At 55.5% G+C, this 41,192-nt stretch carries 31 protein-coding genes; 25 read left to right on the top strand and 6 right to left on the bottom strand.

Annotation, left to right across the window (positions count from 1 at the left end; translation table 11 throughout):
- The 21 genes from fabZ to WIH05_RS06695 all read left to right on the top strand — a co-directional run.
- On the top strand, positions 1-378 hold a 378-nt coding region (gene fabZ / locus WIH05_RS06795), incomplete at its 5' end, for a 3-hydroxyacyl-ACP dehydratase FabZ (RefSeq protein WP_337425158.1).
- Positions 379-391: 13 nt separating this feature from the next.
- Complete coding sequence (locus WIH05_RS06790; protein WP_022272962.1) at positions 392-1,738, top strand: acetyl-CoA carboxylase biotin carboxylase subunit; 1,347 nt, start codon at positions 392-394, stop codon at positions 1,736-1,738.
- Positions 1,739-1,756: 18 nt separating this feature from the next.
- A complete protein-coding gene (locus WIH05_RS06785) occupies positions 1,757-3,535 on the top strand; it encodes an acetyl-CoA carboxylase carboxyl transferase subunit (protein WP_022272963.1) in 1,779 nt (592 codons plus the stop codon).
- Between the two features lie 36 nt (positions 3,536-3,571).
- Positions 3,572-4,729: a nitronate monooxygenase family protein gene (locus WIH05_RS06780; RefSeq protein ID WP_022272964.1), complete on the top strand. Its 1,158-nt coding sequence runs from the start codon at positions 3,572-3,574 to the stop codon at positions 4,727-4,729.
- 47 nt (positions 4,730-4,776) lie between these two features.
- Positions 4,777-5,382, top strand: coding sequence for a nucleoside recognition domain-containing protein (locus WIH05_RS06775; RefSeq protein WP_022272965.1), 606 nt, complete (start codon positions 4,777-4,779; stop codon positions 5,380-5,382).
- Between the two features lie 650 nt (positions 5,383-6,032).
- Entirely contained in the window at positions 6,033-7,727 is a 1,695-nt protein-coding gene (locus WIH05_RS06770; protein ID WP_022272966.1) for an ABC transporter substrate-binding protein, read from the top strand.
- A gap of 83 nt (positions 7,728-7,810) precedes the next feature.
- Positions 7,811-8,758 carry an ABC transporter permease gene (locus WIH05_RS06765; RefSeq protein ID WP_337425160.1) on the top strand — a complete coding sequence of 316 codons (948 nt, stop codon included), beginning with the start codon at positions 7,811-7,813 and terminating at the stop codon, positions 8,756-8,758.
- 56 nt (positions 8,759-8,814) lie between these two features.
- Positions 8,815-9,609 (top strand): ABC transporter permease, encoded by a 795-nt coding sequence (locus WIH05_RS06760; protein WP_337425159.1) that lies wholly within the window; start codon positions 8,815-8,817, stop codon positions 9,607-9,609.
- Between the two features lie 13 nt (positions 9,610-9,622).
- Positions 9,623-10,495, top strand: coding sequence for an ABC transporter ATP-binding protein (locus WIH05_RS06755; RefSeq protein ID WP_022272969.1), 873 nt, complete (start codon positions 9,623-9,625; stop codon positions 10,493-10,495).
- Positions 10,492-11,124, top strand: coding sequence for an ATP-binding cassette domain-containing protein (locus tag WIH05_RS06750; RefSeq protein WP_022272970.1), 633 nt, complete (start codon positions 10,492-10,494; stop codon positions 11,122-11,124). Before WIH05_RS06755 ends, WIH05_RS06750 begins: the two co-directional genes overlap by 4 nt.
- Positions 11,125-11,210: 86 nt before the next feature.
- Positions 11,211-11,651 (top strand): type II secretion system protein, encoded by a 441-nt coding sequence (locus WIH05_RS06745; protein ID WP_158358976.1) that lies wholly within the window; start codon positions 11,211-11,213, stop codon positions 11,649-11,651.
- A gap of 57 nt (positions 11,652-11,708) precedes the next feature.
- Positions 11,709-12,182, top strand: coding sequence for an A24 family peptidase (locus WIH05_RS06740; RefSeq protein WP_022272972.1), 474 nt, complete (start codon positions 11,709-11,711; stop codon positions 12,180-12,182).
- A 22-nt stretch (positions 12,183-12,204) separates the two neighbouring features.
- Positions 12,205-13,254, top strand: coding sequence for a type II secretion system F family protein (locus WIH05_RS06735; protein ID WP_337425157.1), 1,050 nt, complete (start codon positions 12,205-12,207; stop codon positions 13,252-13,254).
- Positions 13,238-13,777 carry a hypothetical protein gene (locus tag WIH05_RS06730; protein WP_022272974.1) on the top strand — a complete coding sequence of 180 codons (540 nt, stop codon included), beginning with the start codon at positions 13,238-13,240 and terminating at the stop codon, positions 13,775-13,777. The genes WIH05_RS06735 and WIH05_RS06730 overlap by 17 nt, the downstream gene beginning before the upstream one ends.
- A gap of 2 nt (positions 13,778-13,779) precedes the next feature.
- The gene (locus WIH05_RS06725) at positions 13,780-14,121 is read left to right on the top strand and encodes a hypothetical protein (protein WP_022272975.1); all 342 of its coding nucleotides are present in this window, start codon (positions 13,780-13,782) and stop codon (positions 14,119-14,121) included.
- Positions 14,118-14,600, top strand: coding sequence for a prepilin-type N-terminal cleavage/methylation domain-containing protein (locus WIH05_RS06720; protein ID WP_022272976.1), 483 nt, complete (start codon positions 14,118-14,120; stop codon positions 14,598-14,600). Before WIH05_RS06725 ends, WIH05_RS06720 begins: the two co-directional genes overlap by 4 nt.
- Positions 14,597-15,796 (top strand): GspE/PulE family protein, encoded by a 1,200-nt coding sequence (locus WIH05_RS06715; protein WP_022272977.1) that lies wholly within the window; start codon positions 14,597-14,599, stop codon positions 15,794-15,796. The genes WIH05_RS06720 and WIH05_RS06715 overlap by 4 nt, the downstream gene beginning before the upstream one ends.
- A 375-nt stretch (positions 15,797-16,171) precedes the next feature.
- The gene (locus tag WIH05_RS06710; RefSeq protein ID WP_337425156.1) at positions 16,172-17,413 is read left to right on the top strand and encodes a DUF6273 domain-containing protein; all 1,242 of its coding nucleotides are present in this window, start codon (positions 16,172-16,174) and stop codon (positions 17,411-17,413) included.
- Positions 17,414-17,484: 71 nt separating this feature from the next.
- Positions 17,485-21,216 carry an N-acetylmuramoyl-L-alanine amidase family protein gene (locus WIH05_RS06705; protein WP_022274241.1) on the top strand — a complete coding sequence of 1,244 codons (3,732 nt, stop codon included), beginning with the start codon at positions 17,485-17,487 and terminating at the stop codon, positions 21,214-21,216.
- 53 nt (positions 21,217-21,269) lie between these two features.
- Entirely contained in the window at positions 21,270-32,489 is an 11,220-nt protein-coding gene (locus tag WIH05_RS06700; RefSeq protein WP_337425155.1) for a SpaA isopeptide-forming pilin-related protein, read from the top strand.
- Positions 32,479-33,525, top strand: coding sequence for a hypothetical protein (locus WIH05_RS06695; protein ID WP_337425154.1), 1,047 nt, complete (start codon positions 32,479-32,481; stop codon positions 33,523-33,525). The genes WIH05_RS06700 and WIH05_RS06695 overlap by 11 nt, the downstream gene beginning before the upstream one ends.
- Here WIH05_RS06695 and WIH05_RS06690 read toward each other — a convergent pair whose 3' ends face one another.
- The gene (locus WIH05_RS06690; RefSeq protein WP_022274246.1) at positions 33,526-33,882 is read right to left on the bottom strand and encodes an arsenate reductase family protein; all 357 of its coding nucleotides are present in this window, start codon (positions 33,880-33,882) and stop codon (positions 33,526-33,528) included. It lies immediately after the preceding gene.
- 88 nt (positions 33,883-33,970) lie between these two features.
- Between WIH05_RS06690 and WIH05_RS06685 the strand changes: the two genes are divergently transcribed.
- Together WIH05_RS06685 and WIH05_RS06680 are read left to right on the top strand one after the other, a co-directional pair.
- Positions 33,971-34,498 carry a nucleoside recognition domain-containing protein gene (locus WIH05_RS06685; RefSeq protein ID WP_337425153.1) on the top strand — a complete coding sequence of 176 codons (528 nt, stop codon included), beginning with the start codon at positions 33,971-33,973 and terminating at the stop codon, positions 34,496-34,498.
- A gap of 100 nt (positions 34,499-34,598) precedes the next feature.
- Positions 34,599-35,159: a CDP-alcohol phosphatidyltransferase family protein gene (locus WIH05_RS06680; protein ID WP_022274247.1), complete on the top strand. Its 561-nt coding sequence runs from the start codon at positions 34,599-34,601 to the stop codon at positions 35,157-35,159.
- A gap of 113 nt (positions 35,160-35,272) precedes the next feature.
- Here the strand turns inward: WIH05_RS06680 and bsh are convergent, their stop codons facing one another.
- From bsh to WIH05_RS06665, 3 genes are read right to left on the bottom strand one after another with little or no spacing between them, the layout of a single operon-like run.
- Positions 35,273-36,247, bottom strand: a complete 975-nt coding sequence (gene bsh, locus WIH05_RS06675; protein ID WP_022274248.1) for a choloylglycine hydrolase — start codon at positions 36,245-36,247, stop codon at positions 35,273-35,275.
- Between the two features lie 14 nt (positions 36,248-36,261).
- The gene (locus WIH05_RS06670) at positions 36,262-36,756 is read right to left on the bottom strand and encodes a pyridoxamine 5'-phosphate oxidase family protein (RefSeq protein WP_022274249.1); all 495 of its coding nucleotides are present in this window, start codon (positions 36,754-36,756) and stop codon (positions 36,262-36,264) included.
- A gap of 55 nt (positions 36,757-36,811) precedes the next feature.
- The gene (locus tag WIH05_RS06665) at positions 36,812-37,852 is read right to left on the bottom strand and encodes an alcohol dehydrogenase (RefSeq protein ID WP_022274250.1); all 1,041 of its coding nucleotides are present in this window, start codon (positions 37,850-37,852) and stop codon (positions 36,812-36,814) included.
- Positions 37,853-38,110: 258 nt separating this feature from the next.
- Here WIH05_RS06665 and WIH05_RS06660 point away from each other — a divergent pair, with 258 nt between their 5' ends.
- Positions 38,111-38,575, top strand: a complete 465-nt coding sequence (locus WIH05_RS06660; RefSeq protein ID WP_022274251.1) for a sigma-70 family RNA polymerase sigma factor — start codon at positions 38,111-38,113, stop codon at positions 38,573-38,575.
- An 86-nt stretch (positions 38,576-38,661) separates the two neighbouring features.
- Entirely contained in the window at positions 38,662-39,555 is an 894-nt protein-coding gene (locus WIH05_RS06655; RefSeq protein ID WP_215654523.1) for an RsiV family protein, read from the top strand.
- Between the two features lie 191 nt (positions 39,556-39,746).
- Here the strand turns inward: WIH05_RS06655 and WIH05_RS06650 are convergent, their stop codons facing one another.
- Positions 39,747-40,145, bottom strand: coding sequence for a VOC family protein (locus WIH05_RS06650; protein WP_022274253.1), 399 nt, complete (start codon positions 40,143-40,145; stop codon positions 39,747-39,749).
- Positions 40,146-40,187: 42 nt separating this feature from the next.
- Positions 40,188-41,012 carry a metallophosphoesterase gene (locus WIH05_RS06645; protein WP_022274254.1) on the bottom strand — a complete coding sequence of 275 codons (825 nt, stop codon included), beginning with the start codon at positions 41,010-41,012 and terminating at the stop codon, positions 40,188-40,190.
- Positions 41,013-41,192 lie beyond the last annotated feature (180 nt).

Here is a 41,192-nt window from a genome sequence, read left to right as displayed (position 1 = left end):
CCATTTCTTCTGGTGGACTGCATCGAGGAGCTGGAGCCGGGCGTGCGGGCTGTTGGATATAAAGCAGTCACATATAATGAGCCGTATTTTTCCGGCCACTTCCCGGAGGAGCCGGTGATGCCGGGTGTCCTGATCGTGGAGGCCCTGGCCCAGACAGGAGCCGTGGCCGTCCTCAGCATGGAGGAAAATAAGGGAAAAACGGCGTATTTCGGCGGCATGGACCGGGTGAAATTTAAGAAAAAGGTAGTTCCCGGCGACAGACTCCGCCTGGAATGTGAGATCATTAAGCGGAAAGGGCCGGTGGGCGTTGGAAAGGCCACGGCCACCGTGGACGGAAAGATCGCAGTGAGCGCAGAGCTTACGTTTATGATCGGTTAGGGCTGGTGAAGATATGTTTCAGAAAATTCTGATCGCCAACCGCGGGGAGATCGCGGTGCGGATCATCCGGGCATGCCGGGAAATGGGGATCAAAACGGTGGCTGTCTATTCAGAGGCAGACCGGGACGCCCTTCATACGCTGTTAGCGGACGAGGCCATCTGCATCGGCCCCGCCCCGTCGGCAGAAAGCTATCTGAATATGGAGCAGATCCTTACGGCCTGCGTGGCCATGAAGGCGGACGCCATCCATCCCGGCTTTGGATTTTTGTCGGAAAACGCCAGGTTTGCAGAGCTGTGCGAGAAATGTCATATCCGGTTCATCGGCCCTCCGGCAGAGGTGATCCACCGGATGGGAAATAAGTCCGAGGCCAGAAAGACCATGATGGAGGCCGGAGTTCCGGTGATCCCTGGAAGTAAGGAGCCGGTATTTACGGTGGAGGAGGGCTTAAAGACTGCCAGAGAGGTGGGCTTTCCTGTGATGATCAAGGCGTCCAGCGGCGGCGGCGGAAAGGGGATGCGGGTCTCCTATGGGGAAGACGATTTTGCGTCCAATTTCCAGAACGCCCAGATGGAATCGGTCAAGGGATTTTCCGATGATACCATGTACATCGAGCGGTTTGTGGAGCGTCCCAGACACATCGAGTTCCAGATCCTGGCGGACAGCTTTGGAAATGTGGTCCATCTGGGAGAGCGGGACTGCTCCATTCAGAGACGCCACCAGAAGCTTTTGGAGGAGGCCCCGTCGGCGGCTATCTCAGAAGAGCTTCGTGAGCGTATGGGCCAGGCGGCGGTGAAGGCCGCAAGATCCGTACATTATGAGAATGCAGGGACCATTGAGTTCCTTTTGGATAAAAATAAAGAATTTTATTTCATGGAAATGAATACCAGGATCCAGGTGGAGCATCCGGTGACCGAGGCGGTGACGGATCTGGACCTTATTAAGGAGCAGATCCGGATCGCGGCGGGGGAGCCGCTGTCTGTGACCCAGGAGGATATCCAGATCACCGGCCATGCCATTGAGTGCCGGATCAATGCCGAAAACCCGGATAAGCACTTTATGCCGTGTCCGGGCACCATCACGGATATCCATCTTCCCGGCGGGCGCGGGGTCCGGGTGGATACGGCGGTCTATAATAATTATACGATCCCGCCCAACTATGATTCCATGATCTTAAAGCTCATCGTCCACGACAAGGACCGGCCATCGGCCATTGCCAAGATGCGGAGCGCCCTGGGAGAGCTGGTCATCGAGGGGATCACCACCAATGTGGATTTCCAGTATGAGCTCATCGGAGACAGGGATTTTGAAGATGGAAATGTGGATACGGATTTTATCCCGTCCCATTTTCCAGACTGCTGATAGTGAAGGAGGTTTTCCATGCTGCGGGATATGTTCAAGAAGACATATACAAAGATCGACACCAGATACCGCGCCCCGGAAGCGGAGCGGACGGAAAAACAGGAAGAGGAACCGGGGATTCCGGCCGGAATGTGGAGAAAGTGCAATAAGTGTGGGAAACCCATCTACGTGGAGGATGTAAGAGAGAATTTTTATGTCTGCCCCAAATGCGGAGGCTATTTCCGCGTCCATGCCTGGAGGAGGCTCCAGATGGTCACGGATCCAGGTACCTTTGAGGAGTGGGACCGGGAGATGGAGGTCTCCAATCCCTTAAACTTCCCGGGATATGAAAAAAAGCTGGAGGCAGCCAGGGAAAAGTCCAGGCTCAACGAGGCCATCGTCACCGGCTGCGGAAGGATCGGCGGCAATCCGGCAGTGATCGGCGTCTGTGATGCCAGGTTCCTTATGAGCAGCATGGGCCACAATGTGGGTGAGAAGATCACCAGGGCTGTGGAACGGGCCACCAGGGAAAAGCTTCCAGTGGTGCTTTTTGCCTGCTCCGGCGGCGCCAGGATGCAGGAAGGGATCGTTTCCCTGATGCAGATGGCCAAGACGGCGGCGGCCCTTAAGCACCACCATGATGCGGGCCAGCTCTTTGTCAGCGTGCTGACGGATCCTACCACCGGAGGCGTCACCGCCAGCTTTGCCATGCTGGGAGATATCATCCTGGCGGAACCGGGGGCCCTCATCGGCTTTGCCGGCCCCAGGGTCATCGAGCAGACCATCGGCCAGAAGCTGCCGGAGGGGTTCCAGAGAGCAGAGTTTCTTCTGGATCACGGCTTTGTGGATAAGATCGTGGAACGGAAGGAATTAAAACAGACCCTGGAGACCATCCTGTGGCTCCATCGGAAAGAGGAAGGAACAGCTGGCGGAGACAGCGCCGGGAACGGCGGCGGGGCGCGGAAGCAGGCAGAGAACTCCGACGGCATCAAAGGCTCTCTTCTTTCAGCCGTCCAGAGCCGGGCCGGAGCCGTGATCCGGAGCGCCTGGGATTCGGTGCTCCTTTCAAGGAAGGCCGACCGGCTGGTGGCTTCTGATTATATTGATGCATTATTTGAAAATTTCATGGAATTTCATGGAGACCGGTACTTCAAAGACGACGGGGCCATCATCGGCGGGATCGCAGAGTTCCATGGGATCCCTGTGACGGTGATCGGACAGGAGAAGGGAAAGACCACTAAAGACAATATCCACCGGAATTTCGGTATGCCTTCTCCCGACGGCTACCGGAAGGCCCTGCGGCTCATGAAGCAGGCGGAGACCTTCGGCCGCCCGGTGATCTGCTTTGTGGATACCCCCGGCGCATTCTGCGGCCTTGAGGCCGAGGAGCGGGGCCAGGGCGAGGCTATTGCCAGAAATCTTATGGAGATGTCGGGGCTTAAGGTTCCGGTGCTCTCCATTGTCATTGGAGAAGGCGGGAGCGGCGGCGCCCTGGCCATGGCTGTGGCCAACGAGGTATGGATGATGGAAAACGCCATTTATTCCGTATTGTCGCCGGAGGGCTTTGCCTCGATCCTATGGAAGGACAGCAAACGGGCCGGAGAGGCGGCCGGAGTCATGAAGATCACGGCCAGAGAGCTTTATGAGCTGGGGATCATCGAGCGGGTGATCCCGGAGGAGGAGCCGGCATGTAAGGAAACGCTTCCGGCCATTGCTTCTTATCTGGACCAGGCCTTAAGCCGGTTCCTGGAGGACTGGAGAGACGTGGATCCGGAGGAGACGGCACTCCTCCGGTATGAGCGGTTCCGCAGATTTTAGGACAGACCGGCCGTAAGCCGGGGAAAAGAGGGAGTTATGGGAGAAGCAGCGTTACAGTTAAAGCCGTTGAAGATCGGTCCGCTGACGGCAGAATACCCGGTGATCCAGGGCGGCATGGGCGTTGGGATCAGCCTTTCGTCCCTGGCGGGGGCTGTGGCAAAGGCCGGAGGGATCGGGATCATTTCCACGGCCCAGATCGGCTTTAAGGATCCGGATTTTTTAAAGGATCCCATGGGGGCTAATCTGAGAGCGATCCATGAGGAGCTTAAAAAGGCCAGGAAGACCGCCCCGGAGGGGATCCTGGGCTTTAATATCATGGTAGCTACGAAGGAGTATGCCCGGTATGTGAAGGAGGCCGTGAAGGCTGGAGCGGATGTGATCATCTCCGGCGCGGGGCTTCCGGTGGATCTGCCCAGATATGTGAAGGAGGCTGCAGAGGAAATGGGGGAAGAGTGTCTTCGCCGTCCCATGCTGGCTCCCATTGTTTCCTCCATCAAGTCGGCGTCGGTGATCTGCAAGATGTGGGACCGGAAGCATAAAATGGCTCCAGACTTTGTGGTGGTGGAGGGGCCATGTGCCGGAGGCCACCTGGGATTTTCCAGGGAAGAGCTTTCTGAATATGAAGTTGACACTCAGTGTGTGTCAAAAACGTATAAAAGAGAGAAGTATGAAGCGGAGATCCGCGGCATCATCGGCGTGGTGAAGGAGTTTGCCGGAAAGTATAAAAAGGAGATCCCGGTGGTGACGGCCGGAGGGATCTTTGACCATGAGGACGTGCTGCGCCAGCTCCGTCTGGGGGCCGACGGCGTCCAGGTGGCGACCCGTTTCGTGACCACAGAGGAATGTGACGCGGATCCTGCCTATAAGCAGGCGTATCTGGATGCGGAGGAAAAGGACATCGTGATCGTAAAGAGCCCGGTGGGAATGCCTGGAAGGGCCATACGGAACCGGTTCCTGGAAAGGGTCCAGGAGGGAAGGATCCCGGTGAAGGGGTGCTTCCGGTGCCTGGAGCACTGCAATCCGGCGGAGACCCCGTACTGCATCACCCGGGCGCTCATCCATGCTGCTGAGGGAAATATAGAGGAAGCCCTGCTGTTCTGCGGAAGCAACGCGTACCGGTGCAAGAGGATCGAGACTGTGCCGGAGGTAATGCGGAAGCTTTGCGGCGTGGAGCCGGAGGAGGAAAGCGAATAAATCCCGCCCTTCTGTCATAAAATCTGGCAGAGGGGTGGGATTTTTATATGTTAAATTATCTGTGGGCCGGGATGATGGCCCTGGGGATCCTGTGGGGAGCGTTCCATGGAAATCTGGCCCAGGTGACCAATGGAGCGCTGGATTCGGCCAGGGAGGCAGTGACCCTGTGCTTAACGATGCTGGGGATCATGTCCTTCTGGTGCGGGATCCTTAAGGTCGGGGAAGAGGCCGGGCTCATCGAGGCGCTGACGAAAAAGATGAGGCCGGTGATCCGGCTTTTATTTCCGGATATGCCGGAGGACCATCCGGCGGCGGCCCATATCTCCACCAATATGATCGCCAATATGCTGGGCCTGGGCTGGGCGGCGACCCCCGCCGGGCTAAAGGCCATGGAGGAGCTGGAAGCTTTGGAGGAGGAGCGGAGAAGGCAGAAAAAGCCGGGGGCCTTCGGAAGGGGAACGGCCAGTAATGAAATGTGTACGTTTCTGATCGTCAATATCTCGTCCCTTCAGCTGATCCCCATCAATATGATCGCCTACCGGAGCCAGTACGGCAGCGTGAGCCCGTCTGCCATCGTGGGCCCGGCGCTGGCGGCGACGGCGGTGAGTACTCTGACAGGGGTGGCGTACTGTCTTCTGAAACGGAGGAGGTGAGGAGATCCTGATACGATTTTATACCGGAGACACTTGACATTTTTCATTTATATATATATCATCAATATGAAAACAGCCAATAGTTTCATCTGCAAAAGCGAAACCCCAGAGGAGGTGCTGACTCCGCTGGGGTTTCTCGCTCGTTTCGGTGAGCTGGTCCGTTCAGGCTGTTACTGTCCGTTAGTTTCTATCCAGCCATCTGCATATGTAGTAACTTACTACACTTGCTCCGACAGAAACTAAAAATGAAGCCAATAGCTCCACCTGCTCACCTCCTCCCGCTGGAAAGAGTCGACAGCAAAGATATGGTATCATATAAGGAGAACGATTTATATGGTGTCCGGTATAATTTAAAAAATAGTTGACCTTTCCGGCGGGAGACTTTATGATAATACATATGCGCGGCAGAAGCCGCATACCGCACCCAGAAGGATGCAGGCGGCATGGGCCGCGACTAAAAAACACGCAGATATCAGGTACCAGGAAGGTACAGGGAACAGAAGCTCCCTGATTTTTCTGGTACCTTTTTATTTGCGCGGGCAGCGAGCCAGAGTCTGCGTGTGCACGAGACCTTGGCGGCTGCCGCGATAGCCATGAGAAACCTGCGCAGCGTATTTCTTATGGTTTTGCAGAAAAAGGAGAGGAAACGTATGAGATATCAAAAGAAATGGAGAGTGACAGCCGCCCTTCTGGCGGCGGCGCTGGCGGCCTCCTGTGTGACGGGCTGCTCCGGTGGACAGGAAAACGCAGAAACGGCAGGAAATACAGAGGCAGAAGGCAGTAAGGGGACAGAGGGAGCCGGGACGGCGGAAAGCGGAAGCTCCCAGTCTGCAGAGACTGAGACCAGGGATTCGGTCGTCGTGGTCATGGGCCCCACATCGGAGCCGGAAGCAGGCTTTGACCCGGCATACGGCTGGGGAGCCGGTGAGCACGTCCACGAGCCTCTGATCCAGAGCACTCTGACGGTGACCACGCCGGACCTTAAGATCGGCTATGATCTGGCGGAGGACGTCCAGGCCAGTGAGGACGGGCTCACCTGGCAGGTGAAGATCCGGGATGATGTGAGATTTACGGACGGAGAGCCGCTGACCGCAGAGGATGTGGCCTTTACCTATAACACGCTGAAGGATACAAGCTCTGTCAACGATTTTACCATGCTGAAGGAGGCCGTTGCGGTGGACGATACCACCGTGGAGTTCCATATGAACCGGCCCTACTCCATCTGGCCTTATACCATGGCCATCACAGGGATCGTTCCGGAACACGCCTATGGCCCGGATTACGGACAGAAGCCCATTGGCTCCGGACGATATATTTTAAAGCAGTGGGACAAGGGGCAGCAGGTGATCTTTGAGGCCAATCCGGATTATTACGGGGAAGCTCCGAGGATGAAGAAGGTGACGGTGCTGTTCATGGAGGAGGACGCGGCCTATGCGGCGGCTCTTTCAGGCCAGGTGGATCTGGCCTACACCTCGGCGGCCTACTCGGACCAGAGCATGGACGGCTTTTCGCTGTTTTCCTGTGAGACGGTGGACAACCGGGGCTTTAATCTTCCGGCTGTGCCGGCCGGGGAGACCGATGAAAACGGAGTTCCCATTGGAAATGATTTCACCAGTGACGTCCGTGTCCGCCGGGCCATTAACCTGGCCATCGACCGGCAGGCCATGATCGACCATGTGCTCAACGGCCACGGGACCATTGCGTACAGCGTCTGCGACAAGATGCCCTGGTACAGCAAGGATTCTGAAGCTGCCTTCGATCCCCAGGAGGCGGAGCGGCTTCTGGATGAGGCCGGATGGAAGACAGGAGCGGACGGGATCCGGGAAAAGGATGGAAAGAAGGCTGGATTCACAATGCTTTACTCCGCAGGAGATTCGGTCCGCCAGGCCCTTTCAGAGGATACGGCCAACCAGCTGGCAGCGTTTGGGATCCATGTGACTGTGGAAGGCGTGGGCTGGGATACGGCCTATGACCGGGCCCAGTCGGAGCCTCTGATGTGGGGATGGGGAGCCCACACGCCCATGGAGCTTTATAATATCTACCACACAAGGCCGGGCGGGAAGTATGCCCAGTATTCTCCCTATGCCAACGGGGCTGTGGACGCCTATATGGACGAGGCCCTGGCCTGTACGGATCTGGAGGCTTCTTATGAGCTGTGGAAAAAGGCCCAGTGGGACGGAGAGTCCGGCATTACCCAGGAGGGGGATCTTCCCTGGATCTGGCTGGTGAACATCGATCATCTGTACTGGGTGAAGGATGGGCTCCAGGTGGCGGAGCAGAAGCTCCATCCCCACGGCCATGGCTGGTCCATCGTAAATAATGTGGACCAGTGGACATGGGAGTAGGCCGGAAGGCGCGCCGGAGCGGAAGGACGGGCCATGGAACTGGAAAAACAGTCTGGGGGCTTCTGGTCTTCCAGACTGCCCGTATGGCCCTTCTGGTGGCCCTGGTGAGCATCCTGGCCTTTGTCCTTCTTTCTGTTTCTCCGGTGGATCCCCTTCAGACCAATGTGGGCCAGGCGGCCCTTGGAGCCATGAGTCCGGAGCAGGTAGAGCGGCTTAAGGGATACTGGGGAGTGGACCTGCCTCCGGCAGAGCGGTATCTTTCCTGGGCGGCGGATGTTCTGAGAGGAGATATGGGGACCTCCCTTCTGTATCGGAGACCAGTGGCGGAGGTGATCTGGGAAAAGCTTTCCAACTCTCTCTGGCTCCTGGCCTCTTCCTGGCTGCTTTCGGGCCTGCTGGGCTTTACCCTGGGAGTTCTGGCTGGAAGAAAACGGGGAGGGATCTGTGACCGGCTGGTAACGGGATATTCTCTCCTGGCAGCCAGCACCCCTGCCTTCTGGACCGCCATGGTCCTTCTTATGGTCTTTGCCGTTTATTTTAAGTGGTTTCCCATCGGCTTAAGCGTCCCCATCGGCATAACGGCGGAGGAGATCGCCCTCGGAGACAGGATCCGCCATGCAGTCCTGCCGGCGGCGGCCTTAAGTCTTACGGGGATCTCCTCAGTGGCCCTCCATACCAGGGAAAAAATGGTCAGCATCATGGAAAGCGACTTTGTGCTGTTTGCCAGGGCCAGAGGAGAGTCGGAAACGTCCATCGTCCTCCGCCACGGCCTCCGGAATGTGCTGATCCCTGCCATGACCTTGCAGTTTGCATCCATCAGCGAGATCATCGGCGGCTCTGTTCTGGTGGAGCAGGTATTTTCCTATCCGGGACTGGGCCAGGCGGCAGTGACAGCCGGACTGGGAAGCGACGTGCCCCTTCTTCTGGGGATCACAGTGGTCACGGCGGTACTGGCAGCTTCCGGGAACCTGGCGGCCAGCGTTCTTTATGGAATCGTGGATCCCAGGATCCGGAAAGGAGCGGCCCGATGAGCGGTATGAAGAAAAGAGAAAACGGGAAGAGGCTGGGGAACCGCCGCCTTTTTTCCATGGTATTGTTTGGGGCGTCGGTCCTGTTCCTGCTCCTGGTGGCCGTTTTTGGGTATGTATGGCAGGATGCGGCATCGGTCACGGATTTTTCAAGGAAGAACCTTCCTCCCTGTGCCGGATATCTGTTCGGCACTGACTGGATGGGGCGGGATATGTTTGTCCGTACTGTGGCGGGCCTTTCCATGAGCATCCGCCTGGGACTTTTAACGGCCGCGGTCAGCGCGGTCATCGCCTTTCTCCTGGGGCTTTCGGCCGCGGTCCTGGGACGGGCAGTGGACGGGCTTGTGACCCTTCTGATCGATCTGGTCATGGGGATCCCCCACATGCTGCTTCTGATCCTGATCTCCTTTGCCTGCGGAAAGGGCTTCTGGGGCGTGACCCTTGGCATCGCACTTACCCACTGGGCGTCTCTGGCCAGGCTGATCCGCGGGGAGGTGTTCCAGCTCCGGGAGAGTCCGTATATCCGGATCGCTGGGAAGCTGGGAAAGAGCAGGGCTTATCTTGCGTTCCATCATATGGCACCGAATCTTCTGCCGCAGTTTATCACCGGGCTGATCCTCATGTTCCCCCATGCCATCCTCCACGAGGCCAGCATCACCTTTCTGGGGTTCGGCCTTTCGCCGGAGGAACCGGCCATTGGGATCATTTTATCGGAGAGCATGAAATATCTGGCCATGGGAAAATGGTGGCTGGCGCTGTTTCCGGGGCTTCTTCTGACGGCGGTGGTGCTGATGTTCCATTATGCGGGGCAGACCATATGCCGGATGGCGGCTCCGGGCAGTGTCCATGAGTAAAGAGGAGGAACATATGGAGAATCACAGATCAGAGGAGGAGATCCTCACAGTAAAGGGCCTGTCCGTATCCTTCACCCAGTATGACCGGGGCTTTGGACGGAAGGAGATCCAGGCGGTCACAGACCTGGATCTGAGGATCCGGAGCGGGGAGATCGTGGCCGTGGTGGGTGCCAGCGGATCGGGAAAGAGCCTGCTGGCCCACGCGGTCATGGGGATCCTTCCATATAATGCCTCCATGAGCGGGGAGATCCTGTTTAAAGGAACGCCGCTGACCAGTGGGCGTGTCCGGCGGCTGAGGGGCCGTGAGCTGGTCCTGGTGCCCCAGAGCGTGACGTATCTGGATCCGCTGATGAAGACCGGGCAGCAGCTAACAAAAGGAAGAAAAAATCCGGAAATTCTGGAAAAATGCAAAAATATCCTGAGCTCCTGTGGACTGGGCCTGGAGGTCATGGACAAGTATCCCTTCCAGCTTTCGGGCGGTATGGCCAGGCGGGTGCTGATCTCCACGGCGGCCATGGAGGACGCAGAGTTAGTCATTGCCGACGAGCCCACGCCGGGGCTTGATAAGAAAACGGCCATGGGGGTCATGGATCATTTCAGGCGGATGGCAGACCGGGGGGCCGGTGTGCTCCTCATCACCCATGATCTGGAGCTGGCGGTCCGGTCGGCGGACCGGGTGACGGTGCTTTACGGAGGCAGGACCGTGGAGGAAACAGAAGCCTTCTCCTTTCTGGATGAAGGTCTGCTGAAGCATCCGTATACAAAAGCCCTTTGCCGGTCCATGCCGGGGAAGTGGCCGTCCGCGGACGCTTTGGAAAATGACCGGGAGGGCGGTGTCCCCGATGAAGGGATCCTGGAATATATGAGAAAGGAATATGGACGATGAAACTGGAAGCAAGGGATATTTCCTTTAGGTACGGGGAAGGAGAGAGACAGGTCCTGGCCCACGTGGATCTGACTGTGGAAAGCGGGGAACGGGTGGGGATCATGGCCCCCAGCGGCTTTGGAAAGACTACGCTTTTAAAGATCCTGGCCGGATATGAAAGGCCGGAAAGCGGGGAGGTGCTGCTGGACGGGACTCCTCTGGAGCGCTTCCGGGGATATGTCCCGGTCCAGATGATCTGGCAGCACCCGGAGCTTTCGGTAAACCCGGCCAGACGGCTGAAAACGGTGCTGGCGGAGGGGGACTGGCCGGAGGACGGCGGCATCATGAGAGGGCGTATAGAAAAGGAAATGGGGATCCTGGAGGAGTGGAAGGAACGGTATCCGGCAGAGGTATCCGGCGGGGAGCTCCAGCGGTTTAGCATCGCCCGGGCCCTGGGACAGAGAACGGAGATCCTTCTGGCCGACGAGATCACGGCTATGCTGGATCTGATCACCCAGAGGCAGATCTGGAGCGCCCTTTTAAAGGAGACCCAGAGCCGGGGGATCTCCCTGGTGGCAGTGAGCCATTCCCAGGAGCTTTTGGAAAAGATCTGCAGCCGGATCCTCCATTTATCCGCAATATCTGGATAAGATTGACAAATTCTGGCAATTTTATTAAGATTAGGGTGCTGACGCGCATTTGACGGCGGGAGAGTACGATCTGGGAGGACAGCAGGATGAAGAAAGCAAAGAAGGGGTTTACTCTGGTGGAGCTGATGGTCGTGATCGTGATCATGGCGGTCCTGGCCGCTGCGGCAACTCCGGTTTTTGCGGGCTATGTGAAAAAGGCCAGGGCGGCAGAGCATCTGTCTGAATGCCGGGCCATTTATGTGGCGGCCCAGTCCTGTCTGGAGGAGGCTTTTCTGAAGGCTGGAGAAGGCACGGTCACAGTGGAGGACCTGGATATGGAAAGGTTTCTGAAGGATGTGGAGGAGCTTTCCGGTGTTGGCGGAATCGGGTCCGGAGAGGGAACGCCGGGGAGCGGAGGCTCTGCCGGAACCTTTTCCATTTACCTGGAAAACGGAAGGGACGGAGCCGCCTGTACGGCGGTCGTCTTTCATGGTGAAGGCTCAGACTGGGTCTTTGATACTGTGGACGGGACATATACAGAAGCATAAACTCTGGCGCGGCGCATGAAAGGATGTGCGGCGCTTTTGCTATACTGGAGGCAAGGAATGGAGGAACTTTTACTGGAGCTCGTCACAGCGGGTCTGCTGGCAGTCATTGGCTGGATCGATGGGAGGACCATGGAGATCCCATACGCCTTAAGCGGCGCTCTGGCCATATGTGCCCTGGCGGACTTTTTTCTTTTCCCGGGGCTGCCTGTGGGGGAGCGTCTGATGGGCATGGTCTGTGTGTCGGTTCCTATGTATACATTATGCATGGTCGTAAAGGAGGCCTTTGGCGGCGGAGATATCCTTCTGCTTTCCATCATGGGCTTTTATCTGGGCTGGAGGGCGCTCCTTCCCGGCGTGTTCCTTGGCTTTCTGCTGGGCGGGCTGGAGGCGGTATGGCTTCTGGCATCGGGACGGGCGAAGCCTGGGGAGGGGGCCCATATGGCCTTTGGCCCGGCCCTGTGTCTGGGACTTGGGATCAGCCTGTTTTATGGAGAGAGGATCTTTTTCTGGTATGCGGGGCTTTTTGGCTGAGTACGCGCAGGGAGACGTATATATGGAAGGCATTAAAAGAAAAAAGGAATGGAGATCCGGGGAGCTGGCTGATTTTTTTCAGCAGATGGCGGTGATGACCGGATCGGGGATCCCGTTATGCAGGGCGCTGGGGATCCTTGGGGACTGTACGGACAGCAGAAGGTTCCGGAAAATATATGAAGAACTCCGCAGGAAGATGGAGAAGGGGACCCTGGCCAGCAGCGCCATGGAGCAGACGGGCGTATTCCCGGAAATGGCCGTCAACATGATCCGTGCAGGGGAGGCGGGAGGGACCGTGCAGGAAATGGCCGGAAGGCTGGCGGTCCATTACCGGAAGGAGCACCGGATGCAGCGCCGGATCCAGGGAGCGCTCCTGTATCCGAAATTTCTGGGGCTCCTGTCGGTCTTTCTGGTTCTGGCTGTTTTTCTTGTGATCATGCCCACGCTGGAGCCGCTGCTTGGAGAAATGGAGCTTCCGCAGTTCACCCGTTTTCTCATGGCGGCCAGTATATTTCTGAAGGAATGGTGGTATCTGGTCCTGGTTTTCACGGTCCTGTGGACAGCGGTCTGGGAACGCGCGGGGAAAAAACGGAGGATCCGGCTGTTTCTGGACCGTCTGCGTCTGAGGCTTCCAGTGGCTGGAAGGCTCCTGCGGTCGGTCTATACATTCCGGTTTGCTGAATCCTTAAGCATTCTGTATGCCAGCGGCATCCCCATGCTGACGTGTCTGGAAACGGCAGGAAGGACTGTGGGAAACCGGTATGTGGAGCTTCAGACCCGGTTCCTGTCTGAACGGCTTCAGAACGGGGAGGCCCTCAGCCTGGCCATAAGGGATGTGAACGGGCTGGACCGGAGGCTGGCTCTCATGGTCCTCACAGGGGAGGAAACGGGAAAGCTGGACGTGATGTTAAAAAATACAGCAGACAGCTTTGAATACGAGGCGGATATGGCTGTTTCCCGTCTGGTGAGCCTGGTGGAGCCAGTGATGATCCTGGGGCTGGGAGCGGTCATCGGCGCAGTCCTTCTGGGGATCATGGTTCCGCTTTGGAGGATGTATGGGTACATGGGATAGGAATGGACGGTCCCGGTGCAGGAAGGAGATTTTCCGCCGCCGGGCAGGCCGGCTCCGGAGGATGAAGGGGTCAGCCATGCTGGAGGCCATGGCAGTGATCCTGGTATTTCTGGTGATGGCTTCTGTCCTGTTTGCATCGGGGCGGGCCCTGAACCGGCAGACCGTGAGGACTCTGGAGAAAAATGTGGCCCGGGATGGGGCTCTGACAGCGGTGAGGCTTCTGGCGCAGGATATTATGGAAGGAAACAGACCGGGAGAGGAAATGGAGCCGGAGAAAACAGAGCTGGAGGTGATCCCGGAGGACGGTCTGGGAACGTTTACGGTCCCGGTCACTGTCTGGGCCGGAGAGGAAGGCAGAAATCTGGTCCTGTACGGGATGTGCGCCTATGGAGGGCAGACGGAGGCCGTCTCCCTGCTCCTGGAGAAAACGGAAGGAAGCGGCGGCGGGGTCACGCCTTCATCTGCGGCAGCACCGGTGTGGAGACCAGTGCGGTATGCTCCGGCAGAGCCTTTGGAGGAATGAAAATGGGAAAGAAGGGATATGCGCTGGTGGAGGCGGTCACGGCTGTGGCTCTGGTGATGATGGCCTCGGGCATTCTGAGCCTGGGGATCTCCTTTGGCCTTCGTATGGAGAGACGGGCGGAACAGCTGAAGGATACGGATACGGTCCAGGAGGTCCCGGCACGCTTTAGGATGCGGACAGGGGACGGAACAGACATTTTCGGAGAGGGCTATGTGCGCCGCCAGACGGTTATAGGCCGTAACAGAGAGCTTTTTATCTATGGCTTTGGAATGGAGCCGGGAACAGGAGAGCTGGAACGGCAGTCTTTGGATCCTGTGTTTTCGGATCAGAGGGAGACAGAATGAAGGGGACCAGGGGATTTACGCTGGTGGAGCTGATGGCGGCTGCCATGCTGGCAGGAGCGGCGCTTTTGACCGCCCTTCCCCTGATGCTCATGGCCCAGCGGACTGCCCGCAGGCTGTCCGGTGAAACAGCAGCAGCCATGAGAGGGGACGCGGTCTTTGAGCTGGCAGCCGGGGAGCTCAGATACGCAGAATCTGTATCGCTTTCAGAAAAGCCGTGGAACCGCATCGATGGGGATACGTTCGGGAGCTTTTCCGATGTGGAGATCGGGATCCGGGCAGCAGGAGAAAGAAGCCTCTGGCTGACGGTACGGGTAAACCAGGGAGAAGAGCTTCTATATGAGAGGACTGGGAGGGTGGAGCTTCTGAACGTTCCTTTTTATGGAACTGGAAGGCTCGAAGGCAGCGGAAGGACCGGGCAGTCTGCCGCGGAGGGAGCTTCCTGTCCGGCGGTCTGGTACATAGACGGAGGAGATTCATGAGGGAAATGGAAATTTTAAAGGGCCTGGAAGGCGGAGAAAACATGGCGGTGCAGTTTGTAGACCATCTGCTGGCCCTGGGGCTCCGGAAAAAGGCCAGCGATATCCATCTGGAGCCGGGAGAGGAGCAGATGACCGTGCGGATGCGCACAGACGGGCGGCTGAAGGTATGTGCGGCTGTGGAAATGAGGCACCATCCCATGATCCTTACCCGTGTGAAGGTCATGGCGGATATGGACATTGCGGAAAAGCGGCTTCCCCAGGACGGCCACATAAGGGCTTCCATCCAGGGGAAGCCGGCGGATCTGCGGGTCAGCGTGATCCCAACCATACACGGCGAAAAGGCAGTCCTCCGCTTTCTGAATACAGATACAGTCATCGACAGCCCGGAAACCTTCGGCATGAGTGAGGAAAATTATGGAAAGGTCCTGGATATCTTAAAGCGGCCCAACGGAATCTTTTATATCACCGGGCCCACAGGCTCCGGCAAAACGACGACACTTTATATGATCCTGGAGAGGCTGGCGGAGCTTCCGGTGAACATTGTGGCCATTGAGGATCCAGTGGAGAAGCACATCCGGGGCATCAGCCAGATGCAGGTCAATACCCAGGCCGGGCTTACGTTTGAAACGGGGCTCCGGGCTGCCCTGCGCCAGGATCCGGACGTGATCATGGTAGGAGAGACCAGGGACAGCCAGACGCTGAAGACCAGTGTCCGGGCCGCGGTAACGGGCCATCTGGTGCTTTCCACACTTCATACGAACAACGCGGCGGGGACTGTGGTGCGGATGCTGGACATGGGTGCGGAGCCGTATCTGGCGGCCAGCAGCCTGAGCGGCATCCTGGCCCAGAGGCTCGTAAGGAAGATCTGTCCGGACTGTAAGACAGAAAGGGAACCGGACGAGGAAGAAAGGAAGCTTCTGGGACCGGGGATCCGCCGGATCCGGTACGGAACCGGCTGCGCCCGCTGCAGCTATACGGGATACCAGGGGCGGACCGCTGTCCATGAGGTACTGGCGGTGGATAAGACCATCCGCGCAATGATCGCCGGAGGCTGCCGGGAGGAGGAGATCGCCTCCTATGCAGAAAATATCCTGGGAATGAGGACGCTGCGGGACGATCTTCTGCGGCTGGTGGACCAGGGGATCACAACTGCGGAGGAGCTGGAACGGCTGACCTTTGGAGAACAGAGGCCATAGGCAGCCGGAGGCGGAGCCGTGGTCCTGCCCCAGGACCATGGCTTTTCTGCCCGGCTGTCTTCCGATGGACTGGCAGAATGACAGGAAATCATTTTTTTATTACTATCAAGTTTGGCGGAATGCATGGTTTTTGCCATGCATTTTTTATGGATCCGCCATGGACACACCGGAAAGGTGAATGGTATACTGTCTGTAAAACAGACATTATACCACCGCGCATCTGGTTTTCGCGTACACCGCGAAAATCCAGGCGCCCAATTCCCCCGGAGGGGTACCATGTCCTCCGGACATAGTATACTGTCTGTAAGATTCTAAATTCATTTCTTTGAACACACAATGTTTTGGCATCATCAGCCAGAAGATCCTGGAGGTATCATGAAAAAAAAGAGAATAGGGGGAGTTCTGGCAGCGGCCGGGGCGGCGGCTGTCCTGTCGGGGCTTTGTACAGGAAGGGCTTTCTGCCTGGATATGGAATCCTATGCCGGGCTGCTGGATAAGGAGCGGATGTCCGGAGAGACGGAATATATGGTTTCCGGAGACCAGGAATGCCGCCGCCTTCTTATGGAACTGGTTTCCGCAGGAGCCGGGAAGGAGAGGGAGGAGTTTTTTATCACCGGGGAGGATTACGAGCCGGAGACCCTGGTGATCGCCCAGATGTTCCCGGCCGCCGTCAATATTTCCAACACAAAGATCGAGGAATATGAGGAAAACGGCCGCAGATATGTGACCTGCCGCATCGGGTTTGAGCGGCAGCCGGACCAGGAAGCGTGTACCCACCGGTGGGAGACCAGGATCCTGGAGGCCGGGACCTGTCTCTGGGGAGGAAAGGAGGAACTGACCTGCCGCCTCTGCGGGCTGAGAAAGGTCCGGTCCCCGGCTGCCCTGGGGCACCTGGACGCGGACCGGGACAGGCTCTGTGACCGGTGCAGGGATCCTCTGAACGGGGATGAACCGATCGAGACCGGCCGGTGGGCCGTGGGCGACGTCCAGACGAGAAGGCTTGGGAAGGACACGTACCAGTTCCGGTGCGTGGACGACGATTACAGCAGTGCAGGATCCGAGCATCAGAAATGCGCATTATTCTTATGCGAAACTGTCATACGGTCAGATATGGACAGTACAGATTCCCAGAAAAAGATCATCACATTTGGAAAAAACAATAATTATAAGGACTCAGAGATACGGAAATGGCTCTGGGACCGCTGTACGGGAGAAGCCGGTCTCCAGATGGGAGCCGGGGCCCTTATGCCTGTAAACGTCGGGGTCTGTACAGCTTTTCTTGGGCAGACGTCTCCAGGTACGGAGGGAGAGGCGGCGGAAACGGAGCTGGTGAAATATACGCTCCTTCCACAGATGATGTCAGACCGGATGTTCCTTCTGTCGGTGGAGGAGGCGCTGAAATACAGGAAGGAGCTGTGGGACATAGTGTCAGAAGAAAGTCCGTACAGCCGGGGATACTGGCTCAGGACTCCTGTTTATCAGGAGGGAGAAAACGGAGGATTCATCTATGGAACAGAGGCATATGCGGTGGATCTGAGGGATGGGACCATAGGCCCGGCAGAGGTTTCTGACGGAAGCTTCGGCCTCCGTCCGGCGTACTGTCTGCCGCAGTCATAGCCGGTGCTCCGGGATCTGGCAGGCACTGGGAACAGAGGTTATGGATTTCTATTGTAACAGGAGGAAAATATATGCAGTTTCAAAAACATGAAATGAAAATGAGACGGGCCGGGAAGGCCGGCCGGGCAGCAGTATTCTGCCTGTGCGCAGGTCTGGTGCTGGGAGATCCGGTGAAAGGATTTGCCTGGGAGCAGACGGAATACGTCCGCAGGGCCACAGGCTCCAATGCCCTGGGCCGTCCGCTTCTGATGGCGGAGTCCAAAGATCTGTGGGAAAACTGGGTCGGAGACCTGGGATTCCTGGATGGGACCAGAGGGGACGGAAGCCGGGAAAAGCCGTTCCAGATCTCCACAAAGGCACAGCTCATGGGCCTTTCCAGGCTTGCGGCCATGGGAATGGAGATCAAAGAGGGGGAGGGAACGTATCCGGGCGATTATTCCGGGTCCTGCTTTGAGCTCACAAGGGACATCGATCTGGGAGGGATGGAATGGATCCCCATAGGCTTTTACCGGAACAGCTCCCAGATCCATTCGGATCATATCCCGGCCTTCCAGGGGCGTTTTGACGGCAATGGAAAGACCATTTCCAATTTCCGTCTTTACCGCCCGGACTGGAGCCATATGGGATTGTTCGGGGCCGTAAGGGATTCAGAGATCACAGATCTTACAGTGAGTCCCGGACATGTGATCACAGCGGGAGAAACGGCTGGGATCCTGGCCGGCAGCGTACAGGACAGTGTGATCCGGAATGTGGCCGTGGCCGGAGCCTTAAAGACTGCGGGAAATACCGGCGGCATTGCCGGGGAAATTGCGGGTACAGTGGTGGAAAACTGTACGGCGGATCACGTGGCCATGGATCTGGGAAAGGGAAAGGAGACCTTTGCCGGGGGGATTACCGGAAAGGCCGCAGGCTCTGTGATCTCAGACTGCACGGTAAATACTGGAGACAGCCTGAACGCCAGGATCCAGGGCGGCGGCTATGTGGGAGGGATCACAGGCTTCCAGAACGATACGGATATTTTCAATGCCCACGTCATGGGGACCATTGGAGGAAGCGGATCCCAGGCCATTGGGGGCGTAACAGGAAAATATGCCTCGGGCAAAATGAAGGTGGCCAGATTTGAGGGAAGGATCGCCAGCTCGGGCCTGGGGAGCAGCGCCCGGGAGGGAACGTTCATCGGGACCCATGATACGGGCTTTCATTTCCGCTATGGAACGGAGGCCGGGGCAGATCTGGCCTATCTGTTTGCGGATACAGAGGGAAAGATCATGGCCGGAGTCTGCGGCTCCGGGATCCCGGACGATAACCGGTTTGGCTACGACGCCCATATCGGCTTCTGGCACGGGAAGGACAATGGGTTTACCCTGGTCCAGGGACAGAGCACCAGGCCGGAGGAGGAACGGTACTTCTATGAGGAGCTGGAGGAAGGAGCGCTTCATGTGATCGACACAGAGGATTCGGTGAAGGAGATGGAATTTTCCCCGGACCATTTTGCACCGGGAAAGACGGGACGGCCAGCCAGAGGCTTCCTGGTCTCGGTGCTCCAGATCGATACGGCGGCCAACGTACAGAATTATTATGATGTGGCGTCGCTGACGGCCCGGGGCGGATCCGCTTACAGTAAGGAGCTGGATAAGTCCCACCGGGGGGCTGTGGCGGCAGGAGACACGGTCACAGTGATCACGGCCCCCAGAAATAACGGGGAGGAGAAATATCAGATGGACGGAGTTCCATTTTATACGGAACCCGGGGGCGGGAAAACACCCATGGCGTATCAGACCGGCGGCTCTTATGCCTTTGTGATGCCGGAGCATGATACGGAAATTTCGGCCGTGTATAAAAAGGTGGCGGCAGATATCCGGGTGACGCCGGAGGAGCTGGCCTTCCATGTGACAGAGGAGAGGACCGGGAACAGAAAGTCCCCTTCTATCGTCACAGAGGTTAGAAATGACGCGGGAAAGCTGATCGCCAGATACATAAATGGAAGTCTGGAAGAGGGAACAAAGGTCCAGGAGGTGAAGGTGGAGGCAGTTGTGGATAAGAACAACGATGTGGCAGACAGCCGTGTCCAGTGGAGCGTGGACGACGGAGAGCTTCTTCTTTTAAAGCAGAATCCCGATGAGGACAGCGAGGGCTATACGGAGATGAGCGCATCCCTGGAACTGGATCTGAAGGCCGGTTTTTTCCGGGACATCATAGAGAAGGCGGAGAAGGAACAGGCAGATAAGGGGTTTAAGTATCCGATCCCCGATACCATATATGGAAACGGCACCCTGGGAGGTCTGGCTGTGCTGACTGCAAAGACCAGGCCTGCGGCCAGCTTTGAGGGAAAACCCCTGACGGCCAACTGCCGGATCCCGGTCACCTTCCAGATAAAGGACAGGACCCGGGTGGCGGCAGAGGGGGCCTCCTTAGACCGGGAGAATCTTTTCTTTACGGTCACAAGGACGCTGACAGGCGACAGAAAAACTCCGGTGGATACAGTAACGGTCACCGGCCCGCAGACACTGAGCGCCGTTTTTTCTCCGGATCATTTTGATAAAAGGGATGTTTCCTGGTCTGTGGACGATAAAAATGTGATCCAGGTGGACGCCGGAGGCTACGGACAGGGAAATACGGAGGAGGATTATAAAAATGCCAGAGTGGAAGCTGTGAAGGACACCCGGTGGATCCGGGATATCATGGCAGCGGATGACTCGGTCCACGAGGCAGATCCTTATGCCAGACGGAGCGGGGAAGGGAAGAGGACGGCCTTTGTGACCGTCACGGCGGATGATTCCCTGGGAAACAGGCAGACGGCTTCCTGCCGGGCAGAGGTGTCGTTTGTGACGGTGGATCAGACAAAGGTACTGGCGGAGGAGATCCAGACAGACCGGGAAAGGCTGGAATTTGACATGGTGCTTACAAAGACCGGCCGCCGTTCGGATCCGGTGCTCACATGGACCGGGACAGGGAGCCAGAAGGTGACGGCAGTCCTGTATCCCCAGATGCCGGAGGGGGAAGCGGAGGAGGACTGGCCGGAGCTGGAGTGGAAGGCTGACAGAGAGCTTTTGTCCGTCAGCGGGGACGGACTGGTAACTCCGGCAGTGAATGCCAGATGGATCCAGGAGGCCATGAAGAAATATCCGTATTCTGCACAGAAAACTACAACGGCTGTTGTGGGCTCCGGGGATAAGAAGAAGGAGGTCACAGTGGTCCTGAATTTCAAAATGGAGGACCGGACATACCGTCCATCGGGCTCCGGCAGCTCCGGAGGCCACTCTTCGGGCAGCGCTTCTTCGGGGATCACCACCAGGGGGAAAAAGACGGCGGACGTACAGGCTCCCAAAGGAAGCGTCACAGGCGTATGGGTACAGGACGGCTCGGGAAGGTGGATCTTTACCAGCGGCGGGCGTACCTATGCCGGTGAATGGGCCTATATCCACAATCCTTATGCGGGTGAGGGACAGGAAAGCACGTCCTGGTTCCGGTTTTCCAGCGACGGGGCCATGGTGACTGGCTGGTTCCAGGATCCGGCAGACGGAAACTGGTATTACCTCCATGATATTTCCGACGGCGGTCTGGGGCGTATGTATACAGGCTGGCACAGGATCGGAGGAAGCTGGTACGCCTTCGGCCCCAGCGGCAGGATGCTGACCGGATGGAACTGGATCAACGGAAGGTGCTATTATCTGGAGCCGGAAAGCGGCAGGATGCTGTCGGATGCAGTGACGCCCGACGGATATACGGTGGACAGCTCCGGAGCCTGGACCGTAAACGGAAAGGTACAGGTCCTGGGAAGGGATCTGGAGGAGGGCCGGTAGGCCGGTCCCAGCAGGCTGTTTTCCTGGCCGGGAGATCAAGAAAGGACATGGATATGATGGAATGCATTTGGAATAAAAAATCAGTAAAAAGGGGGACAGCCCTGGTCATGGCCGCAGTCCTGCTGGCTCTGGCTGTGCCGTTTCCCCTCCCGGCCAGGGCCTCCAGCGTATGGCCCCAGAAGGCAACGGCTCCGTTTTACTGTCTGGACGGAGGAAAGGGATGGAAGCAGGTGGACCGGTATGACATCTATGAATACGATACTCTGCCGTCGCCGCTGACAGAGCCCCAGACGAAACGGCTGTTCTGGGCCTATCCCAGTAACTGGACCGCATTAAAAGAGGCGGCCCGGAAATTTGATCCGGAGCTTTATGGGGAGATCGCCTCCACGGCGTCGGGCCCCAATGTGGTAAAACGGGTGAAGGACGATCCCAGTACAAGGTTTGCGTGGGTGGCGGATCACCCGGAGATCGAGGAAAGGGCCATAGCCGCCATGGAGCAGATGGCGGCGGATGGTGGGGAGAAAGGAAAGGAAGCGCCGGACGCCATCCGGGATGCCACCTCCGAGGAAACGGCAGTACCGTTTACGGTACTGCCCTTCTCCGATGGTCCAGGCGCCCTGGATACAGAGTTTTTCCTGGGGAGTGAGTTTATCCGGGATATTGCAAAGATCGAGCCCCAGAGCGTTTGGGACAACGGCTCCACGGGAGGAAATGTGGGCTGGTTGGACGCGTCCCAGGACAAAAATATCGCCAGGTCCGTTCTGGGAGAGGAATTATATGAGATCACCTGGAGCGGAGACTCCATTAAGATCCATAATAACGGCTCTGCCACAGCCAATGAGAATGCTCTGGACAGTACCATGACAGAGGAGCAGAAATACAATAAGACCATGGTCCGCTATAAGATCACCATGCGGAAAAATTCCGGCTGGTATACGGAGGGAAGCTGGAACGACGACTATCTCCATGAATGGATGGACTTTAAGGCGTGTGTCAATGCTCCGCAGCACCAGAGGCTTTATAAGGCCGGGATCGAGATCGTGCCGTCGGATATGGTCTTTTATATAGTCGTAAGCCAGGAGGGGGATGGAGGCGGTCCGGATGACGACCGTGAGCCGGCCTACGGGGGCGGAGAGCCGGAGCTGTCTTTCCAGGTCTTCCGCCACGAGGAAACCTTTCAGTCCGATTATAACGTGCGGCTGAAAAAGCTGGACGATGAGACTGGAATGCCCTTAAAGGGGAGCCAGTTTTATCTGTATGAGCGGTTTGAGGATGGGGGAAGCCTTGGGACCGATGAAAGAGGAGCCGGGCTTTCGACGGAAAATATAAGCTTTGCTCCATGGGATGGCTTTCAGATCTTTGCCGAGGGGACCACAGACGAAAATGGAGAGATCTCCCATACGGACAGCCGGAGCTACGTGTATTCAAAAACGTACTGCGACGGCCATGGAGTTCCTCAATGGGCAGATATTCCCCAAAAGGATCCAGGCTCCGACACAGGAAAAGAGGATAGGAGCGGGGATGCTTCCTGGGAAGAGGCGGCAGAGGTCACAAGGGATAAGAACCGTGCGGCGGCAGAGGAATGGCTGTCCCTGGTGGAGGCCTGTGAAGCAGAGGCAGAGGGGGGCGTTCATTTTCACTGGGTTTCTGATGAAAGCGCGTTTGACCAGGTGGCCGGAGTTCTGGAAAGCGGTACCGGCGGGGGAGAGGCCAGAGAGCAGGATAAAGGCGGACCGGAAGAGGATACAGGGTCCGGCAGCGCCTTTGAGGCGTCCGGCTGCAGGGCTGACTGCGAAGAGACGTATGAGAATTTTACTTCCTTGAGATTTACCTATACGTGGAAGGAGATACAGGCCAGGAATGGCTATATCCTTCATGGTCTCCATAACGACGATATTCCTGTGGAGCTGGTGACGACCACATCGTCCCAGAATGGGGCTGTATGTAGCCGGGCAGAGGGAGACAGCGGGGACATTACAGAAAACATCTGGTATACGGGCTCCAGAGACAGCGGAGAAATACAGGCGGAGACTGCCGGAAGGAAGGTGCAGACCTTAAAGGCTTCTGGGATCTCCACCCCGTCTGATACAGAGAGGCTCCTTACGCCTTCCAACGCAGGACGGATCTTTACTTCCTCCAATGCCTGGAAGCTGTTTTCCATGCTGCTGGCAGATGAAGGGGAGCTGGAGGATGAGGACTGGGAGGAACAGGGGGGAGGAGATTTCCAGTCGTATCTGGAGAATGCCCGTCCGGACGGGATCCGTCATCTGGAGACAGGGGATCCGGGGATCTTTTCCCACTGCAATGGAGAGGAGGGCTGCGGGGATTCATGGATCGTTAAGGATCACAGGACCGAGGGCGAGATCCATATCAACAAGCGGGATCTGAACCTCTATAAGGGAGAATCAGAGGAATACTCCTCTTTCGGGGATACGGAAGGAGACGGAAGCCTGGAGGGAGCCGTTTACGGCCTGTTTGCAGCCGAGGACATCGTCCATCCCGACTCGGAGTTAGGAAGGGATGGGAAGCTGATCAATACGGGAATCGTTTATAAAAAGGATGATCTTACGGCGGTGGCAGCCACCGACCGGGATGGAAACGCTGGATTTACCGTTTATACAGAGGCGCCTGGAACCACCTTTGATTATGATGTGGGAAAAACGGTCAGACGGACGGATCCAGGATGGGAAGGTCCTGGAAACCGTTATGGGGAAAATCTGTCCGTCAATGGGAACTGCTGGATCGGGAGGCCTCTGCTCCTGGGACGGTATTATGTGAAGGAGCTGTCCAGAAGCGAGGGATATGAGCTGTCGGTCAACGGGCGCTCCGGCCAGTGGACCAATAAAGGAGCTGGCTTTGAGACGCCAGAGGGGGCAGCCTCCTTAAGGGGGATGTCCGTTGTCTCCATGCCGGAGCTTTCCGCCTCCATGGAGGGAGAGGATGGAAGCGGAAACGGCTTTGACCAGCTTCCATTTATGGTGACCTCTTCCGGGACTGTGGATCCGGAGTCGGGAACCGGAGGATATGAGCTTATTTTTTCCGGATTTCCAGAGGATACGGAGTTTTTCCGGGTGGATACAGGGGAGAAGGAGGTGACGGGGCCCCATGTGACCGGCACAGAGGAGGTCCCTGTGAAGGATGAGAATGGGGACCAGGTATGGAAAACTGCGGATACAGACCGGAGCCATGTGAGATATGAACCGGAATATGGGCCGGACGGCAGGATCACCGGGCAGCATCCCATGAGCCGGACAGAGCCGCAGATCTTAAGGGCGGAGCATGTTCCGCAGACGCCGGTCATGGGGCTCACAGATCTGGAGCTGGATGAGACAGAGCCGATGCTCAGGGAAAAGGCGGCGGACCACGACCTTACGGACCCGGAGGACCCGGCGTTCCGGTATCTGAAGGCAGAGGTGGAGGAGATCCTGAACCGCAACGGATATGAGATCCCTGTCATGGCGGACGGGACCTGCTCATCGAGAGAGCTTCCGGTATACAGCAGAGGGGTCAAAAAGGGCCAGACGGATATTTTTGGCATGACAGCCGCTCCCGGGGAACCGGCAGTAAAAACGCATTATGGAGCAGCGGTCACGACTCTTTCCCTGGAAGGCCTTGGGCCGGACGCAGAGATTGCCGCCGTATTGGAGAAGATTCTTTTATGGTATGCGGAGCACCCCCAATGGAGCTTTGGCGGCATCGACGCCTTTGAAATGTCCGGAGATACATGCTGCGCAGTCCTGTATGCGGGCGCGTCGGTCCGGGGAAGCCGCCGTTTTTTTACCATGAAGGAGGAAAATGGGAAAGCGGAGGTGGATAAGGTGTATTCTGTCCTGGAGGATCCGGTCCATTTACGGTGGATGTATCAGGAATACAGCCGGGAAGGAAGCCACTGCTTCCAGACAGAACGCCGGTACTATATGGGCAGCGGGGCTGGAAAGCGGTATTACATAGACGTGGTCCTGACTCCGGCGGTGCTTGTGGATGGAAAAGGGCAACTCCAGGATATGGACCATCAGGTGATGGTATATCATGAAGCCGGTGAAAGGATCGTGGATTATATAGACGGAGACCCGGAGCACGGCTGGCAGGTCCCCCTCACAGAAACCATAGATAAAATTGAGATCACCACAGAAAAGGAGCTGGCGGATACAGATGTAAGGCTGGAACAGGCAGAGTATGACCGGAAAATGGGGATACACAGGGTCCGGGTCGCCTCTAAGGGCACCGACAGCTTTGGAAAAGCGTTTTCAGACGAAAATGGCCGGCTGACGCTTTCCTTTATGGCGAAGCTTCCCAGAAAGCAGACCGTGCTTACAAAAGCGGAGGTCGACAGCCTGGGAGCAGGGAATGTATATGGCTACCGGGCCGGGGATCCGATCGGCTTTGCAGAATATCTTGCGCGGTTTGGAAATATTTCCATAAGCGCTTCGGCTTTTACAGGGGATGGAGGGGCCGATACATATATTGTGGCAAAGCATCTGGTTTACAGAGGCCAGCATAAGATCACGGAGGATGGGGATACGGTCCTGGCTCCGGTCCAGGTCCTGGAGCGCCCCGTCAGGCAGATGGTAAAGGTCGTAAAGGATGTGGACAGCGGGGAGGCCCTGGGGAATTTCCGGTTTAAAATTTATTTAAGATCCAATCTGGAACGGCTGTATTGTGACGAGGACGGAGCGATCACATGGACAGATAAAAACGGAACGGCTGTGGACGTGGACCAGTACCACAGGGTATTTCCGGAGCTGGTGCAGAAGCTGTATACGGTAAAGACGGAAAGAAGTGTCCTGGAGGATCACAATTATGAAAAATTTTTCCATGCGGTCCGGACGGCGGATACGGACAAGTGGGACCTGGAGGGCCAGGTGGTAAATTCCTCCTTTAAGCCCTTTGCCAGGAGTCTTCTTACGGGAGTAGAAAATACAGTCAATTCCTCGCCGGAGGCCAGGGAAAATGCAAAGCGGTCCGATGCAGTACGCCAGTTTGCAGTTACCTGGTATCTGGAGGACCAGGTAAAGGAGGAACTGGCAGAGAATGGAGCAGAGGCCGCCTATGGGGACCAGGTATACGACCGGGCTCTTTATAAAGCCATCCTCAGGGCGGAGGAGTATCTGGAGCCATTTTTTAAGTATGATCTGGATTCTCTGTATTCCATCCGGTGGGACAGTGAGGAAAACGGAGGGATCGACCGGGATAAGACGACCCTGTCCGCCTGGCAGCTTAAAATGCAGGGGGGAGAAGCGGAGTACGCCTTCGGGATATCGGAGTATCTGCCATATGGAACCTATGTCCTGGCAGAGCAGCAGCCCTTTAAAGCCCAATGGATGGATTTTGAGAACCGGCATTACCGGATCGATCCGCCGAAGGAGATCGTTCTCCCATCGGTGTATGAGGACGGATGGGCGGAGATCCCGGACCGTCTTTCAGAGGAGCTGGTGTACAACAGTAAGGAGCCGCCGGAAAAAACAGCCGGGCGGTATCGGATCCGGTTTGACGGAGTAAAGAAAGGAAACGAAAGGGAACCGGACGGGAAATATGTGGTAAAGGGCCATGGCCACAGAGGGGATTTCTATGTATATCCCTATGGGGAGGAGCGTGACAGGTCGTCCTGGGATGGAAAGTATGCCCATATGTTAGAGCCGTGGAGCCAGACTGAGGATTTTGTATTCCGGACCTTTTTAAACAGGCTGTACCGGACCAGGCTGCGGATCGAAAAGCTGGATGCGGAGACCGGAGAGCAGATCCTCCATGATGAAGCAGTATTTGCCCTTTATAAAGCAGACCGGAATGAGGAGAAGGATGGGGACGGCGCTGTAAAGCGGTATGAAGCAGAGACGGTGATCCAGGGAAGCCGGGCGTTTCTGGAGGCCATGGGAGCAAGGGGGATCATGCCCTTTGCCAGGATCCAGGGGCCAGGTAGTCTGTTTTATGGAACCGTGCCCGCAGGAACGCCTGTATGCCGGGAAGAGGACTGTATTATTTTCAGGGACCAGTCCGGAGTGAGGACGGGAGACTTTCTGGCCCTTTCCTCCGTTTATGACGGGGATGAAGGGGAACCGCTGCAGATCACCGGCTATGTGGAGACACCAGAGCCGTTGACAGCAGGGATGTACGTTCTGGCAGAGCTTCTGGCTCCGGCCGGGTACGCCAGGAGTCTGCCTGTTCCCGTGGAAATATACAGCGATGGGATCTGGTATTATACCGGAGACTCCCAGGATAAAAGGGCGGCGGTCCGTTTCAGCTCCAGGAAGGAGGGCGAGGATGAAGCTGTGGAGGACACAGCCAGGATCTATGTAAACAACACAGGAGTCAGCCTGGAGGTATCCAAAGTGAAGACCCCGGCGTCTTACGAGGGGATGAAGGTCTCGGGACGCGTAGAGGGAAGCCTTTCCTTCCTGGAAGCGGTCTACGGATTGGAAAACCTGGAGCCTGCATATAATTCCATGGGAACGTACCAGGGCTTTGGATGGAAAAAAGGGACCCTGGAATATCTGGAGGAAAGAAAGGCAGCCGGGGAGCGGGTGGAGATCGTTTACGAAAATGGGATCTTCCAGGGCTATGGCTATGTGACCAGGACACTGGAAACAGCCGGTGATCAGAACCGGTATGTGGCCGGGGCGGAAATGGCTCTTTTTGAAGCCATAGAGGTGCGTCCTTCCGGCGATATGGGGGATCACAGGATGGAGGGGGTAGAGATCCAGAGAGACCGGAACGGAAACGTTCTGGATATCCAGGTGAAGAAAGGGTATGCAGGCAGCGCTTTCCGGTTAAAAAAGGATGACAATGGCCGCTGGTCATTACAGGAGGAGAAGCGGGATGATACCTCGGTACTGTTCTACGATCTGGGGAATCTTAAGGTACTGGAGACAGGAGAGGATGGGATCGTATACGGATTTGGAAGAGATGGGGAAAAAATAAGGATCACTCCGGATACCCGGTCTGTTTACGCATTCCAGGGCGGACAGCCATTCCTTGAGCTGGCCGGAGGGGATCTGTCCAGGCTGGTCTATGATCCTGGGGCAAAGGCGTTTTTGTCCATGGATCCGGGAACAGAGATCTACCATCTGAACCAGGAGATGCAGCGGGATGCCTGTGTGGATCCATACACGGGGCTGGCTTATGTGGAAAAATCCGGAACCGGTCCCCTTGGAAAGGATGAAGCCCACTATTTTGTATGGCCGGTGATCTCCTTTTATGATCCATATGGGAACCGGATCGCCAGGGAAAAGATCCTCACCGGACGTCCCGGAGAGGTCAACGCCGGAACAGAAAATGCGTATCTTACGGGAACCTGGGATCCGGAGACTGGAAAACTGGAGAAAAGGCTGAAGCCGTTTTATGACTCTTATGGGATGGTGCGTTACTATCCGGTCAATGGGGAAACGTACAAAAAGGGCGAGGCGGTTTATGACAGGGATGGGGATTATCTGTATTTCCGGTATGACGACCTGTTGGAGCAGTACCATAAGGCTTCCTATACCATAGGAGAGCCGGAAACACTTTATGATGTGGGAGATCCAGAGACAGAAGGGGACGGAAAACCCGTCCGGCACCGGAACGGGGAGTTCTGGATCATTCCGAATCTGTGGATATCCGGGGAGAGGTCGCCCCAGGATCCGTCTGAAGGGGAGATGACCTGGGGGCAGGCGGATATGCTCCGGCGCGTGATCCCTGGAACCTATATCATGGAAGAAACCGGTGTTCCGCCAGGGTATACGCGGGCGTTTCCGCAGGCAGTCCGGGTAGAGGAGACCCGGGACATTCAGAGGACCACCATGACGGATGAAAAAATACGGGTAGAAATACTGAAAACAGATGGAACGGAGACGTACAGGATCCCTGTGGTAAATGGGGAAAGCGGGCAGACAGAGGAATGGACTGTGGAGGGAAAGGGCTTTTATTCCCATCAGATGGTGAAGGGGGCAGAGCTGGCCCTTTATCCGGCCAGAAGAGTATATTCCAAGGATCTGGAGAAGTATCCCAAGGGCTATTACCTTGTGAAAAAAGGAAATACTCCGGCTGTGTGGAATACAGAGGATCCTGTGGATAATCACCCGGTTTCAAAGACTGCCCGGTGGATAACGGATGGGCGTCCGATGTATTTTGAGGGGATTCCAGCAGGAGATTATATCCTGGAGGAGCTGAAGACCCCTCCCGGATATCTGCCGTCCTCCATGGAGATCACCATAAGGCCAGTGGATGAGCTCCAGAGCTTCGTTTTAAAGGACGATCATACGAAGGTGGAAATTTATAAATATGAGGAGGATGAAAAGGGAATCCGGAGGCCTCTGCCGGAGCGCCATGGAGCAGGGCTCGCTCTTTATCCTGCGGTTCTGGAGGAAAATGGAACGGTCATGACGGAAAACGGAGCGTATGTATACCAGAAGGGAAACCCTGTGGATACCTGGACTGCGGATGATCTTTCCTTTTACGGAACGGAGCTCTCCCAGGCGTATGAGGCCATGTTCCGGGAATACGGAGAGGACTTTGAACGCTTTTCCTGGAAGGTATACGATGGAAAGCGTACCGGGACAGGAGAGCGGACGGAAAGCCGCAGCACAGGAAACGGGGAAACGGTCGTCCAGCTCTGGAGCCTTTCGGACGGAAGCTGTCTGCGGGTGACTGCATCCCGGACCGGACCAGATGGGGACTGGAAATTTGAATATCAGTACCATTATAAAACAGGTATGTTCCGGGATGCCCCGGCGGCATGCAGCTTTGATACAAGGGGAGGCCTCCACCGGATCGACCGTATCCCGGAAGGATATTATGTTCTGGTGGAAACGGAAACGCCAGGGGGCTATGAAACGGCAGAGCCGGTGCTGGTCCAGGTGAAGAAAGAGAACCAGGTGATCCGGTATTATATGGAGAACAGGCGCAGACAGTGGTATGCAGACAAGACTGATGAGAATGGACGGCAGATCCGCGGAGCCAGGCTGGCCCTTTACCGGGCAGACGAAAACGGGGGATTTTCCGCAGAGGAAGAGCTTCTGGAAGATACCTGGACGTCGGGAGGGGAAGGGACCTATACGGCGGATGATCTGGCAGAGGGAAGGATCCCGGAGGGGTATGGACCAGGCGACCTGCGTCTGCACCGGCTCCCTCCTGTAAGGGAGGGGACCTATTATCTGGCAGAGCTTAGGACGCCGGATCATTTTTCAGCCATGGAGCCGCAGAAGATCGAGATCGGAAAGGATTCCGGTGGGATCATCCAGGCGGTGAACCGTCTTTCCAGAGGACAGATCGAGATTTTAAAGCTGGATGCCCAGTGGCACGAGAAACCGCTTCCGGGAGCATGGTTTGAGGTGAAAAATGCAAAGACCGGGGAGCTTTTCCGTATGGTGACCGGCAGCGATGGGAAAGCGGTGTCCGGAGAACTTCCGGCGGCATATCTGGGAGATGATGGAAGGGCTGTGCCGTATGAATACCAGGTACGGGAGATCCAGGCCCCGGAGGGCTTCTGTCTGGACCATAGGGTATGGAAATTCTGGTTTAACAATGACCATACGCCGGTGGCCGTGCAGAAAATAAAGGCAGAAAATGAAGAAACCAGGCTGTGGTTTTCCAAAAGCAGCTTTCATACGGATCATTTTGTAAAGGGGGCGCGGCTGTCCATTTATAATGCAAAGGCAGAAAATGGAAAAATGCAGCCCTGGGGAGAGCCGCTGGAAACATGGATCTCCGGTCCGGAGCCCCACCTGGTATCGGGAAAATTATCCGGAGGAAGAACGTACTTCCTTGTGGAGGAGGAAGCGCCAGAGGGATACTCCGCAGCGGATCCGGTGATGTTTACCGTATCGGCTGACGGACGGAGCATAGCTGAGATATCCGGCGCATCCAGTCTGATCCAGATCCTGTATGACGCAGAAAAGGACAGGATCGGATCGATTCTTGTCAGGGGACGCAGGGTCCAGGGAGGATGGATCACCTTAAAAAGGGATGGAAAGGAAATCCTTACGGCTCCCATGACAGGAGAGCTTACGGCTTTTAGAGAGGCTGTGGAACAGGAAAATACAGGAGCGGTCCTTACCTGGGAAGAAGCGATCGGTTTTTCCGATGGCAGCAGCATGCTCTTAGAGAGGGAGACGATCTGCCTTTCGGATGAAAACCGGGAACGTATCCTGGAAAGCCGTAAGAGGGTGCCTGTCGGGACACGGTACGTATTCTGCGGACAAGGACATACGGTGCTGGATACCTGGAAAACAGAGGGAGGAGGACTGACCCATGAAATCGTGAATGAAGAAAACGGACAGGGAGAGCTGCTTTTCGCAAAGGGAGAGGCATACACCCTGGAGGAAATTGTAGTCTTCAGCGATGGAACCGAATTTTTATCCGGACGGGTATCCGTTTCCATTGGTGAAAACGGAAAAATGATCCTGGCAGATCTGAAAAATAAGGAGACAGACGTGCGGATCCGAAAGACGGATCTGATCACAGGAGAAGAGATTTCCGGGGCAGTGCTTTCCATAAAAAGCCTGGATGGAAAGCTGCTAAAGGAATGGGTATCCGGAGAGGAGATCCAGATCACGGGAATCCTGAAGCCGGGAGAAACGTATCTTTTAGCCGAGGTTTTACCTGCCACGGGTTATGCCTGGGCGGAGGAGATCCCATTTACAGTCGGCGGGGATGGAGGCATCCACAGGGTGAGGATGGAGGACAGGCCCACCCAGGCGGAGATCCGAAAAACCGACATGGTCACTGGGGAGGAGCTTCCCGGAGCAGTCCTGGTCCTAAAGGATAAGAATGGGCGTGTGGTGGACCGGTGGACATCGGGGAATACGCCTCACAGGATCATGGGAAGACTCAACGCAGGAGAAGCGTATACACTTTCAGAGGTGACGGCGCCTTCTGGATATCAGATCGCAGAGGAGGTGACGTTTACAGTATCAGAGGATGGGACCATAGACCGGGTGGTCATGGAGGATAAAAGAAAGGAGCCGGAAGAACCAGAAAAACCAGGGAAACCAGAAAAACCGGAACGGCCGGTACCGGACGATGACAGAGAAACGGAACCGGAAACGCCAGATGAGACAGAGACTCCGGAAACTGAGCCGACGGAGGAGCCTAGGAAAAAAGGAATCATAACTGCCCGGTATGAGATCGAGCTGGATGGCAGAGGGGAGCTTCGGATCAGCCACCCATCCAGGATCCGGACAAAGATCCCAAGGGCAGGAGACCAGCAAAGGCCCTGGGTATATGGAGCCCTGGCTGTTCTGGGGATCCTGGGCGGAAGCATCTGTCTGATCCTTTGGAGGAGGGATACATTTGAAAAATAAAGGATGGAAGAGACAGGGATCAGTCCCCGGGGCTGTGCTTTTTGGGATAAGCTTCTGCCTGGCATGGATATGGTCCGGTTCCTGTGCCATAAGCGGAGCAGCCGCCGCTTATGGTGCAGAAAGCCTGCCGGACCGTACAGAAGAGACACCGGCGGCGGAGACGCTTACCCTTGAAGGCCAGGTATTTACCGATGCGGGACAGGCCCCGGAGCTAAAGGAGATCCTGGAACGGGATGGAAAGCAGTACCGGCTCGTTTCCAGGCGGATCCGCCAGGTCAGCCAGGGAGGGACCATGACGTATGCTTCTGTCACGGTTCCATATGTCCTGGAGGGCAGGCAGGAGCCCCCGGAAACGGCCCGGGTCACATTGACGGATGAGCAGACCGGACAGGAATATGAAAGAGAGATCCCCAGGCTGGAGACGGAGGAGACCAGCGCCCAGTGGACTGGCGGCTTTCAGTTCCTGATCACAGTGTCCGGCTATGATGCAGATGTATTCCAGCTGGGGAACGCGGAAATACCGAAAGATGCGGAGCTGTCCTCTTATGGAACGGAATTTCTGGAGTACCTGGGCCTTCCGGAAGAGTGCTATCGTGTAGAGAATGTGGAATGGAGCGGGGAAACCTATGAAAAAGAAGGGATCCTGTGCCGGGACGCACGGGCCACCGGGGAAAAGCTGGTGAGAAATGTGGAGGTACGGTACGGCGGACAGGTAAAAACACCGGAGGTAAAGGGAAAACAATATATCGGACTGTACCAGGAGATACGCCGGGAACCGGAAAGCAGCCAGAAGGAGGAAGAGAGCCAGGGAACAGAAATAGAAACGGAGAAAATGGAAACGCTTCCACATGAGGAGCAGAAAAAAACGCTCAGTGCGGCGGAGAGGTTCCTGTACTGGATAAAAAAACATCTGACCAAAGTGGTTTTTGGAACTGGTTTTTTCATTTTGATCCTGGGAGGCACGGCGCTTTTATGGATGTCCAGAAGAAGAGAAAAGAGGGAAAGCGAAAGCCCGGACAAGGGTCCAGGCTCCTGATCAGCCGAGCGCTTCGCTCCATTCGCTTTCTTTAAAACCTACGAGAACAAAATCCTCAGATACCAGGATGGGACGCTTTACCAGCATTCCATCGGTGGATAAGAGCTCCAGCTGCTCCTCTTCAGTCATGGACGGCAGCTTATCCTTTAAGGCCATGGATTTATAAAGAAGACCGCTGGTATTGAAAAAGCGCTTTAAAGGCAGCCCGCTTTTCTGATACCAGGCCTTCAGCTCCTCCTTTGAGGGATTCTGGTCCTTAATATGGCGGGAGGTATACTGGACCCCGTGGGCGTCCAGCCAGGATTTTGCTTTTTTGCAGGTGGAACAGGGCGGATACTCTAAAAATAACAGACTCATATGCACAACCTCCTGTTGTTTTTTATAAGTATATCTGATTTCCGGAGAGAATACAATGGTTCAAAGCAGGCATAGAGGAGCAGAGCTTATGGACATACTGGTTTTTCTGTCGGAATTTATGGTTCCGCTGGCGGTTTTTTATATTGTGGGGTTTGGGATACTGTCTGGCCGGCCGGTCTTTGATGATTTTTTAAAGGGGGCTTCCGAGGGGATGAAGACAGTTGCGGGCATCCTTCCCACTCTGATCGGTCTTATGGCCGCAGTGGGGATTTTAAGAGAGTCCGGTTTCCTGGAAGCTGCGGCAAAAGCTCTAAGGACCCCGGCGGGCTGGCTCCATATCCCGGTCCCTCTGGTCCCTGTGGTCCTGGTCCGCCTGGTATCCAGCTCTGCGGCCACGGGGCTGATCCTGGATATCTTTAAGGAATACGGTCCGGATTCGCTGATAGGGAACATGGTGTCCATTATGATGGGATGCACGGAGACGATCTTCTATACCATGAGCGTATATTTTATGACTGCGGGGATCCGGAAGACCCGGTGGACGCTTCCGGGGGCCCTGGCAGCTACGGCCGCCGGGATCGGCGCCAGTATTATTCTGGCGGGGAGCATGGTCTGATCGGGGTTGTATTGGGAGACCAGTCCGTTTATAATGAGGATAAAGGAAAGAATGGCAGCCTTGGCTGCCGGAATCCAAAAAAGAAAACGGGGTGGAGCATATGGCAAAGATCAGCAGAAAAGAAATTTTTTCGATTCCCAATCTGATGGGCTATTTTCGCATTCTCATGATACCAGTATTCAGCTGGATGTATCTTACCGCCAGTACCAGGGAAGATGTTTACCGGGCGGCGGCTGTGGTCTTTATTTCCAGTGTGACAGATCTTCTGGACGGCTGGGTGGCCCGGCGGTTTCATATGGTCACAGAGCTGGGGAAGTTCGTGGATCCTCTGGCGGATAAACTGACCCACGGAGCCCTGGCCCTCTGTCTGGCGTTCAAGTATCCTCTGATGTGGGCGCTGGCGGCGCTTCTGGCCGTGAAGGAGGGGTATATGGCAGTTATGGGACTGATCCTCTTAAAGCGGGGAAAGAAGCTGGACGGCGCAATGTGGTTCGGAAAGGTCTGTACGGCCCTGCTGTTTGTGGGAATGCTGGTATTGTTCTTGTGGTACGGAATGCCGGAGGCCGCTGCAAACGGTCTGATCCTGTTTATGATGGCAGTCATGGCGGCAGCTTTGCTCATGTATGTGCCAGTGTTCAGGAAAATGAAAAAAGAAGCATAAAAACGGAAAGAAAAACGGCGGAATCTGCCATTTGCAGGGGTTCTGCCGTTTTTCATCCGATCAGGGAACTTCGCTTTCCGGGGGTTCCCAAAAGGTTTTCCGTCTGCCTGGGGCTAATTCTGGTACAGGATCTGCTCCTTCTGTACAAGGGGATACGGAATTAACCGGTCCCCTTCCAGATCCTCCCGGTGCATATCCACGGCAGTGATCTGATGGTTTCCATAGGTGGTGTAATAGTAGATCCCCTTATCCCCATTACAGCAGCAGGTATACAGGGTCATCTCAAAGTTTCCATTTCCCAGATCCGAACAGCCCTTCTGCTGATCTACGGATCCCAGGATATGGAAGAACTGGCTGACGCTTTCTTCCTCAGAATCGCCCGATACGGAATTCAGCTTTACAAAGGCGACACGGACGAAGCGGGACTGGGAGGATAAGTCTCCGGGAAGGCCCAGCGCGCCCATGCCCCGGCAGTAGGTTTTCAGGGAGAGCTTGTCAGAAAAACAATTCTCCGGATCCTTTGGGGACAGGTGCATATAGTTATTGAGGTTAAACATCTGCTCTGGAAACGGCGGATTATTGGTAAGGACTCCCGCCGGATTGGGATATACATGGATTCCAGAGAGAATGGATTCCACTGTTACGGCCTCATCCCGGTCAGCAAGGATCCAGTGGAGCTGGGCCAGTGGAAGGCTCTCACTGAACGGCGTATTGACCAGATTGACCTGTTCCAGAAGACGGAGGGCCTCCTTTACAGAAGCACACTGTCCCAGGATCCAGGGAATAAATTCAAACTGGGCCACATTATCCTTTCCGTCCGCCTTTTCCCCATAGTGGGCATTTCCAACGAAATTAAGGCCAGCCATTCCCAGGCCTTTTTCATTTACGGCCTCATAATAGAGCGGATAATCGTCAGCCACATGGGCCATGCCGATCATGGCATAGTGGGTTTCCATGGTCCCTTGAAAACGGAAGCGGAAGGGATAGTTCCTTGGAGTGATGGTCACTTGGTCACCAAAGGAAAATTCATAATCCAGGGTCCGGCCAAAATAAAAATCTTTTGTCTTATAGGCTGCTGCTGTACACATAAACTACCTCCGGTTTAAATTTTATTGCTGCGGGCACGGGTCAGCTCGATGGCCTCTTTCCCGGTCATATGCTCAATGGAAATCTCCACACAGCACAGATTGCTCCATTCGTTCTGGATCTCTTTTTCCACAAAATCCCGGTCTGCGTTGTATCGGAGGCTGAAGACCCTGGCGGCATGGAGGATCTCCTCGTCTGTTTCCAGGATCCTGGCACGTCCGAACAGGATCACGCTGCGAAAATATGTGGTAAGCTCCTCCTTTATAATGTCCTCTTTTTCAATTACGCATAAGGACACCTTGTCATGGCTTTTTATGGAATCGTATTTGTGGCCCGACCTCGCACCATGAAAATAAATTTTTCCATTCTCGTATACATAATTGATGGGAACCGTATAGGGATAGCCGTCGTCACCGGTCAGTCCAAGAACGCCGGTGGTGCCGGAACGCAGGATTTTTATGGTTTCATCGTTTTCCAGCTGCTGTCTGGAACGTCTCATACTGCGGAACATAGGGAGTCCTCCGTTTCTTTTATCTGGATTTGATGATATGGTCTGAAAATTTTTCCTACACCCTCACCGCCACCTTGATCACTCCATCCCGCTTCTCCTCAAAAAGCTCATAAGCTTCTTCAATTTTCTCCAGCGGATAGGTGTGTGTGATCAGAGGCGTCGTATCGATCTTCCCTTCCCCGATCAGTTTTAAGATCGCGTCGCAGTCGCAGCCGTCTACGCCTCCTGTTTTAAAGGTCAGGTTTTTTCCATACATATCCGGTAACGGCAGCGTCTGCGGGCGGTCGTAGAGGGCGACGACCGTTACGATGGCGTTGGGACGGGCGCATTTCCAGGCCATTTCAAAGGTTTTTTCCGTACCGGCCACCTCCAGGACCACGTCTGCACCTCTGTGGCGGGTATGGGATCTTACAAAGGACTCCGGGTCCTCAGATCTGGGATCAAAGACCAGGGCCTGTGGGTAGTGCTTTCTTACGAAGGCGATCCGCCGTTCATCGGTTTCGCATACAATGACTTTTTCTGGCTTTTTTAAGAGAACACAGGCCAGGGTACACAGTCCCGTGGGACCTGCTCCGATGATGAGGACCGTATCGTCGGGCTTGATTTCTGAAATTCTGGCGGCCCAGTAGCCGGTGGCCAGGATGTCGCCCACAAACAGGGCCTGTTCATCGGTCACAGAGTCCGGGATCCGGTTGAGCCCCTGGTCTGCGTGGGGAACCCGCACATACTCAGCCTGTCCGCCGTCGATGCGGCAGCCAAGAGCCCAGCCGCCGTCAGGATCCTCACAGTTGTTGACAAAGCCGTGCTGGCAGAAGAAGCATTCCCCGCAGAAGGTTTCCACGTTGACCGTGACCCGGTCCCCAGGCTTTACCTTTGTGACGCCGCTTCCTGCTTCCTCCACGATCCCCACCAGCTCATGGCCCACGGTGATGCCGGGAACAGCCCTGGGAACGGAGCCGTGCTTGATGTGAAGATCACTGGTGCAGATGCTGGCCAGAGTGACCTTTACAATGGCATCCTTCGGATCCTTTAAAACAGGCCTTTCTTTTTCTTCTAAAATAAATTTTCCATGTTCTTTGTATGTGTATGCGAGCATGTCCATCCTCCTCAATAAAAATAAGCCGTATCTTCTGTTATTATAGGCGTTATAATAAGGAAAGTCAAAACCATCGTGAAGCACCCGGCCAGAGGATGGAAGGCTCCCGGAGGCAGAAAATCCGGTATAAAAGGCAGAAGCTCCGGTACAAGAAGCGGAAATTCCGGAGCAAAAGGAAAATCTCCGGTCTGTGAAACTTTCCCGGACGGCGGGGTGTCTAATGAATAGAAAACAAAATACAGAAAGGCACAAGACAATATGAACAGCTGTGAAAAAATAATTGAAGATGTGCTGACAGAAAACTATGGACAATTTTACCGTCTGGCATATGGATATGTCAGAAATGAGGAGGACGCCCTGGATATTGTCCAGGAAAGCGCCTATAAAGCCATAAAAGAGGCGGAAAAACTGAAAAATCCTGCATTTGCCAAGACCTGGATCTACCGGATCGTGATCAACACGGCCATCAGCCAGCTTCGGAAAAAGCGGGAAACGGTTTCTCTTGATGAGGCCGCCGAGATCGCTGTCAACGCATCCTATGGAAATGCAGATCTGCAGAAAGCCCTTTCGGGACTGACGGATGAACAGAAAACACTCATACGCCTTCGTTTCTTTGAAGATATGAAGCTGGAGGAGATCGCCATGGTCATGGATGAAAATCCCAATACCATCAAAAGCCGTCTCTACCGTACCTTGAAAGAGCTGCAAGTGAAAATGGCCTGAATATAGAGAGCAGGAGGGAAAAAATGGAAAAGAATTGTAAATATGAGGAAGAGGAACTTCTGGAAAAAGAGTTCCAAAGCCAGGTGATGAATATGAAACAGAAATATGGGGAGATTCCGGTTCCGGCCCATGCCAGAGACCGTATGCTGGCCGGTATCAGGCAGGCAAAAGAAGAAAAAGAAAGGTCTGTATCCAGGGTGATTTCCCTGGAGGACAGGAAAGGAAGAAAAAATATGAAAAATCATGTATGGATGAAGAGGACTGCTGTTGCGGCCGCCGCTGTTCTGGTGACCGTAGGCGCCCTGGCAAATATCAGTCCGGTAACGGCCAATGCCATGGAAAAGCTGCCGATCATCGGCACTCTGGCAAAGGTGATGACCTTCCGGACCTTTGAAGATGAGCAGGGGAATTTTAACAGTAAGATCGACATTCCCAAGATCGACAGTGAAAACGGGACCGAGATCGCGGCCAATCAGGAGATCGAGGAGTATGCAGAGTCTCTGATCGCCCAGTATGAGAAGGATCTGGAATCATCCGGCGGAGAAGGCCATTATTCCATGGAATCCAGCTATGATATCGTGTCCCAGAACGACCGGTACGTGAGCATCCGGATCAATACAACTCTGGTCATGGCCAGCGGGACCCAGTATGTGAAGGTGTTCACCATTGATAAGACAACCGGAAATACCGTGAGCCTTACGGATCTGACCGGAGGAAGCGGAGAAATGCTCACGAAGATCAGCGAAAACATCAAGGAGCAGATGCGGGCCCAGATGAAGGAGGATGAAAATATCGCATACTTCATCGATTCGGATATTCCGGAAATGGACTTTGCAGGCCTCACCGGAGAAGAAAGCTATTCCTTCAGCGACAGCGGGGAGCTGGTGATCTACTTTGACGAGTATGACGTGGCTCCTGGATATATGGGAGCTGTAAGCTTCACGATCCCTTTGGAAGTGACAGGACAGTTGTTCCAGTAAAAAAAGATCCTCTGCCAGCGGCCATCAGCCGTCCGGCAGGGGATCTTTTCATGCAATCGGAAAATTCGTTCTATGAAAGAAAAACGCTCCGCAGGGATCGCCATGGGGCGGAAGGAAATCTGTCCGCAGAAGCGGTCCGCCGCAGGCGGAGAAGCCCGAAAGCGGGCTTTTTTCTTATATAGTCTTGAAAATTATAAATGCTGTAATAATTCGATCAGTTCGCCGTCGGGTCCCTTAAAGAACAGATTCCGGATCCCGCCGAAAATGGGCATGGTCATGGGTTCTTCCGTGCGGAAGGAGGAAACTCCGGCAGCCTTTACATCGGCAAAGGCCGCGTCAATGTCGTCCACCTCAATGGCAATATGGGGGAACAGGCCTCCTTCGGCGGTCACAGGGCTGCCGTCGTGGGGCTCGATGATCTCCAGAAAAAAGCCGGGCATCTGCACCATGACAATGTGGTTGGTGCCGGTCGGTTTTTCCACGTCTGCATGGTCGGTGACAACGCCGCCCAGGGCTTCATAAAACGCTGTCGAGGTCTTCAGGTCTTTGGTGAACAGGGCGATGTGGGCAAGTCCGGTAAAGTGTTTCATACATGATACCTCCGTGTTTGAAATAATGAATGTTTAACCATTTTATGTATACAGGTTTTTTTGAAAAAATGTTTCAATTTTCGGATGAAGAAGGAAACGTTCCACGTTCCAGTCTCCGTTTTCCTGGAAGGTCACAAGCTGGTAGCCGGCCCGGTCGTTATAGGCCAGGAAATGGCCGCAGTAATCGCAGCCGGTCTTTAAGGAGTCAGCCGTGAACTGGGGAACGCCGCAGACGGTCCCCGTATAGCTGCCATGGACGTGGCCGTTGAACATGGCGGCGATGCGGCCGCTTTCCAGCAGCCGGAGGAGACGGGGATCTGCCGTAAGCCCCATGGGTCCGGCGGCTTTCAGGATGGGGTGGTGCATTAAAAGAATGGTTTCCGGCCCGTCAGACGATCCAGGCCCGCTTTTTCCCGCCGCTTCCATGGAATTTTCCAGAAAATCCATGGCTTCTTTGGTCAGTACCCCTTCCAGCCCCTTTTCAAAGGCACTGTCCAGGGAGACAAAAAGCCAGCCCTTGACGGATGCGGAGGCATAGTATGGCCCGCCTGAAGGGGCGAGCCCAAGAAAGCCTTCACGGAACGCGCCCCTTACATCATGGTTTCCCATGGCGCAGAGCACCGGAGTACCTGGAAGAGTGGAGGAAAGGGCGTCACGGAGATACCGGTAATGGCTGGACGTTCCTTCATGGGTCATATCTCCGGTGATCAGGACAATGTCCGGCTTTCTCTGCTTCAGGGTCTCCAGGCACTGGCCCAGGAGTTTTTCCACAAGCAGGCCCTTTTCCCGCAGCAATGTGGATATCTGGCTGTTTTCGTCGGGGTTATGGTGGATATCGCTTAAATGGGCGATGGTGATGGCGTTCATGGGCACCTCCCGTATGTTTTTCTTATGATCCTAGTATAATAGTGGAAGGAGAGAAACACAACCGGAAATTCGGCCGCTCCCGGTCTGGGGGACCAAAGCCATCGGGGCCGTTGTCCTGTACGCTGCGGGCCGCCGTTACAAATTTACAACGGGAAGAATCTGTGTTATACTGGGCGTATT

Source organism: Alitiscatomonas sp. (assembly GCF_037242085.1).
Taxonomy (GTDB): Bacteria; Bacillota; Clostridia; order Lachnospirales; family Lachnospiraceae; genus Alitiscatomonas; species Alitiscatomonas aceti.
The sequence above is the reverse complement of the archived record's forward strand: the minus strand, read 5'-3'. Positions and strand labels throughout refer to the sequence as shown.

Bases quoted from the DNA above. Each gene is read 5' to 3' on its own strand.
- WIH05_RS06790 (WP_022272962.1), top strand. From the start codon at position 392: ATGTTTCAGAAAATTCTGATCGCCAACCGCGGGGAGATCGCGGTGCGG.
- WIH05_RS06785 (WP_022272963.1), top strand. From the start codon at position 1,757: ATGCTGCGGGATATGTTCAAGAAGACATATACAAAGATCGACACCAGA.
- WIH05_RS06780 (WP_022272964.1), top strand. From the start codon at position 3,572: ATGGGAGAAGCAGCGTTACAGTTAAAGCCGTTGAAGATCGGTCCGCTG.
- WIH05_RS06775 (WP_022272965.1), top strand. From the start codon at position 4,777: ATGTTAAATTATCTGTGGGCCGGGATGATGGCCCTGGGGATCCTGTGG.
- WIH05_RS06770 (WP_022272966.1), top strand. From the start codon at position 6,033: ATGAGATATCAAAAGAAATGGAGAGTGACAGCCGCCCTTCTGGCGGCG.
- WIH05_RS06765 (WP_337425160.1), top strand. From the start codon at position 7,811: ATGGCCCTTCTGGTGGCCCTGGTGAGCATCCTGGCCTTTGTCCTTCTT.
- WIH05_RS06760 (WP_337425159.1), top strand. From the start codon at position 8,815: ATGGTATTGTTTGGGGCGTCGGTCCTGTTCCTGCTCCTGGTGGCCGTT.
- WIH05_RS06755 (WP_022272969.1), top strand. From the start codon at position 9,623: ATGGAGAATCACAGATCAGAGGAGGAGATCCTCACAGTAAAGGGCCTG.
- WIH05_RS06750 (WP_022272970.1), top strand. From the start codon at position 10,492: ATGAAACTGGAAGCAAGGGATATTTCCTTTAGGTACGGGGAAGGAGAG.
- WIH05_RS06745 (WP_158358976.1), top strand. From the start codon at position 11,211: ATGAAGAAAGCAAAGAAGGGGTTTACTCTGGTGGAGCTGATGGTCGTG.
- WIH05_RS06740 (WP_022272972.1), top strand. From the start codon at position 11,709: ATGGAGGAACTTTTACTGGAGCTCGTCACAGCGGGTCTGCTGGCAGTC.
- WIH05_RS06735 (WP_337425157.1), top strand. From the start codon at position 12,205: ATGGAAGGCATTAAAAGAAAAAAGGAATGGAGATCCGGGGAGCTGGCT.
- WIH05_RS06730 (WP_022272974.1), top strand. From the start codon at position 13,238: ATGGGTACATGGGATAGGAATGGACGGTCCCGGTGCAGGAAGGAGATT.
- WIH05_RS06725 (WP_022272975.1), top strand. From the start codon at position 13,780: ATGGGAAAGAAGGGATATGCGCTGGTGGAGGCGGTCACGGCTGTGGCT.
- WIH05_RS06720 (WP_022272976.1), top strand. From the start codon at position 14,118: ATGAAGGGGACCAGGGGATTTACGCTGGTGGAGCTGATGGCGGCTGCC.
- WIH05_RS06715 (WP_022272977.1), top strand. From the start codon at position 14,597: ATGAGGGAAATGGAAATTTTAAAGGGCCTGGAAGGCGGAGAAAACATG.
- WIH05_RS06710 (WP_337425156.1), top strand. From the start codon at position 16,172: ATGAAAAAAAAGAGAATAGGGGGAGTTCTGGCAGCGGCCGGGGCGGCG.
- WIH05_RS06705 (WP_022274241.1), top strand. From the start codon at position 17,485: ATGCAGTTTCAAAAACATGAAATGAAAATGAGACGGGCCGGGAAGGCC.
- WIH05_RS06700 (WP_337425155.1), top strand. From the start codon at position 21,270: ATGATGGAATGCATTTGGAATAAAAAATCAGTAAAAAGGGGGACAGCC.
- WIH05_RS06690 (WP_022274246.1), bottom strand. From the start codon at position 33,882: ATGAGTCTGTTATTTTTAGAGTATCCGCCCTGTTCCACCTGCAAAAAA.
- WIH05_RS06685 (WP_337425153.1), top strand. From the start codon at position 33,971: ATGGACATACTGGTTTTTCTGTCGGAATTTATGGTTCCGCTGGCGGTT.
- WIH05_RS06680 (WP_022274247.1), top strand. From the start codon at position 34,599: ATGGCAAAGATCAGCAGAAAAGAAATTTTTTCGATTCCCAATCTGATG.
- bsh (WP_022274248.1), bottom strand. From the start codon at position 36,247: ATGTGTACAGCAGCAGCCTATAAGACAAAAGATTTTTATTTTGGCCGG.
- WIH05_RS06670 (WP_022274249.1), bottom strand. From the start codon at position 36,756: ATGTTCCGCAGTATGAGACGTTCCAGACAGCAGCTGGAAAACGATGAA.
- WIH05_RS06665 (WP_022274250.1), bottom strand. From the start codon at position 37,852: ATGCTCGCATACACATACAAAGAACATGGAAAATTTATTTTAGAAGAA.
- WIH05_RS06660 (WP_022274251.1), top strand. From the start codon at position 38,111: ATGAACAGCTGTGAAAAAATAATTGAAGATGTGCTGACAGAAAACTAT.
- WIH05_RS06655 (WP_215654523.1), top strand. From the start codon at position 38,662: ATGAATATGAAACAGAAATATGGGGAGATTCCGGTTCCGGCCCATGCC.
- WIH05_RS06650 (WP_022274253.1), bottom strand. From the start codon at position 40,145: ATGAAACACTTTACCGGACTTGCCCACATCGCCCTGTTCACCAAAGAC.
- WIH05_RS06645 (WP_022274254.1), bottom strand. From the start codon at position 41,012: ATGAACGCCATCACCATCGCCCATTTAAGCGATATCCACCATAACCCC.